Source organism: Exiguobacterium sp. s21 (genome assembly GCF_018617975.1).
GTDB lineage: Bacteria > Bacillota > Bacilli > Exiguobacteriales > Exiguobacteriaceae > Exiguobacterium > Exiguobacterium mexicanum_A.
Genome location: NZ_JACSLF010000001.1, coordinates 401,570 through 458,599, shown reverse-complemented (window position 1 = coordinate 458,599; position 57,030 = coordinate 401,570). Strand labels below are relative to the sequence as shown.

Here is a 57,030-nt window from a genome sequence, read left to right as displayed (position 1 = left end):
TATATGAGCGTAGGCTATGAAACAGAAAGTATTTACGTCTATTTAGAACAAGCGACAAAAGAGCTCGCGCCAGGATTTTATCGTTCGCTCGACGGTGGTGTCTCGTTTGAGCCGATGAAGATGGACGGGATCGAAGGTCGTGGCATCGCCGGTATCACGGCCGATGCGAGCGAACCGAAACGCGTCTTCGTCTATGGCCCAGATGGCATCCTCGTTTCAGATGACGGGGGAGATACGTTCGAGCCGTTCGATGATCAAGGAAACATCGTCACGATGGCCGCGGCAAAAGGACAACTGGCGTATATCGCTAAAACAGGTACCTCGTTCGATCTTGTGGTCTCGGATTTGACCGACGAGACGGAGACGTCCATCGACTTGCCGTCGATGAACGGTGACAACGTCCCGATTGAACTCGTGATGGAAGCGGAACGATTGTTGCTGGCGACATCGGATAACAGTGTGTACGTCTTTGAAGACGAGGAATGGACGCAACTGTTGCAAGCAGGGAAAGTGAAATGAAAAAAATCCGGCGCCTGAGCTCAGGTGCCGGATTTTTTTAGTGGGGCGGAAGAGTGATGGTGAACATCGTCCCAGATGAATCAGAGGCGACGGTCAACGTACCATCATGCAACCGGATGATTTGATGGGCGATGGCAAGCCCGAGTCCACTGCCACCCGTACGACGGGAACGTGATTTTTCGACCCGGTACAGGCGATCGAAGATGTGAGGCAGATCTTCTTGAGGGATACCTTTCCCATCGTCTTGAATCGTGAAGTGAAGTGCTTCATCCGTAAGTTGCATATCGAATCGGACGTGGCGTGCCTCGCTATGTTGAATCGCGTTGTGGGCGATGGAGCGGAACACTTGTAAGATGCGATGTCGATCTAACTGTAAGACGACGTCCTTGGAGGAGCAATCGGTGCTACTAGCAAACGCGATCGGTGTCACTCGGAACATCGTGGTGAGCACGCGTTGCAAATCGTCGCAGAGCGCATCGACGGCCACGGGTTCGCGATGCAACGTGAACGTGTTCTCGTCCAACTGGGCGAGCTGGAACGCGTTCTCGACGAGCTCGGTCAACGCTTGGCTCTCTTCGAGAATCGTCTGAATCGACTGTTCTTTTAACGACTCTGGCGTCTGCGGTTTGGATGCGATTTCGGCATATCCTTGCAGATACGTGAGCGGCGTTTTAATCTCGTGGGCGAGGTCCGACAAGAACTGATTTCGTTCTTTCCGGAGACGATCCAGTTCAAGCGACATCGCTTCAATTGAACGGGCCAACTCGCCGATCTCATCTTCTCGAGACGTCGGCAGGGTCAACGTTTCGGGATTCGTCAAGACATCCTCGGTCGCTCGGCGCAACAGCTGAATCGGGTTTGAAATCAACCGGCTCAGCAAGACGAACGTCATGATGGTGATGACGAGGGCGATGCCGGTGATATAAAGAAACCGGAGTTGGAGCCGATGGCTGATGCCATGAATGATCTCGGTCGGTAGAAACATATACACATACCCGTAACGGGTGTCATTTTCCATCGCATCAATCGGGGTCCGTACTGCGAGATACGGTTCATTCTCCCAATCGTCTTCGAGGATGGTCGTCACATCGTCATCCCCTCGCTCTGCTTCCGTTTGGACGAGCACCGAGAGCGGGTCGGGGAAGCGGTTGGATGTCTGTAGAATCGAGTGGTCGGGAGCGGTGATGGCGACTTTCGTATCGGTCTCGCTCTCCATCGTCGCGACGTGATCAATCGTCTCTTCATCAAAACTCATCGCCAGTACGCTCGCATGGCTTTCCGCTCTCGATTCGAGCCGGTCGATTTCTTCGAGAACACGTTCACCGAGGAGCGTATGGTAGAGCAATAAGAACAAGACACCTTCAATCAATAACGTCGTCAATAAAAAAATCAGACTGATTCGGAACGGGAGGCTATTGCGTCGGAATGTCATGAGTCCGACCGCTCCTCGGTCCAGCGATAGCCGCGTCCCCACACCGTCTTCAAATAATCGTCAATCGGGAAGCCGGCCTCGCCGAGTTTGTCGCGAATCATACGGATATGGGCGTCGACCGTGCGCGGGTCCGATTCGGACGAATAAGGCCATACCAAGTCATATAAATCCATCCGGTTGTACAACCGGTTCGGATGTTGCAGAAACAACTTTAAGATGGCCGTCGCTTTTGGCGTCATGACGACTTCTTGCTCTTGATACAGGATGCGTCCGCTCGCTTCTTCATAGCGCAATTGTCCATAATTCACATTCGTGACGCGGCTCCGACGTAACACCGCACGAATCCGGGCTAACAACACGTTGCCTTCGAACGGTTTCGTGACATAGTCGTCAGCCCCGGCGTCCAATCCGCGGATCGTCGTCTCGCTATCCGAGCGGGCCGTCAATAAGACGACAGGTAGTTCGGCGTCGAGTGCTTTGATTTGGCGACACAACGTGATCCCGTCGACACCGGGCATCATGATATCCAACATGACCAAGTCCGGACGTTCAGATAGCAGCTCCATGGCTTCTCGTCCGTCCGCGGCCTCGATGCAAGTGTAGCCGTCCCCTTCGAGGAATAAGCGGAGGAGCCGTCTCATTTTTACTTCGTCATCGACAATCAAGATGTTCATCTGTTGTCCTCCTTTTGTTTTCGTCCATCGTTCCTACCAATTTCGAGAGTCGTGCTACGTTCTCCTTGTAAAGAATTGTCGGACAAGCTCCGATTCGTCGAACGGCACGAGGAGGTCTTCGATGCGCTCGACGCGGTCATGTCCTTTCCCGAACAGGACCCCACAGTCATAGTCTACCATCCGCTCACAGAAGAAACGGATGGCTTCTTCACGCTCATCGAAACGGGCGAGTTCGGCAGACTGTCCATCCGCTAAATCGTCGAGGATTTGCTGGGGATCTTCATGGCGCGGGTCATGGACGGTCAAGATGAAGTCGGCGCCTGAAACAGCGACCACGTCGGTCATCATCCGACGTTTCGTCCGGTCTCGCTCACCGGCGGCGCTGAGTAACACGAGCACACGAGAATGACGGGCCGTTAGCGATGTCACGACTTTTTTTATGGCATCCGGGGTATGTCCGTAGTCGATATAGACGGGTGTCGTGATGCCCGACACTTTCTCGAGTCGCCCGCTCGGCAAGGTTAAGTTCGAGAGGTGAGGGACAATCTCTTTTAAAGAGACACCCGTTTGAAGGACGATACTGATCGCACATAACGTGTTGTCGAGGTTATAGTCTTCTAGGAACGGGGGCGCAGACAACGCCGTCTCTCCGTCCATACGAACGATAAAACGGTCAGCTTCCGTCTGACCGGTTAAATCGGCTACAGACGAATGACGGCTGAACCTGAACCGCCTCGCGTGAGGTGGTGCGACGGATCGCATGAGCTCATGATACGGGTCGTCACCATTGACGATGCCGCAACCCACATCCGATAATTGCGCGAACAATTGGGCTTTCGTGTACGCATACGTCTCCATCGTGCCGTGGTAATCCAAATGGTCGTGCGACAGATTGAGAAACGAGGTCGTCTCGAATGACAAGTTCGCGATACGTCCCTCCGCAATGGCTTGGGAAGATACCTCGATCAGACAATCCGTCACGCCGGCCTCGACCATGGTGTGGAGGTGGCGGTGGATGGTTAGCGAATCGGGTGTCGTGTTCGGTGTCTCGAACGTTTGACCGGAATAGGTGATACCGAGTGTGCCGATCAAGCCGGCGGATATGCCGAGTTGGTCGAACAGTTGATGTGCCAGGGCGGTCGTCGTCGTTTTTCCGTTCGTCCCGGTGACGCCATGAAGACGAAGTTGCGTCGATGGATGGTCATAGAACGCACTGGCGAGTTCAGCTAATGCATGTTTCGTATCTTTACAGTAGATGACAGGCACCCGGGCCTCGATCGGACGTTCGGCGATGATGGCGACGGCCCCGTTGTGGATTGCCTCGTTCACGTAGTCATGACCGTCACGTCGATACCCTGATATACAGACGAATAAAAAATTTTGTTTAATTTCTTTGGAGGAGAAGGAAATGCCTTCAATCATCGTTTCGGCAGGATTGTCTAAATACGTCCATGTCACAAGCTGTTTCAGCTCTGTCAACAGGTCTTGCAGGTTTTTTAACACGTCTTGATGTCTCCTTTGTCGGCAAAGTCCATTTTGACAGTATAGCCCCTGTTTGTGAAAAAGAAGTGAAATGGTAGGAACGCTCGCTCGACTAGATGAATCATGGGGTTTTAACGAAAAAAGAATAGGCAAAGGAATACGTAGAAGCAAATAAATAGAAAGGCAGGAGAGAACAATGAAACCTTATGCGAAATTCGGAGTGATGATTCTCGTGTCGACATTCCTCATGTATTGGCTCATGTATTTGAACGTGTTCCAATTCGACCACGTCTTCTTCAGTCAGACACGTTTGTATATGGCGCTCATCATGGGCTCGGTCATGGCGTTCGTCATGTTGCTGTTCATGTGGGGCATGTACAAGAACAAGAAGCTGAACACCGTCATCTTAGGCGTGAGCGCGCTCGTCTTCGCCTTGTCGTTATGGCTCGTCCGGAGCCAGACCACGGTCGATGACGTCAGTTGGATGCGAGCGATGATTCCGCACCACTCCATCGCCATTTTGACGAGCGAACGGGCGGAAATCGAAGACCCGCGCGTGAAACAGTTGTCAGAAGAAATCATCAAAGCGCAAGAACGAGAAATCGCTGAGATGAAGCGATTGATTGAAGAGTTGGAGAAAGAAGAGGAAGAAGCGAAAGCGAACGTGGAATCTGAGGCGAAAACAGACGTGGCCGAATAATGCGGCCACGTCTGTTAGTTTCCGATTAGCGGATATTCGTGCACGTATTGACGCTCTTCGAGTTCGCGCAACATGAAATGGGCGACGTCGGCCCGGTCGATCATCGACTTGTCAAACGCGAAGTAACCGGTCCGATACGTTCCGGTCATAGGTCCTTCTAATAAGAGGGGGCCACGGACAATCGTCCATTCGAGACCGCTCGCCTCGAGGATTCCTTTTTGAACGTAACTGTCGCGCAGTAAATCGCCCGCGAACGTCTTCATGAGCGTCTCGGCGACTCGGCTGATGAGTTTCTGTTTGACGTCTTTCGGTACTTTGACCGTCGAACCTGTCAAATTGACGACGCGTATCGCGTTGTACGCATGCATGGCGGCCACGACATGGGATGTCGCTTGTTCCAATACGTCCTTGTTCGATGTCTTCGTATGGCCAAGAGCCATCAGGACCGCACCCGTTCCTTCAACGGTCCGGAAAACATCATCCCGGTTTTCGGCGTCTCCTTTCACAATCGTCAACCGGTCATGAGTCAAATCAAGTTTTTCCGGACTTCTGACTAGCGCTTTGACATGATGACCATGGGCGAGAGCCTGAGTGATCAATTCACGCCCCGTCCGTCCGCTGCCTCCGAATACTGCGATATGCATCACATTCACTCCTTTGTCTAGTAGATATCTCTAGCGTACTTGTTTATGTACAAGAATAGAAGTACGCACAAATTTGACGTATACTATCCTTAAAGATACTGAAGGAGTGGTTCCATGGAAACGTGCCCTGTCGAAACGATTGTCCAAAAAATTTCCGGGAAATATAAGACGTTGATTCTGCATCGGCTCGGCACGCTCGGCGTGAAGCGGTTCAATGAAATCTGCCGCCTGTTCCCGCAAGCGACCCCGCGAACATTGACCCGTCAGTTGCGAGAGCTCGAACAAGATGGATTGATCATCCGTACCGTCTATTCGGGAATCCCGCCCCGGGTTGAATATCGATTATCAGAAGAAGGGGAGTCCCTTTATCCGATTTTAGAACAGTTGGCACGGTGGGAATATGAAAGAAGCGGATAGCCGCAAGCATCCGCTCGCTCATAAATAGAAGGATTTGGTCGCATGACCAAATCCTTCTATTTTTTCAAGGGCGTTGCGGAAAACGTAAGGTGAACGTGGATCCGATGCCGGCGACCGATTCAACGTGGATGCTCCCGCCGTGGGCGTCCATGCATTGTTTACAAATTTGAAGTCCGAGCCCGGTCCCTTTGATGGCACGGTGAGCCTCCGATTCGACTCGATAATAACGTTCGAACAATTTAGGCAACGCGTCTGCGGGGATGCCGATGCCTTCATCACGGATTTGAATGACCATCTCATGTGCCTCTTCAAACGCCGATATAGACACATTGCCGCCTTGCGGTGAATACTTGATCGCATTATGAATAAGATTTTGCAGACATTGTCTGACCCGATCCGCATGAGCGACGATGGTCATGTTTTCTGGCTCGATCTGTATGGAAATGGTATGGGTTGCGGTCGTCGCGTGAAATGTCGCAAGAATTTCATCTAACATGTGGGAGACGGACACGTCGTCCATGTGTCCGTTCAGCACGACCGCATCATGGCGTTGAAAATCCAAATAATGCTCGGTGAGCCGCTCGAGCCGTTCAGTCTCTTGTTGAATCAGCCGTAACATATTCTCTTGCTTCTCACGCGTGAGCGGTTGATGCAATAACAGTTCGGTGAATCCTTTGATGGCCGTCAACGGTGTGCGAATCTCGTGTGACAACTCGGCGAGGAACACTTCTTTCCGTAAAGATAACTCAAGTGTCTCGGTATGGTCGTACCATGTGAGGAACACGCCGTCCGGGTTATTGATAAAGTATGGGACGACTTGAAAAAGATGTGTATCGAACGAGCATTCGAGCGTCGAGACCGGCTCAGATGAGCAAATCGAGCGGAAGAAAGCCTCAAACTGTTCACGCGGTACGACTTCTATTTGCCGGCATCGCGCGAGAAAAGACTCGAGCGTGCTTGATTTCGAAACCTCGAAGCGTCGAGCCAAATTCTCATTCATTAAGAACGTATTCGTCGCGGGTTCATAAAAGCAGACCATCGCCTGCGACTTGTCGAGCAAGGATTGGACAAATCCATCCGGTTTCGTCCAGTCTCGCTCGGTCGGATTAGGTCGAGTGTCGTCGTGCGCTTCAAAAGAAGACGAAGCAATCGGTTCAAGGTTGTGTGTCATCGGTGTCGCCCCCTATCTTCTGCTGAAACGTTCCTAAAACGCCTTCAAGTGAAATTGTAAAGCAACGTGTATGCATTGCCTATGCGACAATGTGCAAAATGTGCAAAATTCTTGAATTTGAACCAAATTTCTCACAAGTCCTTGTGAAGCTTCTCTTCGATCAGATATAACGCTAACGTGAGGGCATCAATCCGTCGTTTCGCGAGGGTCACCTGCGATTTGTATCGCTCAGGGGAGTCTTTCGCCTCGAGCGTCCTCACCGTCTCGTTCAGTTTTTGGAGAATCGAATCGATTTGCCGCTTCGCCTCCGTCAGTTCCGTCATTGAATAATTCATGGCTCCTCCTAAAGGGTTTTCTCCAGTATACAGAAGAAAAACCGAAGCATGTGCCCCGGTTTAGTCTGTCTGCGGTATATAGTTTCTAGTACGGCGGTTTGTCGAGCGCGGTGCGACGAGGAAAAAGACTCCTAACATCACGCCGACTCCAAGCCCCCAGAGACTGTTGAACAACAGCATCAACACGATCCCGAAGACGAGTCCAATACTCACATCACCCATACGGTCAAACATTCCTTACCACCTTTTCTTTGTTTGCTAGACGAGAGGTTCATCTACATTCGAGATGTGATTCACCTGAGAGGTTAGCACGTCTCCCTTTTGTTATACGTTAGTTTGTTGATTTGGTTTCGTTTTGTAGAAACTATAGATGACACTAATCAAGATGACGAGCACGATTGTCCCGAGCGACATCCAAATCGGCATCTTGTAGACATCACCGAAAATCATCTTCGTTCCGATGAAGACAAGCATGAAACTGAGCCCGTGTTTCAAATAGTAGAAGCGGTCAATCAAGTTGGCGAGGACGAAGTAGAGGCTACGGAGTCCAAGGATTGCCATGATGTTCGCATAGAAAATGATATACGGGTCACGCGAGTAGGCGAAGCTAGCCGCGACCGAGTCGACGGCGAAGACGATATCCGACAGCTCGATGAAGATTAGCGCGATGAAGAGCGGCGTGAAGAACAGCTTGCCGTTGATACGTTTCGTGAATTTACCAGACGAGATGTCTTGCGTGATCGGCAAGCGGCGCTCGAGCCAACGAATCGTCTTGTTCTCTTCAAGCGACTCGTCCTTGCCGATGTTTTTGAACATCATCCATCCTGTATAGACGAGGAAGGCACCGAACACGTAATAAATCCAGCCAAAGTTCTCAAGGAGTGAGACACCGGCGACGATGAAGACGGCCCGGAAGAAGATGGCCCCGAGAATGCCCCAGAACAACACCTTATGCTGATACTTGAGCGGAATCGCGAAGTAAGCGAAGACGAGCGAGAAGACGAACACGTTATCGATGGCGAGCGCCTTCTCGATGAAGTAGACGCTCGCATACTCGGTCGCGGCCGTGCCACCTTGTGAGTAAAACAACCATCCGCCGAACGCGATGGCGATCCCGATCCAGACGAACGTCCATGTCCATGCCTCACGGAGCGAGACTTCGTGTGCCTTGCGGTGGAACACCCCGAGGTCAAGCGCGAGCATGAAGATGACGAGTGCCAAAAAGGCGATGAGTAGGGTCAACAATAATTCCTCCTTTTAGGTTCGTATGAACTCTATATGATTAATTTAAGGTCATATGAACTTAAAGTCAAGTTTATTTTTACCGAAAATACTTCGACGGTTTCGAGTGGGGCATCGATTACGAGAATCGAGGCGGGTGTGAGGGATGGGGGCCTGCTTTGACAAACGAAATACGCGAGCGGTATGCTTGAAGGGAAAACGACATACATCAGGATTGTTACTGAATCATCAGGCAAAACCTAAACTGGGCGCACGCGTTGCGTCTGGTTTAGGTTTTTCTTGTTTTCAGGACAAAAAAAGGGAGGATATTATGCGAAATATCATCTTTCTAGACGTCGACGGCACGCTCGTCGATGACCATGGCAACATTCCGGAATCGGCCAAAGAGGCCGTCCGGCAAGCGCGACAGAACGGCCATCTCGTCTTCTTATCGACCGGGCGCTCGAAGGCCGAGCTATTCTCGGACATTCTCGACGTCGGCTTTGACGGCATCATCGGGGCGGCCGGGGGTTATATCGAGCTCGAGGAGGAAGTGCTGTACCATCAACAAGTCTCCGTCGATGATTTGAGTCACCTGATCTCCTTCTTCACCGAACACGGCATCGACTTCTATCTCGAGTCGAACGACGGCCTGTTCGCCGGCGGCAATGCCAAGGCACGGGTGGCGACGATGATTGACGAGTTGATGGCGAACAATCCGGAGGCAAGCGCGACGATCGAGCGCGGTTTAAAGCCGTTTCATGACGCGATGATGGAAGGGGTCGACCTCGTCCGTCCCGATGTGAACAAAATCTCGTTCCTCGGCTCATCCGTCCCGCTCGACGTCATCGAGCAAGAGTTCGCATCCCGCTTCACCGTCATCCCGAGCACGGTCGCCGTATTCGGGGCCAACAGTGGGGAGCTGTCCATCCTGGGCGTCAATAAAGCGACGGCGATTGCGACGTTGCTCGAACATCTAGGGTTGGAGCGAGCGCAGACGTTCGCCTACGGGGACGGGTTGAACGACATCGAGATGCTCGAATACGTCGAGGTCGGTGTCGCCATGGGCAACGCCAAACCCGAGGTCAAGCGTGTCGCGGACGACGTGACGGATGCGTGTGATCAAGACGGGCTCGCGAATAGCTTCAAAAAATATCGACTCATCTGAAAAAAAGCCAAGCAACCTCTCTTCAGGTTGCTTGGCTTTTCGTGGCGACATCGTTCACGACATCGGCGAGGGTCACATGCTTCAATACCGATTCCATCGCCGATTGGGCGTGGATAAAGATCGGCTCGATTGTCGCTTGGATATGTTGGCCGACGGGGCACGCTGGGTTCGGGTTGTCATGGATACTGAACAACTCGTTCTCCTCGACGACACTGACGGCGCGATAGACGTCATAGAGCGAAATCTCGGTCAAGTCTTTCGTCAGTTTGGCTCCGGCGACGCCAGGCTTCACTTCAATCAAGTCGGCCTTCTTCAACATGGCCATGATTTTTCGGATTAGGGCCGGGTTCGTGTTGACGCTGCCGGCCAAAAAGTCAGACGAGGTGACGCCGTCCTGATTGACCTCGATCAACGTCAAGATATGAATGCCGACCGCGAAACGGCTACTGATGGACATAGGCTACCACCTTTCTGCACAAGTCATGTAAGTGAATTGGTTACATCTTCAGTATAACAGGGAACAAACAATTGACAAACGAAGATGCTGTAACTATTATGATTACATGTAACTGATTTAATTACAGGTTAAAGGGAGGAAATGATTTATGAAATACTTAGTCACAGGTGCGACCGGAAAACTCGGTTCGAAAATTGTAGATGTGTTGCTCAAATCGGTACCCGCAAGTGAACTCGCGGTCAGCGTCCGCAATCCGGAGAAAGCGGAAGCACTGAAAGCGAAAGGTGTCGATGTGCGACATGGGGACTTCGACAAGCCCGAGACGCTCGATGAAGCGTTCAAAGGTGTCGAACGACTGCTCATCATCTCGGCGGATGGGGACAACGACACGCGCATCCGTCAACATGCGAACGCCGTCGAGGCGGCCGAGCGCGCAGGCGTATCGTTCATCGCCTATACGAGTCTCGCCGACGCGACAGAGAGCCAAAACTTGATGGCACCGCCACATGTCGAGACGGAAGGCGCAATCGAGCGGACGGGGATCTCGCATGCGTTTTTGCGCAACAACTGGTACTTAGAAAACGAACTTGGTAGCATCCAAGGCGTGCTTGCCGGTGCACCTTGGGTGACGGCTGCCCGTGATGGGAAGGTTGGTTGGGCGTTGCAAGACGATTACGCTGAAGCGGCAGCGAACGTGCTCCTCGCGGATGACTTCGAACAGAACATCTTCGAGTTGTCCGGCCCGCTCCATACGCAAGCCGAACTCGTCGAGGCGCTCAGTGAAGTGCTCGGGCGTGAAGTGACCCTCCAAGAAGTGAGTACTGACGCTTATGCTGGCGTCATGCGCGGCGCTGGTGTGCCGGAAGGAGCGATTCCAATCGTCGTCGGCATTCAAGACAGTATCCGCAACGGCTCGCTCGAAGTTGAGTCGAATGATTTCGAGTTGGTACTCGGTCGTCCGGTGACGCCGCTCAAAGAGGCGCTTCAAAAGCTCGTATCAACGTTATAAACGATCGTGACGTCACGTTTTCGAACATCGAGAACGTGACGTTTTTTGATGAATATTAGTGATTTGTCTTCACATATTTGTGCACACGTCATCCCCATCCGGTATACTAACAATAAATGGATAATCATAGACGTACATAGGAAGGATCAATCACATGAAAAACATGATGTTTCTAATGGCCGTTGTCCTCGGATTAGCAATACTTTTCGGGTTGAGATATGAATTCAATGTCATCGGGGATATGGGCTTTAGAATCGCGGCCATCCTTATGCTCGTATCGGTACTCATCATTCGGTCGACTGCAAAAATCTCTTTCTTTAGCCATTCATAAAAACAGACCGCGAATTTCCACATTCGCGGTCTGTTTTTTAGTTCGCTCGGGCTTCGAGCTGACCGGTCACGTCTTCTAACGTGCTCGCGGTCGAGGCGAGGCGGTCCGACATGTAGCTCAACTCTTTTTGGATGGCGACTTGTTCCTCGGTCGCGGCGGCGACGTGCTGAATCTGTTGCTGCAGTTCGCTCGCCGCTCGTTTCGTCGTCGCGAGGCGCGTTTCGAGCGTCTCCATCTGCGACGTCACATGTTGACGTGTCTCTTGAATCGAACTGATTTGACCGTCGATCTCGGAGACATCTTCGGTCAAACGATGGAAGACGGCCGTCACATCGGCCGAGACGATTTGACAGTTCTCGGTCGCGCGTTTGAACAACTGTGCCGAATCGCGGACGACGGTCGTGTCGTCCATCAGTCCGCCGAGGACGCGTGTCATCTCGGCTGCATAGTCACGTGACTGGACGGCGAGCTTGCCGACCTCAGAAGCGACGACGGCGAAACCACGACCGGCATCACCGGCCCGAGCGGCTTCAATCGAGGCGTTCAAGGCGAGCATGTTCGTTTGGTCGCTAATCGTCTCGACGTGTTGTAGGATGGCTTGAATCTCGGTTGATCGGTTCGACATCGTCGCAACGACACGTTCGAGCCGCTCCGACTCGCTGATGATTTCTTCGACTTTCGTCTCCATCCGTTGCATGTCACTGTTCCCAGCGATGGCATCGGACGCGATGCGTGACGAGGAGGCAGCCGTCTGGGTCATCCGTTCTTGGATGAGAGCGGTGAGGGAGCGAATCGATTGAATCTCATCGGCCCCATGGTTCATCGACGTCTCTTGCTCGGTCGCGTGGGCGACAATCGGATCGACGGTGACGGCGATTTGTTCTCCGGACTCGAGCGACTGGTTGGCGGCCGTCTCGAGCTCGGTCGCATGGTTTTTGAGTGTCATGACGAGTTGACTCGCATCGGTGACGGCTTGCTTCAGCAAACGACGGGTCTCGTCTTCTTGTGCTTTGACACGGGACGACTCAAGGTTACGGAAGTGAATCTGCGCGATGAGCACGGCACTCAGTAAGATGAGATAGACCGCATGGACGAGCAACAAGCTGAACGGATAGTCGGCCGTCCCACAGATGATCTCGGGGACCAAGAAATAGCCGGCCAGATGCTGCACGGCGAAGATGACGGTACTGTAGACGATTAAGTCGATACGACGCATGAACGACAGAATCGCCAAGACGACGAAAATCGAGAAGTGATATTCGACGAGCCCTTGCCCGCCGGCGACGGTCGAGATGCTCGAAAACGTGAGCGTGAGCATCACCAAGTGCGGGAACAGCTGTGGTTTCACACGTTGGCTGACGACCATGGCAATCAATAGCATGATTGGAACGGCGAACAGGACCCATGTCGCGATGGGATATGCGTAACCGACGGCACCGTTTCGGAGCACGGTATACGTATAGGCAAAATCCGTGAAGCGGTGGAGCAGATGGACGGTGACAGACGTCAAGACGATGACGAACGTTGTGACGAGCATTAATTGATTGCGTTTCGTAGAACTCATATAGATTCCTCCTGGTGATGGGTCGATATAGCTACTAGAGTATCGTCCGATTGGCCCGAATGTTTATCATTTTTACACGCCGACACAAAAAAAGAGAAGCGATTGCGCTTCTCTAGTCTGACGTGAGCCCGAGCCACCGTTTGACGGGTTCCCGGAAATAGTAGGTGACGCCGATCAACGTGACGAAGACGAGGGCGGCGATGACGACCAAGGTGATGCTTCCCGAGGCGAGACTCGCGCCGAGAAAACTGTAGGCGAGTGTCCCGGGAATCATGCCGAGCACGGTCGCCAGGATAAACGACTTGAATTTGACTTTGGCAATGCCGCCGGCGTAACTGAGTAAATCGAAGCTGACGAGCGGGATGAGCCGCAAGACAAACACGTATAGAAAACCACGTTGTTCCATCTGCGTGAACAGTTTCTCCGACCACGGATAGCTCTCGACCTTGAGCACGGAACGGCCGAACAGTCGGGCCATGACGTACCCGGTCACGGCCGCGGCCGTCGCCCCGAAGATGATATAGAGGACGCCCGGCCATACCCCGAAGGCGAGACCGGCCCCGAGTGACAGCACGGATGTCGGCAAGAAGATGATTGGGCCGATCGCATAGATGAGGAAGAAGACGACCGGACCCCACCAGCCGAACGACAAGACGACGTCACGGACGTCAGACGGGCGAAGCTCATAATGGAAGTGCGTGATATAGAAGATGCTCCCGAACACGGCGAGCATGAGACTGAGTTTGAGCCAGCGTGGCACGGGAATCATTCCTTTCGTATCGATCATTCTTTTATTTATCGTAGCGCATTTTTCGTTCAAATGAAGGTGAGCCAGCTTACAAATGGGTGCCGAATGTGCTGATGAGCAGGTAGCGGCGCTGAAAATGGAAACTTAGGTCAACGCATGTGCGATCACGCTTCACGTGAAGCTGCTTTCCTAAGATAAAGCAGATAGGAGGGATGATCATGAAGAATTTAAATATGTCTAAAAAATTTACGGTGCTCATCACCGTGTTCATTGTAACGCTCGTCATCATCGCGGCGCTCAGTCATGTCTTGATGGGACGGATGGCCGATGCGGGGGAAGAACTATATGAAGAGCGGTTGCTGCCGATTCGGGCGCTCGGTCAGATACGGACGGACAACCGTGCCTTGGACGGGTATTTGCTCGAATTGATGCTGACGACGGATGCGTCTCGAAATGAAGAACTAGAGGCAAGTATCGAGGAACGGCGTGATAGCATCGGGACGAACCTCGAACTGTTCAACGAGACGTTCGCCTCAACAGATGCCGAGATGCAAGGACGTGTCGACGATTTGAACACTGAGATTGCGGATTACTTGGAAGGGACGGAACTCGTGCTCCAGCCGGCGTTACGTGGCGAGAACGCCGCAGCGTATCGCATCTATATGAGTGACTTGCGACCGGTCCGTCAATTGACGCGTGTGAAGGAATCGAGCAACACGCTCACTGAACTGACGAACGGGATTCATCACGTCTCAGACAGTGCCCAGCATATGACTGAACTGTCGGACGGGGCACTTCAAAAAGTCGGCACCGGCAACGAGTTGATTATGACGCTCGAGTCCCAGCTCGAGGTGATGAACGAAAAAGTGAAGGCGTTGCAGACGGTCATCGGTCAACTCGATGTTCGTTCGCAAGAAATCGGCAGTATCACCGGTACGATTTCTGGCATCGCCGAACAGACGAACTTGCTCGCCTTAAACGCGGCCATCGAAGCGGCCCGGGCCGGCGACCAAGGACGTGGATTCGCCGTCGTTGCCTCAGAAGTTCGGAAACTTGCTGAAGAGTCGGCAATCGCGACGAAACGCATCTCCGGTTTGATCGGGGATACGCAGACGGAGACGAAACAAGCCGTCCAAACGATGCACATCGTCGAGAGCGAGATGGGCCACAGCGTCACGAACGTCCAACAGGCTGGGCTAGCGTTCGAGGATATCAAGCGGGCGATCGAAGAGGTCGGACAAAAAGTGGAGGAAGTGTCGGGCGCCGTTCAAGAGATGGCAGCCGGGGCGACCGAAATTTTGACGTCCGTGAACGAGATCCAAGGCATCACGGAGACGACCGCGACCGAAACCGAGAACACCTCGGCGGCGACGGAAGAACAGATGGCGTCGATGGAAGAGATCACGGCTTCGGCCCAAGAACTGTCGAACATGGCAGATGAGATGCGTCAAATGACAAATAAATTTACGGTACGACAAACGAAAGGCAGGTCGAGAAAAAATCGACCTGCCTTTTTTAGCGTGATTCGTACGCAGCAATCCATTGTTCTGGTGTCATCTTCGAGACGAGTTCACCCATCAACTTATATGGGATATGCTTCACGTTTTTGAAGCGGATACAGCTCTTGCCCATGTCGAGCTTCGTCGGCACTTTGGCGGCGTATGACTCCTCGAACCAGCGGAGCAGTTCCGGGTCGCTATAGACGCCCATATGATACACGGCGACATGGTTCTTCTGGGCGATGACGCTCAAGAATGGGAGCGGGGTGCCCGGCGTGACGTGATACCCGGACGGATACGCCGATAGCGGGACGACATAATGGATGCTGTTCCCGTCGGTCGTCTTCTCGAACCCGGCCGGTAAGTTCGCATCGATGACGTCAATCAAACGGATGAAGGCATCGAGCCGTTTGTCGTCGACGAGCGTCGTATAATCCATCAGACATCGGCTCCTCGTAAAATCTTTGCCATCGCTTTGCCTTTGGCGAGTTCATCGATGAGTTTGTCCAAATAGCGAATCTCGCGCATGAGCGGCTCCTCGACATTCTCGACGCGGACGCCGCAGACGACGCCTTTGATCAAGGCACGGTCTTCGTTCATCTTAGGTGCCGTGGCAAAGAACATGTCAAAATCGACCTCGGCAGCGAGTTGGCGTTCGAGCCCGGCCTCGTCATAACCGGTCAACCAGCGAATAATCGTATCGACTTCGTCTTTTGTCCGGCCTTTCCGTTCGGCTTTCGCGACGTAAAGCGGATAGACGCTCGCAAAGCTCGTCGTGTAGATGCGGTGTGCCATGAAATCCCCTCGTTTCGTGGAATGATACCTTCATTTTCTCACATAATCAAAGTTCATACCTAAAATACTTTTTTGTTGCAAATGCAACTAAATCAATTATACTGAACGTAACGTATTGTAAATACAACAATCAGGAGGAATGTATGAGAGACCAGTTGCGTGAAATCGGGATGATTGCCCGTGCCCTCGACTCGATCAGCAATATCGAGTTCAAGGAGCTCGAGCTGACGAAAGGGCAATATTTATATTTGGTCCGGATTTGTGAGGAGCCGGGCATCATTCAAGAGAAGCTCGCCGAATTAATTAAGGTCGATCGGACGACGGCGGCGCGGGCGGTTCAAAAGTTGGAAACGAACGGGTTGATCACGAAGCAGGACGACCCGCACAACAAGAAAATCAAGCGGCTCGTCCCGACTGAACGGGGCAAGGTGCTGTATCCGGTCATCATCCGAGAGCACGAACATTCGACGGATGTCGCGCTCACTGGGCTGAGCGACCAAGAAGCCGAGCAGCTACTCCGGCTGTTGAAGCGGGTCCGCCACAATATCGAAGGGGATTGGGACGCGGTGAAGAAAGGGAAGAAACGAGACTACTAGAGGGGGACGGAACATGATCACTATCAAAGTTTGCACAATCGAAGACATCGATGCACTCCGAGACATCAGCATCGAGACGTTCACGGAAACGTTCGAAGCGGAGAATGACCCGGCGCATTTGGCCGCGTATCTCGAGCGGGCGTACAACGTAGCGCAACTTAAAAAAGAGCTTTCGAATCCGGAATCACAGTTCTTCTTCGCCAGACTTGACGGGGAAGTCGCCGGTTATCTAAAAGTGAACGCCAACAACGCCCAGACCGAGGCCATGGGCGAAGAGGCGTTCGAACTCGAACGGATTTATGTGCGACGGAAGTTCCAAGGAAGTGGCGTCGGGAAGGCGTTGTATGACCAGGCCATCACGTGCGCGGGTGAGCTGAACAAACGTGAAATCTGGCTCGGCGTGTGGGAACATAACCATAAGGCACTCGCCTTTTACCGAAAGCACGGGTTCGTCCAGACCGGGGCGCACACGTTTTATATGGGCGACGACGCCCAAGTCGATTTGATTATGGCCAAGCCGCTTCGTCCGTGACCCATTCCAGTATCCCGGACAAGTCCTCATAGACGGCGTCAGGGGCCAGGTCGGGCATATCGATCGGTTTGTCGTCGCGGTTGATCCAAGCCGTGTGGAACCCGAAGTTCTTCGCACCGGCGATGTCCCATCCGTTCGAGGACAGGAACAGCACCTCGTCCCGCTTCAGTCCGCTGTTCTTGAACCAATGCATGTAGGCGGCCGGTGACGGCTTGGCTTGTTTGATGCCGTCGATGCTGACGAGTTCGTCGAACAGGTCGGTGAACCCGGCGTTTTGGATGAGTTTCGCGAGCATCGCGTCCGTCCCGTTCGAGAGAACGATGGTCTGTTTCGTCCGCCACGACCCGCTGATTTGGTCACCTTTTCCGGGGAACTGTTCGTCACAAGCCGCCTTGACGGGATGGACGTCGAACAAGGTCCCGTATACATCGAACACGAATGCTTTAACAACTGACAGGAGGAATACGATGTACGTCCCGAACCTATACGCCGTTAATGACCCGAAAGAAGTCTACGCCTTTCTGAAGGCCCATCCGTTCGGCACCATCGTCACGTATGATGGCCAAAAACCGATCGCGACGCACGTGCCACTCCGTTTCCATGAGGAAGAGGGCCGCGTCTGGTTCACGACACACATCGCCAAAAACAATCCACAGTGGCAAACGATTGAAGACCAGACCGTCCTCTTGATCGTCCAAGGCCCGGACGCCTATGTGTCGGCGTCGTGGTACGGACATGAGGATGTATCGACGTGGAACTATCAGGCCGTCCATGCATACGGACAGGCCACCATTTTAAATGCGGACCAACTCGAGGAAGACTTGGCGGGACTGCTTCAAGACCATGAAGGGGACCGGGTGCACGCCGTCGTCTGGAAGGAAATGTCCGAGCCGGTGCAGCGGCAGAAATATGGCGTCGTCGGGTTCCGCATCGACATTTCGGAGATGCAGGCGGCGTTCAAGCTTAGCCAGAATCGAAACGAAACGGATTATACGCGCATCGTCTCGGAGCTCGAGCGGGAAGGGTGTCCGATCGCGGATGTGATGCGTAGGCAACGATAATTTCGATTCATTGACCGGACGTTCGATTCTCGTCTACCCAAGGGAAGCAGTGAGGCGTATCATCAATCGTGGAATCAAATTCAATGATGAAGCGGGCGAAGACAGATGAACAAGAAACGGTTGATGAGGTTGCTAGGTTGACTGATTGTCATTTTGGCATTGGTTGAACTGGCGACGGACTGGCCAGACCCACCGAACCCGTCGATTGAACACGCGTTTGAAGAACCGATTGCGTTTCCGTTTGAAATCACTCAGCGTTCCACAGAAGTCGACATTCAAGTGCCGCACTATCTTCATAGTTTTGTATTTCGTTATGTGAACGAGGAGACGGCACAAGAGCTGCGCTACATCGTCGATAAAGTCGTCGATGAACCTGAAGACATGGAGGACATCTCGTCATACGGAGACCAATACGTACTTGCTGACGGGACCTCTGCTTTCTATGATGAGGCAGAATCGACGTCCCAAGGGTTATGGTGGATCAACAAGGACGGCTTCACCGCCCGAATCATCTATTACATCGATGGCAACTCCGTCGAACTTGACGACGAGACCCGCTTACCGGTCCGACAACTGATCAATTTGGCCAACCAAACGTTATGACTTCAGCCTGCATCTCACCATTTGAGAGATGCGGGCTGTTTCTATTTTTCCTCGAATATCTTGAAGTTCAGATTGACAGCACTCTCTCATTCATCCTATACTCATAAATGATAATGATTATCAATGTCGGCGTAAAACGTTGTCATAGAGAGAAAAGGGGACTCGAACATGAACTATAAGAAACTGCTACATATGTTCATCATCATGTCTGCTTTCGTGCTCGTGCTCGCAGGATGCGGCGCGAACAATGAAGATGCAGCCACGACAGATGAATCTGCTGAAACGGCAGAAGGCTATCCAATCACAATCAAACACGCGTTAGGCGAGACGGTCATCGACAAGAAGCCAGAACGTGTCGCAACGGTCGGTTGGTCGAACCAAGACGTGGCGCTCGCGCTCGACGTCGTACCAGTCGGTTTCTCGGCTGCGAACTACGGTGTCCAAGACGGCAGCGGCATGTTGCCGTGGACGGCTGACAAGTTGAAAGACCTCGGTGAAGAAAACCCGAACATCTATCAAGACACGGACGGCCTCGACTTCGAAGCGATCGCCGACTCACAGCCGGACGTCATTCTCGCTGCCTACTCAGGCATTACGCAAGAAGATTACGACACGTTGACAGAGATTGCACCGGTCGTCGCATACCAAGAGACGCCTTGGGTGTCATCATGGCAGGACACGGTTCGTTATGACTCAATGGCCATGGGCATGGAAGAAGAAGGCAAACAGTTGATCGAAGACACAGAGAAACTCATCGCCGACAAGGCAGCTGAAGTACCGGAGATGAAAGGGAAGAAAGCGGCATTCGTCGCGCTCAGCCCGGACGACCTCTCGAAGTTCTACATCTACACGACGGGTGACCCACGCGGTGCCTTCATCGAAGAGCTCGGCATGGAGTACCCTGAGAACATCACGAGCCAAATCAAAGATGAAAACAGCTTCTACCTCGAGCTTAGCTCAGAGAACGCTGACATCTTGAACGACGTCGACATCTTCGTCGCCTACGGGAACGAAGAGACGTTGAAAGCACTTCAAGCTGACCCGCTTTACAGCAAAGTGCCGGCCATCAAACGCGGTTCGGTCGTCATGATCGAAGACAACACGCCGCTCGCGGCTGCTGGGACACCATCACCACTCTCGATCGAATATACGATTGACGACTATGTGAAACTCGTGTCAGAAGCACTCGCGAAAGTCGAGTAATCAAATGAATATGCCGAAGAAGTTACACACGCCGAGACGGTTCGGGCTCCTCATCGTAGGGTCGCTCATCCTGCTCGTCGTCTGTATGCTCGCTTCGCTTGCTTTCGGCTCACGGACAGTCGGATGGGATGAACTGCTTGACGGTTTATTCCGTCCGGCTGTTCAGTCGTATGAAGCGGACATCGTCCGGCAGCGGGTCGTTCGGACGGTGTTCAGTTTCATGTGCGGGGCAGCACTCGGTGTCTCGGGCGCATTGATGCAGTCGGTGACACGCAACCCGATCGCCGACCCGAGCATTCTCGGGGTCAACACGGGGGCGGCGCTGTTCGTCGTCGTCGGGATCGCCTTCTTCAATATCTCGACCGCGGGCGACTATATTTGGTTCGCACTCGTCGGAGCGCTCTTGACGTCGGCGTTCGTGTTCGGGATTGGGTCGCTCGGACGGGGCGGCTCGACGCCGCTCAAGCTCGTCTTGGCCGGTGCGGCAACGAGTGCGGCACTGTCGTCACTCGTCATGGCCATCATGATTCCACGCTCGAACGTCATGGACCAGTTCCGGTTCTGGCAAGTCGGTAGCGTCGGGGCCGGGACGATGGATTCGATTATGACGTTCCTGCCGTTCTTTATCGGCGGTATCGTCATAGCCATCTTGGCGGCACCGTCCCTCAACATCTTGGCGCTCGGGGAAGAGCTCGCCACGGGTCTCGGTGTCCGCATCGGCACGTTGAAATTGATTGCCTCGTTCGCCGGCGTCATCTTGTGCGGGGCGGCGACGGCACTGGCTGGACCGATCGGCTTTATCGGTTTACTCGCGCCGCACCTCGTCCGCTTGGTCATCGGAGCGGATGAACGGTATATCATCCCGATGTCGGCACTGACGGGCGCGATTTTATTGACGTTCGCTGACGTGGCAGGACGGTTGCTCGGCAGTCCCGGGGAACTCGAAGTCGGAATCGTCACGGCGTTCGTCGGGGCACCAATCTTGATCGCCTTGACGATGAAAGTGAAGGTGCGTGGCGTATGACGAACCAATCGATTCAACCCATCATCCATAACAGTCGTAAGCGCCGGCAACGGACCGTCTTCGTGACGCTCGTCTTGTTCGCGCTGGCCCTTACATTGAGCGCGACGATGCTCATGCTCGGCAACACGATTTATCCGGTCGCGGACGTCATTCGTGTCTTGTTCGGGGAACAAGTACCGGGCGCCTCGTTCGCCGTCGGCACGATCCGTCTGCCGCGCATGCTCGCCGGCGTCTTCGCCGGACTCGCGTTCGGGATCGCCGGGACGGTGTTCCAGACGATGCTCCGTAACCCGCTCGCCAACCCGAACGTCATCGGCATCACGACCGGTTCGAGTGCGGCAGCCGTGTTCGGCATCGTCGTCTTACAGGCGAGCGATACGTTCGTCTCCATCATCTCGATTATCGGCGGGCTGTTGACCGTCCTCACCATCTACTTCTTGTCGAAAGGCGCCGCCTTCTCGATCGGCCGGCTCGTCTTAGTCGGCATCGGGATTCAAGCGATGCTGACGGCGGTCATCAACTATCTGCTGCTCATCAGCCGCCAAAACGATGTCGGGACGGCGATGCGCTGGTTGAGCGGTAGCTTGAACGGGGTGAAGATGGAGACGCTCCCGCCGCTCATGATTGCGGTCGCGCTCTGCCTCCCGGTCATCCTTCGGCTCAGCCGACAGCTCCAGATTTTAGAGCTCGGGGAGATGACGGCGACGTCGCTCGGTGTCAAGACGAACCAGACGCGCGTGCTGCTCATCGTCGCCTCGGTGCTCATGCTGGCGCTCGCGACGGCGACGACCGGCCCGATCGCCTTCGTCGCGTTCTTGGCGGGACCAATCGCCAAGCGGCTCGTCGGGGACGGGCGTTCGACGATTATCCCGGCGGCACTCGTCGGGGTCATCTTGGTGCTCGCGGCCGATCTCATCGGTCAGTTCGCCTTCACGGCCCGCTATCCGGTCGGTGTCATCACCGGCATGGTCGGGGCGCCGTATTTGATTTACCTCTTGATTCGGATGAATCGGCGAGGGGAACTATAACGAGACAGGAGCCGTATCCGGCGTCGGATATGGCTCCTGTTTTTGGCTTAGTAGGCGGTCCAACCGCCGTCGATGGCGACGACTTGACCGTTGATGAAACTCGATTCGTCCGAGTCGAGGAAGAGGGCGAGTTGAGCGATCTCTTCTGGTTGTCCGATGCGTGGGTTGATGGCCATCCCAAGTTGCTGGCGACCGAACCCGGCTTGACTCATGTTCGTCATCGTTGAGCCGATGTTCGTCGCGACCGCGCCCGGCGCGATCCCGTTACAACGGATGTTTTGGTCGGCATACATGAACGCTGTGTTCTTCGTCAATCCGACGACGGCGTGTTTCGACGCCGTATAGGCCGCGCCGGCCCGAGCGCCGTACAAGCCTCCGGCCGAGATGTTGTTGACGATGACGCCGTGCCCTTGCTTCGTGAACAAGTCGACGGCGATGCGCATCGATTTCATGACCGACACCGTGTTGACGGCAAAGATTTTCTCCCAACGGTCGTTCGAGATCTCACCGACTGGCTCCATCCCGTCCATGATGCCGGCGTTGTTGACGAGGATGTCGACTTGACCGAACGTCTTCACCGTCTCGTCGAACAACTGCTGGAGCGCCTCTTCAGACGTGACGTCCGTCTGGATCGCGAACGCCTCGCCCGAAATCCCCTCGACGACGGCCTGCGCTCCGTCGAGATTCATATCCGAGACGACGACGCGGGCTCCTTCCTTCGCATATAGTTCCGCGATTGATTTCCCCATTCCTGATGCTGCTCCTGTGACAATCGCCACTTTCCCCGATAACCGCAGGACTGACTCCTCCTTTTATTGTACATGTGTTCAATAACTATTATAATGAACGTTAGAAAACGCTTACAATCATCAAAAAATGAAGAATTGTTGAGTAATCAACACTTTAGGCCATAACTGTTGAGAAGAATGTGCGAATCATGAAGCCGGACTTGCGTGTTATCAAAACAAAACGAGCGCTCCATGAGGCGCTCGTCGAATTATTGAGGAATCGTCCGCTCGAACAAGTGACGATTTCGGAACTTTGTCGTGTGGCAAATGTCAATCGGGGCACGTTTTATTTGCACTATGCCCGGGTCGAGGACGTATTCGAGGAGTACTTCCAAGAGATCACCGCCGACCTCGCCAAGTCGTATGAGGAGCCGTATCGTCATGTGAAGCTGCTCAATCCGCGTGAGCTTGAACCGTCGACAATCCGTATCTTTCATCACGTCCAGACGTACGTCGACTTCTATCGCATCGTCTTCTCGAAAAATGTGCCGCTCGCGTACTATTACATGTTGTTCGACGAGGTGCGCAAGTTGCTCCTCCGCGACACGGCGGCGCACAAGCAAGATGAGATTGACCATGAGTTTTTCTGTTCGTATCAAGCGAACGCTATCGTCGGGATGATCATCCATTGGGCCGAACGTGATTTTACAGTTGAATCGAATGAGATGAACGAACAGCTGGCAAGAATTTTGCGACTAAAGTGAAAGCGTCATCAAAAAGTCGTTGACTTCCCAGTCGATTGAAGTGTATGCTAAAAATCCTGCCCAAAAAAGAGAGGCCGGGAACTGGCATCAGTTCATTATGAGTCAGAGAGGAACATGATCCCATGAACCAACAACAATTAGTCGAGCGTGCCCGCCAAGTGAAAGAGAACGCCTACTCCCCGTATTCGAACTTCCGCGTCGGAGCAGCGCTTCTCATGAAGGACGGAACGGTCATCGACGGCGTCAACGTCGAGAACGTCTCGTTCGGTGCGACGAACTGTGCTGAGCGTACGGCCATCTTCACAGCGGTCGCGCAAGGTTATAAAAAAGGCGACTTCGAAGCCGTCGCGGTGTCAGGTGACACGGTCGACTTCTTGCCGCCATGCAGCATCTGTCGCCAAGTGCTCGTCGAGTTCGGCGACCCGGACTTCAAAGTGTTGCTCACGAACGGCAACGCCGACGTGAAAGAAGTGACGCTGGAAGAGCTCGTCCCGCTCGCATTCACAGAGTTGGAGATGTAATAGTAATGCCCCGCATCCATCGATGCGGGGCATTCTTTATTGATTCGGTTCCCACGGATTGAAAAAGTTGTACGGGGGATGTACCCCTTCTAACGTCCGGAACTCATAATTGCGTTCTTTCACATAGCGGATAATCGTATCGAGCGCTTTCGGTGTCATCGAGTGATCGTGTGCCAAGATGATCGAGGCGATATTCATCTCGAAATTTGCCTCGAGCCGGTTGAACACACGCTGCTCGATTGGCGCGTTGTCTTTCTTATAGATGTGATCGAGACTGCCTACGTTCCAGTCCCAAATCTCAAAACCAGCCTCGTCCATCGCTTGCCAGTGCGCAGGCGTCATGCCTGCGTCACTACCGTAAATCGTACGAGCCATATTCGTATGAATGCCGGTCACTTCATAAATGAGACGTTGCACGTCCTTCATCTGACGCACGGCCGTCATCGGCGACGCGTAAAACTCCTCGCGCACGTGTGTCATCCCATGCAAGGCGATCAGATGGCCTTCAGCAACGATGCGTCGGATGAGGTGCTCATTTCCCTTGATATTCTTCCCAAGGATGAAGAAGGTCGCCTTCACCCGATGCTTCTTCAAGACGTCAAGCAACGCTCCCGTCTTCCGATTCGGCCCGTCATCGAGCGTCAAATAGATGAGACTGCGGTCGTTATAAGCTTTCGGTTTCGGGATCGCCGCCTGAGACAGGGAGCTGATTAACAAAAAGATAGACATGAGCAAAATGACGCGTTTCTTCATCCTAACAAAACTCCCTCGAGGCAAAAAACGGGTGACATGGCATCGGTATGAAGCATAGAATACCACAAACAGGAGTCAAAGATGAAGCTAAAAATGCCCCTGATGTGGAAGGTCAGGGGCATCGTTTCGTTAGCGTGAAATCGTCTCGCCGTCTTCAGGAACGATGAGTCGATCGGCGAAGTTGTGTGATGCCGCATAGGCACGTAAGTCAGGACGCGACAGCTTCCAATGATTGACCGCTTCCATGTGGACCGCGATAATCGTCGCCGACGGGGCCGCCTCGTGAACATGGCGGACGTCCTCTTCGTTCATGACGAGCGACCCGCCTTCGACGAATTGGTTGTCCCCGGCGTTGACGACGATGACTGCTGGTTGATGCGCTTGAATCGTCTTGGCGACTTCGTCATACCAGACCGTGTCACCGGCGACATAGAGCGTCTGTTCCGCAGGGTGGGTGAAGACGACACCGCACACGAGACCGGCCATTTCTAAAATCGGACCGCGACCGTGCTCCCCGGCTGTCTTCGTGAGGTTGATTCCTTCGAATGCTGTCGTGTCGCTCAACACGGTCACGTTCGTGAAGCCGTCGCCTTCGATGACAGTCAAATCGTCCTCGTTTTGCACGAAGAGCGGGATTGCTTTCGGCAGAACTTGTTTGGCGACCTCGTCGTAGTGGTCGAGGTGCAGGTGGGTCAAGATGACGGCGTCGATGCCTGTCAGAATGTCATCGATCGCGATTGGCAGGTCGGCCAATGGATTAGCGTCTTGCCGTGCCGAGTTCGGGAACGGGGGATAGGCGCCCTTCTCCCCGAGGAATGGGTCGATGAGGAACGTCTTTCCGGCGTATTCAACGCGGAGTGTGGCATTACGGATCAGTTGTACGTGCATAGAAAAATCTCTCCTTTTAGCTATAATGTATGTACAGTCTAACAAGCAGCTGTCGTTTCATACATAACACGAATCAAGTGTTTGGACGGATTGGCTTGAATCGTGAAAGGAGTCACCTATGCTCGATCCAACAGATCGCCTCATCATCGAGGCGCTACAGGCGAACAGCCGGATAACGATGAAAGAACTCGGGGCATACGTGCACTTGACCGGGCAGGCGACGGCGACGCGCGTCAAGAAACTCGAAGACCTCGGTATCATCGAAAGATATACGATTCGCGTGAACGAGGACAAGCTCGGGTTACCGGTCCACGCGATGATCACTATCTTTACGTCGAGCACGTTTCACGACCCGTACCTCATGTTCCTCGAGGAACACCGGCCGTATGTTCGCAATAACTACAAGGTGAGCGGGGACGGCTGTTACGTCTTAGAGTGCCGATTCCCGTCGAACCATGAACTGAACGCTTTTTTGGACGGGCTCAGCAAGTACGTCAATTATAAGTTGTCGATTGTCATTAACTGACGAAGGACCTGTGAATCGCTTGATTCACAGGTCCTTTTTTCAATGTCTTCGTCCGGCGCGGATGATGAAGCGGTATTCTTCACTCTTGAAATACGTTTCTGTGAACTCAAACCGACTGCCATCCATAAGAAACGAATAGAGTTCGACTTTGAGTACGGGCGTTCGTTCACTCACTCCGAGCATCTCGGCAATCTCTTTTGTCGGGAGCACCGGGATGAACTCTTGAACGCTGTCCGCAATCTTGAACTGTTTGACTTCTTCGATATAGGCGTACTTCGATTGCGACATCACTTCGTACGTCAAGTCGGGGAACAGCTTTAGCGGCAAGTAAGTGTCCTCGACGATGAGCGGTTCGCCGTCTGCGAATCGTTGGCGCCTCACGTAGAAGACGAGCTCGCCATCTTCGAGTTCGAGTGCCTCTCGCACTTTCTCACTCGGTGGCTGCAACGTGAAGGTGAGCACTTTGTTCGTCACTTCTTTCCCTTCTCGTTTCATGTCTTCGGTGAAGCTTTTTAATTCGTACATGTTGTGTTCAATCTTTTCGGACTGGACGTATGTGCCGCTGCCCTGTCGTTTCCATAAGAGACCTTCCTCTTGGAGCAATTTGACCGCCTGCCGGACAGTCACTCGACTGACGCTAAACTCTTCGACGAGTTGAGCCTCGGTCGGGATCGCCTCACCGGGCGCCCACGTGCCGGACTCGATAAACGTGCGCATTTTGTGGGCGACTTGTTGGTAGAGCGGTGATTTTGCTTTCATGACTGACCCTCCGATTTCGACCTAAATTCATACTTCTAGTATACACAAAGTAAAATGTTTTCAAAAATATTGTTGACGTTTAAAATAATATATATTAAATTTGTATTGTAATCAATAAGATATGTATTCGAAAGGGGAACGCACACATGAAACAAGGACAACGCCTCGTCGTCGTCGGTGGCGGCAGCACGTACACAATCGGTATGATTATGAGCTTGATTGAAGAGAAAGCTCACTTCCCACTACGTTCCATCACGTTTTACGATACGGATGGTGAGCGCCAGGAGCGTGTCGCCAAAGCGACTGAAATCATCTTGCGTGAGCATTACCCAGAGCTCGAGCTGTTCGAGTATACGACGGACAAAGAATACGCCTTCCGCGACAAGGACTTCTTCTTCGTTCAAATTCGAACGGGCGGCCTGGAGATGCGCGAGAAAGATGAACAGATTCCGCTCCGTCACGGCGTGGTTGGACAAGAGACGTGTGGACCGGGTGGGATGTCGTACGGGATGCGGTCGATTGGGGACATGATTGATCTCGTCGCAGACATCCGGCAAGGCTCACCGGACGGTTGGATCTTAAATTATACGAACCCAGCCGCAATCGTCGCCGAGGCGTTGAAGCGTGCCTACCCGAATGACAAAAAGATTTTGAATATCTGTGATATGCCGGCCGCAATCATGGTAAGCTACGCGAAGATTCTCGGCAAAGAGATTTGGGATCTCGTGCCGGAATACTTCGGCCTCAACCACTTCGGTTGGTTCACAGGCATCTATGACAAAGAAGGCAATGAGTTGACGGAAGACATCAAGCGCGCCATCTTAGAGGACGGGTTCATCCCAGAAGACGCAGAGATCGCAAACGACCCATCTTGGATCAAGACGTTCAAGCAAGTCGAGAAGATGCTCACCGACTTCCCGGAATATTTGCCAAACACGTATCTTCAGTATTATTTGTATCCGTCCGACATGGTGGAGAAGGAAGACGTGGAGAACACGCGGGCCCGTCAAGTCATCAACGGCCGCCAGCAACGGGTCTTCTCGATGTGCGATCAAATCATCGCTGACGACTCACTTGAGAACGTGCATCTTGAAGTCGACATCCACGGTTGCTACATGATTCGCGTCGCAGCGTCACTCGCCTACAACAATGGCGACATCTTCATCGTCATGGTGAAGAACGACGGCATCATCGCTAACTTGCCGGATGATGCGATGGTCGAAGTGCCGGCGATGCTCACGAACCGTGGACCGAAGCCGTTCGCTCTCGGACACATTCCTCGCTTCTACAAAGGGATGATTGAAGGACAGCTCGCCTACGAACAGCTCGTCGTCGACGCCTATTTCGAGAACAGCTATGAAAAGGCACTCCAGGCACTCACGCTCAACCGGACCGTCGTCGATGCGCCGGTCGCCCGTCAAATCCTTGACGATTTGATTAACGAGAACGAAAACTATTGGCCGGCCCTCAAACAACGGGAGACGATCGCACGCTAAAGACGAAGGGGAGTTATTCCCCTTTGTTCGTTTTGTGAATTGATAACGCTTACACATGAGGAGTGAATCAAATAAGTCAATGGTTCGGGGTATTTCAAAAATTCGGGAAGGCGCTCACGGTACCAGTCGCGCTCTTGCCGGCGGCCGGTATTTTACTTGGTCTCGGCGCGGCGCTAACAGGTCCGCTTGCAGAAAGTTGGACGTTTTTACAGAACGGGACGGTCGAAGCGATCAGTGCCGGGATGCTTCAAATCGGGTTGAGTATCTTCGCCAACTTGCCAATCATCTTTGCGATTGGCGTCGCGGTTGGTCTGTCCGGCGGGTCGGGAATTGCGGCACTTGCCGCACTCGTCGGCTACGTCATCATGAACACGACGATCTCGATTGCCCTTGGGATCACACCGGAAATGGCGGCTGAGAGCGGGGAGTACGGCATGTTGCTCGGTATCCCGTCACTTGAGACGGGTGTGCTCGGTGGGATCGCGGTCGGCTTGCTTGCGGTCTGGGTATATAAAAAATTCCACACGTTCAACCCGCCAGAGATGCTCGGCTTTTTCGCCGGAGATCGTTCGGTCGGTATCGTCATGGTATTCTTCTCCATCTTGCTCGGTTTCTTTATGATGCTCATTTGGCCGCCGATTCAGACCGGCCTCACAGCGATGGCGAATGTCATCGCGAGTGATGCGACAAATCCGGCTTACGTCGGGTTATACGGAATGCTCGAACGGTTATTGATTCCGACCGGATTACATCACATCTGGTACGCACCGTTCTTATGGACGTCACTTGGCGGCACGGCGACGGTTGGCGGTTCGATTGTGAGCGGGGACCAATATATTTTCCTCGCTCAAATCGCAGAAGGTGTCGACGTGACGGCCGGACGCTTTATGGCCGGTAAGTTCCCGATCGTCATGTTCGGTCTTCTTGGAGCGGCGTTCGCCATGTACCGTCAGGCCGACCCGGACAAGCGTCCCGTCGTGCGTGGCCTCTTGCTCGCAGCGGCAGGGACGGCGTTCTTGACCTGGATCACCGAACCGATCGAGTTCACGTTCTTATTCATTGCACCACTTCTTTACGTCGCGCATAGTGTGTTGACAGGGGTGTCGTTTGCACTCATGTACGCTCTTGACGCCCATATCGGCTGGGCCGGTGGCTCGGGATTGATTGACTATGTCTTGGTGAATGTGTTGCCAGGGACGCCGCGCTGGTGGATGAACCTCGTCGTTGGGGCCGGATTCTTCTTCGTCTATTACGGCATCTTCACGTTCGCGATTAAAAAATGGAACTTGGCGACGCCGGGCCGAGGGGGACAAGAGACGAAACTGTTTACCCGCAAAGACTACAATGAAAAGAAATCAGGAAAGACATCAATCCAAACGACGGCACTTGCCATTCAAGAGGCGCTCGGTGGCCGTGACAACATCATCGATATCGATGCCTGTTTCACACGTCTTCGTGTCGAATTGAAAGAGGTGTCCCAAATCGATGAGGACGAGTTGAAGGCACTCGGGGCAGCCGGGGTCGTGAAAGTGAAAAATAACATCCAGGCCATCTTTGGAGGACGCTCGGATTTGTACAAGAATGAGTTGCTCAAACTGCATAAAGAGATGGACCAAGCGAATTGAAAAAAGAGCTCAACCGATTTACGGTTGGGCTCTTTGTCCGAGATAAAAAGGTTAGTTCGTAACCGACGAGGCACGATAAAATTGAGCGCCTTTGATGAATATCGATGCGACGAGACCGATGGCGAGCGGCAGCGTGATGATGCCAATCCCTTGCTCGGTGACGATCATGTTGCCTTCCTCATAATAGCCTTTCAAGTAGAACAGCCCTGAACCGATCGTCTCGTTCAGCTCGAGCGTCGAGACGTTAAGATACACCATGATGACGAACAATGAGATGACACTGATTGAGACGAATAATTTTGAAAACGATAGCTTGGTCATGAGAACACTCCTTTTAAATTTCATTTTTATTGAAATCACTTCACTTTAATTGTTTTACTCATCGACTGATAACCTGATTTTTGCAAGACGACTTTGACTGTGGTGCCTGTCTTTTGTTTCGGGATCGTTAATCGGTATTGTCCTTTACTATTAACGGTTGCTTTTTTACTGATTGCCTTACTACCTACATAGGCCTGAACAGTCGCAGTTTTATCGGCTGTTCCTGACATGTATGTGTGAGAGCGGGTGACAGGATTCACTGTCAATTTTGAAAAGACATTCAACACGGTCGTTGTTTTGGCACTAGTGACATAACCTGATTTGGTTTGTTTCACTGTGATTTTAGTACCTGCTTTTTGAAGCGGAACTCGAATTTGATACGTTCCTTTCGAGCTAACTTTTACAGAAGTACCAATTTTTCGACTTCCCACATAGGCTGTCATCACCGATCCTGATGTTCCTTTACCCGTCAATGTTGTCATTTTTCGTGTCACTGAATTGACTGTGTGGCCTGTGAAATTGAAAAGTACTTTAGTCTTTTTCTCACTCGAAGCATAGCCCGAACGCTCCAATTTAACGGTAATGTATGTCCCACCTTTTTGTTTCGGAATAGTGAGTTTGAACGTTCCAGAAGAACCGATCTTCACTTTCGAACTGATTGCTCGACCATTAGCATACGCCTGAGCATATGAACCAACCAACCCTTTACCTGAGATATAAGTGTCTGCTGAGTCTATGGCACCCAAAGACCAAGTCGGGAATAAGTTGAGTGTGAAGACATTTGTGGTCTTTGATTGATAACCTAATCGATATCCGTGTAAAGTAATTACCGTTCCAGCGATCTGTTTCGGAACTTGGATTGAAAAAGTCCCATCATTTGATGCAACGCTGGTGCCGATTATTTTTCCGGCCACCGTCGCCTCTATTCTAGTTCCAGCTGTCATTTTGCCTTTGATGAAGCTGTGGGTAGGTAAGAATGGATCTGTCGTGAATTTAGCGAGCTTGCCAAGTACATTTTCCTCTGGAAATTCGTAAATCTGATCACCTACAGCGACTGTCCACTTAATTTTAGTGTGTGGCACACCGGTAGGAACAGCGATTTCAAAATTGCCGTCATAGGACGTTGTAGCTGAATAGTCGCTACCGTTAATGCGTGCTGTTACAACGGCATTTCGCATCGTTTGACCACGGAGGACTGTGATTCCGGCAATGACGGGTTCTGTTGCTAATTTCCGAGGTACTTGAATTTGAGTCTCAATCTTACTGTCGTCTCGTAACATCATATACAAATATTCTTGGTTGAAATCGTAGTCTTTTGCTGGGATGACAAATCTCCCTGTAGCATCCGGTGTGTATAGTCGCTCTTCATTTATTCCTGCGATATAGACTCGGGTTCCTGGTTCAGTCATACCTACATAATCCCCTTGATCCGTACGAGGGATGTCGAGCGACAATAGCTTTGGAGGAGTTGCATCTTTTACGACTACCTCATGGGAATAAGAAATACCTAAAGCGGTTCTAATAACAAATGTCCATACATCACCTGCTTTAAGTGAAGTTGGCAACGTGTGACGTACTTTTCCTTCATAATTTGCCTCGGCCGTAAATTGTTTCTGTCCTTTGTACCATGCCTCTACCGTAGACATGCCCCCAATATTGAGTTCCAAGTGAGTTGTCTGGTCTGTCCAAGAGATGTTCATTGGATTCGCAGGCATATCGGGAGAATCGAATTGTTTCGTCAAGTCATAAAAAATTTGACCATTTTTCGATTTAATGATGAGACGAACAGAATGATCTTTTGGCAATGATGTAGGGAAATACAATGCCGTATTTGTATCGCCTTTTGTTTGTTCTTCTGTCATAGGAAATGTATTTTTGTTTTCATCAATCAGAATCCATTGGTAATATATTTCTTCATATTTCCCAGGATAATAGACAAACGAGACTCGCTTGCGATCAGAGGAAATTGACTGTCTAACTTTACTTGATCCTACTTGCGTCGTAACTTTATCGAGGTTGCCTTTAATAAAAGCGGTAAGTTGATCACCGGTTTCTAAATTCGGAATTATGATATGAGACGTTTCAGTCCATTCAGTATTACGGTGTTCATAGATTTTCCCTTTGTGTTCGACAACAATTGTATCGCCAATTCTTCCGTTTGAGATTAAAACGTAAGGTGCTCCTTCGGTAACGTTACCAATAGATAAGCTATTCTCGGCTTTTGGAATATTAAGCACGATTGGTTTAGATGCATGCCCTTTAGAATCTGTTAACATTAATTCAACTTTGCTGATTTCGTGTGGGTGATTCAGCATGTGGAAGATATGTTCCGTTGAATCAGTGTGCGCTTCTTCAGTCTGAATAACTTTTCCAAGAGCGTCATAAGTTTTCAGTTGGATGGAGACATCTTTTTCATTAAGAGTTAAAAAGAGTGTGCCTGTCATATAGTCATGTGAGCTGACAAAGGGTGCTGTCACGTCTTCGAATACCAAAGGTGTCGTATATGTTTGAGTTTTTTTCTCATTCATTGTAATGAGTTGACTCGGCAATTCACTTGACGAGTTGAGCGGGAGTTCAAACTTACCTGTAGCATCACTCAATGCGCTTGTGCTGGATACATCGGTTGTCACAAGCGTATAAGGTGATGTCGTACCTGTGATTTTTGTGTCCGCATCAGTCAGCGGGTTAATCATCACGTCTCGTCCTGTAATTATATCTTCTACAAAAGTTGATGCGGTTATGCCATCAGAGACGGTCACTCGAAACGCATCATCGTTGTTTAAAGTTAAATCAGGGAAAGAAAAATGATAGATTTGGTCCGACACATCCGTACTCGTTGGAGCATAGGATTGGAAAGTCCCGTTTGATTTTTCAATCACTAGTTTTGCGTCAGGTTTCGTGGTCTTATCGTGTTTTAAAGATATCTTAAAATCATTGTTAGTGATTGAATACGTAGGTATTTCTAATTTTCGAGTATCCGGAATATTTAAATCTATTGGTTTGTAGTACGACATGCTTTCTGAGTTCACTTTGTACCAATCACCGTATTGAGCTTTAGGGATTCGAATCTTAAAATCACCATTTTCATCAGCTCGTTGAGAAAGGTTCTGTAAATGGTTCGTGTTAACGCGAATGATATCGTAAGGTGTTGACTTTCCTTCGATATATAGGTCAGACAAGGAAACTGCTGAAACTTGCAGAGAATTTCTTTTCACTTCAATCGGGATAGTGAAAGATTGTCCTTTGGGTGGCGTGATTGTAACGTGAATCGATGTTGTCTCTTTTTCCAACCGATATGAACAGCTCAACACACCACTGTCCGGAATAGAGCAAGAACCAGGATTTCCGCTAGGCTTAGACAAATAGGTTACTTTACTATTTGGAGGTGCCCATCCATTGATAGAGCGATCACCTTGTTTAAAAGGCGCTACGTAAAAATCAGGGGCTCCAACTTTATCTTTAGGTGAGACAAATTTTATCTTTTCTTGATCAGGAAAAAAGTTTGCTTGGAACGAAAAAATATAATCCCCTGACGCGCCATTAAATATATCCAGCACCCGATTTTCCCCTACGTTCTCATAAAAGAAACCATTTTTGTCGGCTTGAGTAGTCGCTAAAAGATTCTCCCCGTCGGCTTCATAAATTCCAATTTGTAAACCAGGCAACGTGTACCCTTTGAAGATATGCGAGCCTACGAGCATTTTATCTAATTGAAATTGAAACGAATCAGAGGCGTTTAGATCGAAAGTGACAGTTTGAGAAAATGCGTTTTCCGTTGAGCTGAAAGCTTTTACGACTGAGTTTTCCAAAGATGACATAGGAATCGTTAAAGTCTCGTACTCACTAAATACTTCATCGCCAGCCTTTACGTGAACATTCGCACGATAAGAATAAAAGACAGCTTCATTTTTTGAGTTTATACCTAAAAACGAAGGTTCAGAGATACTGCCTTTGATAGTTGGTGCGAAAAATTGACTTTGACTGATTGATCCGGAAGGTTGCACCTCATATAAATGAAAGCCGCCTTTAGGACCGTTAGGAAAAAGAATCTCTACATTTCCGGCCGTGTCAGTGCGGTATTCATCATATGTGTTATTAGCATAGACGCCATAAAGTGTCTCGGCTTTTCCGCTGACTTTAACTTTTGTGGAGTTTATAGAAAATGGTTCGACCGTAAGCGGGTGCTCTTCAGCATGAGTGACGAGTGGAATCGCAATTTGGGTTAAAAAAAGAGTGAAAATAAGTAGAAAAGTTAGCAGGTTCGAATATGGAAACTTTAGGTTCATTTATAAATTCCCTTTCTTAAAATGGAATGAAATACTATTAATTATCATTATACGAATCTCTTCGCAAAACAATTCTTTTTTTAGAAAAGGGTATATGATTTATAAAAATTTTAGACCGGTTAGAATGTATCCGAGACTAATATTAGTACAGGGAAGGAGTGTGGTTGCAATGAAAATCTTTACTTATCAAGAAGCAAGAAAAAACGTAAAGAAAGTCCTGAATCAAGTTCACGAAAATAGCGAAACGATTACCATCGTCCGAAAGAATGGTCGCAATGCGGTCATCATGCCTGAGCAAGAATACAATCGATTGATGGAGACGATGTATGTGCTGCAGAGTCCTAAAAATGCCGAGCGGCTCCTTGAGTCTGTTCGTCAGCTTCAACAGAAATAGACCTAAAATGGACTCACACCTTTCCCGGTTTGAGCCCATTTTTTATTCATACATATCCCATAACCTTTCGGCGTGCTCCCGCATCATCTCTCTCAGTTCAGTCGGCTCTAAGACCTCGACTTCCGCCCCGGCCGCGAGTAATTGCCGCGACAAGAACGGGAGCTCGGCTTCCGGCACGTCCCACTCATTCTTTTCGCTGATATCGGGTAATACGTCTTCAAGCAGACGGCGGCCGAGCGGGGTGAGCTTGAGCCGAACGGTCACACCGCTTCGTTCGTCACTCGCCTCGAGGAGCGTCGCCAAGTCGTCCGCTTCGAACGTCTCATCGAGCAGGCGCATCGCTTCAATCCGGTCGATGCGATATTGGCGCAGGCCGTAATCCGAGAGGCCGTACACGTACCATTTCAAATCGAGGAGCGCCATCCCGACCGGCGCGACAGTGAACGTGCGGCTGCCTTTCGTCGTGGCGTATGTCATCTCGATATTCCGTCGTTGCTCGACCGCCTGAAAGACGTCTTTCGTGAACGGTGCTGACGGGACGGTCTTATTTCCGAGCCAGAGGATATTCTTTTCGAGCCGGGCGATTTTCGTCTCGAGGTCGTGCGGCAATTCGTTCACGTACCAATCGGACAGTGTATCCCGCATGTCCCCGAACGGTACGTCCGGGATCTGTTCCATCCATTTGAGGGTGAGGTAGAGCGCGACCGCTTCCTGTTCCCGGAGTTGGAGCGGTGGCAACAACCGGTTCGGCAACATCTCATAACCGCCACCCGTTCCGGGGACGCTCCAAATCGGATAGCCGAGTTCCTCGAGCGTCAGCATGTCGCGTTGAATCGTCCGGACCGAGGCACCTGTCTCAAGAGCGAGTTCATCCGCTGTGAACCGTTGCCCGCGATTCAACAATCGAATCAAGTGAAGATGTCGTTTTTTCATTTTATCCATTCCCGTCATGTTTTGTCGTGTTTGTCGAGTAAGCTGAATGTATCACGAATCAAGGAGGAATTCATCATGGCAAACGTCGTCTTATATATCGCGACGAGTTTAGATGGAAAGATTGCCCGCCCGAACGACCAACTCGATTGGTTGTTCGCGGTCGAGGGGGAGGGGGACAACGGCTACGCGGACTTTTTCAAGACGGTCGGCGCGGTCATCATGGGGCGGAAGACGTACGAGGAAGTGCTCGTGCTTGAGCCGGACGGTTATCCGTATGACAAGATTCCGAACTACATTTTGACACGCAGCCCGGACCGGGAAGCCGAGCACGTCACATTCACGGATGAGCCGATCGAGCAGCTCGTCGAACGATTGAAGCAAGACGTCGACGGGGACATCTGGCTCGTTGGGGGAGGCGAGGTCATCAAGGCGGCGATGGAGCACGACTTGATTGACAGCTATGAGATTGCCATCGCCCCGGTCGTATTAGGCGAAGGGATTCCGCTCTTCCTGGAAGGCACGAAAGAGACGAAATTGAGACTGACGAGCCAACGCGCGTCCGGACAGTTCGTCATGGTGACGTACAAAAAAAATCAATAATAAAATACATGAAGACACAGATTTGCATTCTCAAATTTGTGTCTTCATGTATTTCCCTTTTTATTAACAAAACGTCGAAAAATAATTGAATTATTTAGTATGAAAATGGTATTTATGTCGCGTTTAAAAATGTAAAATGAATTATAAGGAAATATAAGAAGTGTTTCTAGTAAAATTAATGTGATGGAGGTAATTATGTTAAGAGAAATTGAAATTGAAAATTTCAAATCGATAGAGAATCTTAAACTAGACAATTTGGAGAGAATAAACTTGTTTGGTGGTAAAAATAACGCAGGTAAAACTAGTATTTTGGAAGCGCTATTTCTTTTTTATGACAGATTAAATCCCAATATGTTAAATAGACAATATGGTTGGAGAGGTATAAGCGAATTGCCGCTTAAAGAAGAGTTTTTATTCGCCCCGATATTTAATAGTTACGATTTAAATAAAAAAATAAAAATACGTGTTAAAAATTCTGGATCTTCGCCTGAGAATTTAGTAATTAGATTTAATGATGATTTATCAAAAAGAGTAGCTTTAAAGAATTTCAACGATTCTAATTTGGATGACAACATAATTTCTTCCAGTTCACTAAAGTTAGAACTAAGTAGTTCTTCAAATCCGAAACAAATATTCGAGTTATCAATCAAGGAAAATGGTCTTGAATTAAATGTATCAAATGGGAAAAAGACAGATAAAAATATTAGGTTTTTATCTGCAAAACAAAATATGCACCCTAGTGAAAATGCAATTCTTTTTGGTGAATTAGATATTAGTGATCAGGCATCTAATATTGTTGATTTTTTAAAAATATTAGAGCCTCGATTAAAAAGTGTTACGTCTATAACACTATCAAATAACTCTTCGTTATTATATGGTGACATAGGAATTGGTAAAAAAATACCGATAAATTATATGGGAGATGGAATTGGAAGGATTTTAACTATTTTAATTTCAATTATGTCTTATAAAAATGGAGTTGTACTTATAGATGAAGTAGAGAATGGAATTCATTATTCTATGCTGCCTAAAGTGTGGAAAATGATAAGTGATGTAGCTAATGAATACAATTGCCAAATATTCGCGACTACTCATAGTTACGAATGTTTAATAGCTGCTGTGAATGGGATTTCAGAGAATCAACGAAGTGGGTTTAAGTATTATAGGCTTGAAAATTCGAAAGAAAATCATCAAGTGGGGAAATCTTTTACTTATGATTCTCTTGAGGTAGCTTTAAATAATGGTTGGGAGGTCCGTTAATGCCGATTCTACCTAACGCTGTAATAAAACAAGTGTCTTCGGAAATTACCAAGAAAAAACTTTTGTTAGTTGAAGGTAAAGATGAAATAGAATTTTTTAAAGCGTTACTTAAAAATAATTCTTCGCTATCTCGAATAAAAGATGATATTCAGATAGTCGAAATAGGAGGCGTGGATAAATTTAGACATGAAATTCCAGCTTTGAAAAATAGAACTGGTTTCGAACAAGTAGAAGCGATTGCAATCATTAGAGATTCTGATGGTTCCCAGGAGAGTGCTTTTATGAGTATTTGTTCAATTCTTTCAAATAATTCTCTGCCTCGTCCTACAACTCAATTAAAATACACTACTAATCAAATTCGGGTAGGTATTTTTATTATGCCAGGTAATGAAGAAGGGACTATGTTAGAAGATCTGTGTTTAAAAACTCAAGAATCCCATCCTATAATGAGTTTGACGAATCGGCACATAGAGGAAATTGAAAATAATCAATCAGTGGAGACGCCAAAAAATTTATCAAAGGCTAAAACCTTAGTATTCTTAGCTTCAATGCCTAGTATTGTAAATAATTTAGGCTTAGGAGCTCAGAGAGGTTATTGGAATCTTGAACATGAGTCTTTGAATACCTTAGTAAACTTTTTAGAAGGGTTATAAAAAATATATTGAATATGAAAGAGGCCGAGTTCGCGATGAACTCGGCCTTTTCCTATACATACTTCCGCTGGAACGCGGCAATCGCTTCATACTCTTCCGCGAGATGGCGGGAGAGCCGGATATAAATCGGCAGCAACTCCCGGTAAATCGTTGTTGCTTCATGATTGGGCGCATGTTCATGCGTCACTTGCGGCACGGCCGTGAAGTCGTCGATATCGCCGAACGCATACTCTCCGAGCATGACGGCACCGAGACACGAGCTCTCATGGCTCTCCGGCACGACGACCGGCGTATCGAAGATGTCGGCCATCATCTGGCGCCACAGGTTTGACTGGGCGAACCCGCCCGTCGCGTGAATCCGGTTCGGCGCACCCGTCAATTCGTCGAGCGCCAGCATGACCGTATACAAGTTGAAGATGACGCCTTCTAACACCGAGCGGATGAAGTGCTCGCGCTTGTGGTGGATGCTCAAGCCGAAGAACGAGCCACGTGCGTTCGAGTCCCAGAGCGGGGCCCGTTCACCCATCAAATACGGATGGAACAACAGGCCGTCCGATCCCGGCTTGACCGTCTCGGCGATGCGGGTCAACACATCATACGCGTCCATCCCAAGCCGTTTCGCTGTCTCGACCTCGCTCGCCGCGAACTCGTCGCGGAGCCAACGCAGGATGATGCCGCCATTATTGACCGGCCCGCCGATGACCCAATGCTTGTCGGTCAAGGCGTAACAGAAGATGCGACCTTTCGGGTCCTCGACCGGTTCCCGGACGACCGTGCGGATGGCACCGCTCGTCCCGATCGTGACGGCGACGACACCTTGTTCGAACGCCCCAACCCCGAGGTTTGACAACACCCCGTCGCTCGCCCCGATGACGAGCGGGAAGTCCCAGCCAAGCGTTGCAACGACATCCGATTTAAGCGTTAAAATCTCCGTCGTCGGTACGAGCTCGGACAGTTGCTCGGGCGTGACTCCGGCGACGGCGAGCGCCTCCGCATCCCAGTCGCAATTTTTCAGATTGAACAGCCCGGTCGCCGAGGCGATCGAGTGGTCGATGACGAAGCGCCCGGTCAGGCGATAGAAGACGTACTCTTTGATGGAGACGAACTTGGTCGCCTGCTGGAACACGTCCGGATGCTCCGCTTTCAACCAACGCAACTTCGACAGCGGCGCCATCGGATGGACCGGTGTGCCGGTGCGCATATGGAGCGCGCTCGCATCGAACTCACGTTTGATTTCTTGCGTATACGGGTTGGCCCGGCTGTCGGCCCACGTGATGCTGTGGGTGAGCGGGCGACCCGACGCATCGAGCGCAATCAAGCTATGCATCGCCGAACTGAACGCAGCGAAGCGGATCGGCCCGTCGGCTCTGGCACGGACGGCAGAGATTGCCTCGAGCACGGCCCCGTAGATGACGACCGGGTCTTGCTCGGCCGTCTCCGTGTCCGGGGTGAGGAGCGGGTACAACACGTTATGTACCGCGAGTTGTTGCTGGTTATGGAACAGGACGGCTTTCGTGCTCGTCGTCCCGATATCGACGCCAATCGTGTACACACACATCACTTCCTAACTTAAATAATGAACAAGCTAATCAAGAAGACGACCGCGAAGCCGGTCAATCCGATAATCGTTTCCATGACGGTCCACGATTTGAGCGTATCTTTCACATCCAAACCGAAGTAGCGGTTGACGAGCCAGAAGCCTGAGTCGTTGACGTGAGACAACACCGTCGCACCAGAGGCAATCGCGATGACGATGAGGCCGAGCGCGGCACCGGTGATATTTTGAAGTTCGAGAAGCGGTGTGATGAGTCCTGCCGCCGTGACCATCGAGACGGTCGCCGATCCTTGGGCGACACGGACGACGGTCGCGATCAAGAAGGCGAGCACGATCGCCGGTAGCGGTGACCCGGCCATCATTTCCCCAAGCACGTCACCGACACCTGAGTCAATCAACACTTGTTTGAACACACCACCGGCACCGGTGACGAGAATGATAATCCCGGCCGGTTCGAGCGCTTTCGTCGCAATCTCTTGCACTTCGTCACGTGTATAGCCGCGGCGTGTGCCGAGGAAGATGAACGTGAGCAACGTCGCGAGCGTCAAGGCGACGAACGGGTGACCCATGATCGTGAAGAACGTGCGGATGCTGTTTCCTTCTTCTAATAAGACGGCAGACAACGTGTTCGCGAGAATCAACACGAGCGGAATCGAGATGAGCGAGACAATCATCTTGAAGCTAGGCAGCTCTTTCGACGTTTCGATCTCTTCGAATTCCATATAGTCTGGAATGTTGACTTGAATCTTGTTCGCGATATATTTTCCGAAAACCGGACCGGCCAAAATCGCGGCCGGAATCCCGGCGATGACCCCGAACAAGATGACCCATCCGAGCTCGGCACCAATCAAGTTGGCAACGGCAATCGGACCAGGCGTCGGCGGGATGAAGCTGTGCGTGACGGCGAGACCCGCAAGGAGCGGAATCCCGTAGTACAAGAGCGAGCGGCCCGTCTTTTTGGCGAGGCCGTAAACGATTGGAACGAGAATGATGAAGCCGACGTCGAAGAAGACCGGAACGGCGACGATGAAGCCGGTAAGGGCAAGTGCCCATTGCGCCTTGTCTTCTCCAAACTTATTGACGAGCGTCTGGGCGAGGCGTTCCGCGCCACCCGATACTTCTAACATCTTCCCGAACATGGCGCCGAGACCGACGACGACGGCGACGAAACCGAGCGTGCCGCCCATCCCGTTCTGAATCGAGGCGATGACGTCCCCGAGCGGCATACCGGCAGCGACCCCGACGAGCAAACTGACGAGTAGAAGTGAGACGAACGCGTGGAGCTTCGTCCGCATGACTAAGAATAAGAGCAAGAAAACCCTGCGACTGCGATTAAAATGAGTGTCGAACCCGACATATGTATTTCCCCCTTTACCGTATGTGTAACCGTTTACAAATATTTACAAAGGAAAAGGCCACCCCTGACCTTTTCCTTGCGGTTATTTCCTGACGACTGCGTGGCCCCCGAACTCGTTGCGGAGCGCGGCGACAACTTTCCCTGAGAACGTGTCGTCCTCGAGCGAGCGATAGCGCATCATGAGTGACATGGCGATGACCGGGGCCGCTGCCTGTAACTCGAGCGCTGTCTCGACCGTCCATTTTCCTTCCCCTGAGGAATGCATGACGCCGCGGATGTCGTCGAGCTTCGCGTCTTTCGAGAACGCGTTCTCGGTCAACTCCATCAACCATGAGCGGACGACCGATCCGTGGTTCCAGACACGGGCGACTTGCTCGTAATCGTAATCGAACGGGCTCTTTTCCAAAATGTCGAACCCTTCGGCAATCGCCTGCATCATCCCGTATTCGATGCCGTTGTGGATCATCTTTAAGAAGTGGCCGCTGCCGGCAGGTCCCGTATACAAGTAGCCATTCTCGACCGAGAGATCTTTGAAGATCGGTTCGATCGTCGGCCAAGCGTCGGCGTCACCACCGACCATCGTGCAGGCGCCGTTGCGGGCACCTTCCGTGCCGCCGCTCGTCCCGCAGTCGAAGAAGGCGATGCCTTTGGCGCTGAACTGTTCGGCGCGTGCGACCGACAGCTTGTAGTTCGAGTTCCCACCGTCGATGACGATGTCACCCGGTTCGAGCTTCTCGAGCAGTTCTGCCAGTACGGCCTCGGTGATGTCACCGGCCGGCACCATCGCCCAGATGACGCGTGGCGTCTCGAGCGAGTTGATGACGTCTTCGAGCGTTGGTACGATCTCAAACTTCGATGTCGCCTCGATGTTCCCGGCGTCTGTCCCGACGACCGTGTGGCCATGGTCGCTCAAGTTGAGCGCCAAGTTGTATCCCATCTTGCCTAATCCAATCAAACCGATTTGCATATCGTCACCTCTAAATCGAATTTTTTTCCATCTCTACACTATAATATCAAATTAAATTCGATTTACAAGTCGAATGACGGAATTTTTTTCGAATAACAAAAAAAAGCGTCCCGACCTAACGAGTAGGCGGGACGAGGGTCAGACACTTTTCTTATATGGATACAGGAACGAGTCAAGATCTTCGGCGGGCATCGGCTTGTTGTAATAGTAGCCTTGCGCCTGGTTACAATCCTCGGCCTTGAGGAAGGCGACTTGTGCTTTCGTCTCGACACCTTCGGCGATGACGTTCAGACCGAGCTCGTGCGCCATTCGGATGATCGTCTTGACGAGGGCGGCGTCCTTCGAATCCGTCTCGATGTTTTTCGTGAAGTGTTGGTCGATTTTCAGCGTGTCGATCGGGAACAGCTTCAAATAACTGAGCGACGAGTAGCCGGTGCCAAAGTCGTCAATCGACAAGTGGACGCCAAGGGCGACGAGTTCCTCCATCGTCTCGATGGCACTTTGCGCGCTCTGGATGACGGTCTCGGTCAACTCGAGCTCGAGGTATTCCGGTGCGAGCCCGCTCGCCTCGAGCGCCTGGCTGACAATGTCCGGCAAATCTTTTTGCGCGAACTGGAGCGCCGAGATGTTGACGGCGACGCGGAACGGTTCGACGCCCGCATCCTGCCACGCCTTGTTCTGCCGGCACGCCTCGTTCAAGACGTACTCGCCGAGACGATGAATGCTGCCGGTCTCCTCGGCGATCTGGATGAACTCGGCCGGGGAAATCATGCCGAGCTCGGGGTGTGTCCAACGCACGAGTGCCTCGACACCGATGAGCACCTCGGTCTCGAGGTGCACTTGCGGCTGATAATGAATCGAGAACTCGCCGCGGCCGATGCCTTTCCGGAGCGCCATCGCGAGCTGTGACTTGCGCGCGACAGACTCGTTCATGTCTTTCGTGAAGAACTGGAAGCCGTTCTTGCCGTCCTCTTTCGCCCGATACATGGCGATGTCGGCGTTCTTCAACAAGTCATCGGCCGTCCGCCCGTCGGACGGATAGAGGCTGATGCCAATCGATAGGCTCGTGAACACGTCCTCACTTTCGAGCAAGAACGGTTGGTTCAACGCGTTCGTAATCTGTTGGGCGCGGTGGGCGGCTAAGTTGCTGCCGGTGTTCGGCGACAGGATGACGAACTCGTCCCCGCCGAGACGGGCGAGCGTGTCGCTCTTATTGATCGTCGTCAACAGCCGGTCCGTCACTTGGCGCAAGAAGACGTCGCCTGATGAGTGGCCGAATCGGTCGTTGATGACCTTGAAGTTGTCGAGATCGATATAGAACAACGAGAACGTCGACTCGCTGCCTTGGGAAAGCAAGGCGTCGAGCCGGTCATTGAACAGGCGTCGGTTCGGCAGGCCGGTCAACGTGTCCAAATAGACGAGGTCGTTAATTTGTTCTTCGATTTGTTTCCGTTCACTAATATCGCGGATGATGCTGCTAAAGAAGAGACCCGCCTCCGTCTCCCACGTCCCGAGCGACATTTCGAACGGGAACTCGGTCCCGTCTTTTCGCAAGCCGACGAGCTCGACCGTACGGCCGATGACGTTTGCTTCGCGCGTCTCGCGATAGCGTTTCATGCCTTGTTCGTGTGCGACTTTAAAGCGCTCGGGCATGATGAGCGTGATCGATTCCCCGAGCACCTCGCTTGCCGTATATCCGAATAGGCGCTCGGCCCCGTGGTTCCATTGCACGATGCGACGTTCGGCATCCGCGACGATGATGGCATCGTTCGCCGACTCGATGACGGACTGGAACTTCGTTTCGAGTTCGATGGACTGACGCTCGAGTTGCTTCTCATTGCGAAGCGAGATCAGCATGAGCACGAACAGCGTCGTGACACTGCCGCCGATCCAGAAGGCGAGGAGCGTGCTGTCCATCGAGAAGCCGGTCAATGCTTGAGGCGTCGCGAACGGGGTGAATTCGGCCGCGCCCATGCCGATATAATGCATCCCCGAGACGGCGAGCCCAATCAACAGCGAACAGGCGAGCCTCCGCCAATGGAACCGCGGCACGTCCGGGAGCGAGAACAAGAGATACAGCCCGACGAGCGAGGCAATGAACCCGACGACGGCCGATAACAGCCACATGACCGGGTCGTACGTCAAAACGGCGTTCATCTGCATCGCTTCCATGCCGACGTAATGCATCGAGACGATGCCGATGCTGATGAAGACAGCGCTGATGACGAGGTCGCGCGGACGCGCCGTCTGACGGCTGACGATATAGAAGGCGAACCCGGACGAGATGATGGCTGGGACGATCGAGGCGATGACGATACCGATATGGTAGGATACGTCGGCCTCTAAATGGAATGCCAACATCCCGATGAAATGCATCGCCCAAATGCCGAGCCCGAGACTGAGGGCTCCGGCGCTTACCCAACGGATGCGCGAGACTCGTTCGGCATATTTGAGCCGACTGCTAATATCGAGCGAGACGAAGGCCGAGAAGACGGCGACGGCTATGGATAACAAGACGAGGGGAAGACTGTATGTACTATGGAGATGATGTTCGATGGGGACCAAACCTTTCTTTAATAATATCGGGACAAATGGACGAAAACGGACAGTTTCTCAAAAATGAGCTTTCCTAGCATAGCATATTTGTCTTGACGTGAAGGGAATATTTTCCCCGGTGGGTCAATAGTTTGGCACATTGTCCGAAGGAACGGTCAGTCTTTGATTGCGGAATTTTTTTCGAAACGGTATCGTAAAAAGAAAAAGGGTGAGACACATGGAATCGATGAACGGCCTGGCCCGCATCCGTGGCGCCTATACGACACTGAGCAAGAAAGAGCAACGCATCGCCGACTATATCTTGAAACAGCCCGAACGCATCATCCATCATACGATCAACCAAGTCGCCGACGACCTCGACGTCGCCGAGTCGACCGTGTTCCGTTTCTGCCAGCGCGTCGGCTTCAAAGGCTATCAGGCGCTGAAAATCGCGCTCGCCACCGATGTCGTCGCGCCGCTCCAAGACATCCATGAAGACATCTCGAACGAGGACACGCCGCATGAGATTGCCGAGAAGATTTTCACCTCGAACGTGAAGACACTCGAGGCGACCCGGCAAATTTTGGACGCGGCCTCGCTCGACAAATCGGTCGCGCTGCTGTTGTCGGCTCGTCGCATCGAGTTTTTCGGGAGCGGGGGCTCGGCCGTCATCGCGCTCGACGCGTACCATAAGTTCGTCCGGAGCGGTCTGTTCGTCACCGCGAACTTGGAGTCGCACATGCAGCTCATGTCGGCGTCCCAACTGACGAACGACGACGTCGCCGTCCTCATCTCGCACTCGGGTGCCTCGAAAGATACGCTCGACGTGGCGAAAGTGTTGAACGAGCGCGGCGTCCCGACGATTGCGATCACAAATTATGCGAAGTCACCGCTGTCGAAGCTGTGTGATGTCGCCCTCTACACGGTGTCGCAAGAGACCGAGTTCCGGTCTGAGGCGCTCGCCTCGCGAATCGCCGAGCTCAGTCTGATTGACGCCTTGTTCACCGTCGTCATGATGCGGCGTGGGGAAGACGGGAGAGAGTCGCTCCAGAAGATGCGTGAAGCCATCTCGCTCCGGCGCATGTGAAAAGGCTGACCCTCGGGCCAGCCTTTTTCTTATTTGCCTTTGATTTGGTCTGTCACTTTTTTGACGACTTTCTCGACACTGCCCGGATCGTCCAAATCGTGATGGAGCGTCTTGTCCGGGATGTCCATGACCGGCTTCTGGCCTTGCGGGGCCGGGTCGCTCAAATAGACGAAATCGCCGGCACCGTCCGGCGCGCTGCCCGTCGCCCATTTGCCTTGGCTCGACTCATTGCCTTCCGACAAGTCCCAGAACTCGAGGCCATGTTTCTCGGCTTCTTTCTCGTCTTTCGCCGGGAAACTTGCTGGCACGATGACGCCGTTCTTCTCTTCGAGCTCATCGATGGCCGCCATCCATTGGTACTGGTGGTAGCGGTCACGGGCGAGCATCTTGCGGAACACTTTCCGGACGCCTTCGTCTTTCGTCATATGATACAGACGGGCGACTTGGAGCCGGCCTTGCGTCTCGGCGTGTAAGTTCGAGCGCATGTCGGCGAGCAAGTTCCCGCTCGCGACGATATACGATCCGTTCCACGGCACCCCATTCGAGTTCGTCGGCAGTCCGCCGAGCCCGCTGACAATCAAATGCTGGGGGTTCATCCCGCCAAGGATGGCTGCCGTCGCCGGGTCTTTCGCCGCATCGGCCTGGTCGTCCGGTGACGCGCCGTCGAGCAGTTGCGAGATGAGGGCGCACAACATCTCGACGTGGCCGATCTCCTCGGTCCCGATGTCCATGAGCATGTCCTTATACTTTTCTTCTCCGCGGCAATTGAAGCCTTGGAACAAGTACTGCATCATGACGGTCATTTCCCCGAACTGACCGCCGAGCACCTCTTGGATTTGACGGGCGAGCTGTGGGTCGGGACGATCGACTTTCACTTCGAACTGCAATTCCTTCTGATGACGAAACATGAAACTCCTCCTTTTTTGAACAACTGGTGAATGAACGACGAAGATATAGTTCCACTATCAAAATAAATAAAAACCTAAAATTTTGAAAAGATTTGGCAGATACAGGTGGGGGTATGAGCATTGTCAGAGGGTTATAAAGTGCAAAAGGGTGGAATTAGTATAAACAGATTGATTTTTGCTTACACAGAGAGGAACGACAGACATGAATAACCTTAACTTCTTGACGACCGAGCACTACGATGTGTTCAAACAGTTGGCCCAGCGCCTCGTTAATCCCGGAGACGTCAAGAAAGAGTATTTCTCCGCCCTTTACGTGATCGCCGGGAATGAGCGGGTGCGGAATCTATTGTTGCCGTATATGGATCTTGAGCAAGGCAAGATCAGTACGGCCACCATCATCGACGACAACACGTTCGAGAAACAGGATTTCATTCTCGTCAAACTCGTCATCCATCTGTACAACAACAAGGAGTGGGTGCTCCCGACCGAGCTGATCACATTGCCGGAAGTGGACTACCAGCTTGCGATGCAGGCCATCACCCTTTGCCGTGACCAACAGTTCGATGAGATTGTCATCCCGAGCGACCAAGAGACCTGAGCCAGGTCTCTTTTTTTGTTTCTCGTTCTCGAATGAAGGGTAATTCATCCATGCATTCGAAACCGTTGAATTTTCTTGGAGGAGGGACACGTATGTTACAAGATTTTCCGAAATCGTTTTGGCGCGACGTCGAGGTAAAGACGCTGAAACCGCTCAACGAAGACGTCAAGACAGAGGTTGCCGTGGTCGGGGCCGGCATCGTCGGCGTACTCGCCGCCTTGCAGTTGGTTGAGCAAGGCAAGCAGGTTGTTCTAGTCGAAGCGGCCCGTTTCGCGACTGGCACGACTGGTTACACGACGGCCAAAGTCTCGGCCCAGCACGGCGTCGTTTATACGGAGCTCGTCAAATCGCTCGGGGAAGACAAGGCGCGACTGTATTACGGGGCCAACATGGACGCGCTCCGTTTCCTCGAGGAACAAGTCGACACACTGAACATCGACTGTGACCTCGAGCGCCAGCACGCCTATATGTATTCTCTCTCCTCGTCGAGCTCGGCGAAACTGCTCGAGAAAGAAGAAGAGGCGTATGAACAACTGGGAATCGACGGTGGTGACGCCACGGACGAAGTGAACGGTCTGTTGCCGTACGACGTCAAGAAGGCGACCGTCATGCGCGACCAGCTCCAATTCCATCCGGTCAAATACTTACAAGGGCTGATGGACCGGTTCCTCGAGCTCGGTGGGACATTCTATGAGATGACCCGGGTGACCGGCATCGAATATGGGACGCCGAACCGACTTGATACAATCACGGGCCACACGATCGAGGCACATGACGTCGTCGTCGCGACCCACTTCCCGTTCAACGACTTCAAAGGCCTCTATTTCGCGAAGATGGAAGTCGAGCGTTCATACGTCGTCTCGGCCGAGGTCGACATGTTCCCGGAAGGCATGTTCATCAGCGTCGACAAGCCGAGCCGTTCGCTTCGGCACGTCAAATTCGACAATGGCAAGAAGATGGCCATGTTCGGGGGCGAGAACCATTTGACGGGCCATAAGGAAGAGACGTTGGCCTGTTACCAGAAGCTCGGCGATTTCGGGACACGGCATTTCGGTACCGAGACGTTCAGCCACCATTGGTCGGCCCAAGATTTGATCACGCTCGACAAAGTGCCATACATCGGGCGGATGACGAACGATACGCCGCATGTGTTTGTCGCGACCGGCTTCTCGAAATGGGGGATGAGCCAAGGCATCGTGGCGGCCCGACTCATTGCCGACTTGGTCACGAATCAACCGAACCGCTATGAGGAGCTGTATGACCCGACACGTTCGAAATGGAAGCTCGCGGACGCGGCCCGGTTCATTAAGACGAATGCCGACGTGGCCAAGGAACTCGTCAAAGGCAAGCTGAAGCCGACGGACAAACGAGTGGATGAGCTCGGTCTCGATGAAGGTGCCATCGTCAAACATAATGGCGAACACGTCGCTGCCTACCGGGATCCCGACGGACACGTCTCGATGGTCGGGTCGGCCTGTACGCATATGGGCTGTACGGTCAACTGGAACCAGGCCGAGCGCTCGTGGGACTGTCCGTGTCATGGCTCGCGGTTCAAACCGAACGGGGAAGTCATTGAAGGACCGGCCGTGAAATCACTGCCACCCAAGTCATGACATCAATTTGTAAATATTTCTAGAAAATCATGAGATCAAGTCATTACCGAAGCCGACTTGAGGTCTAGCATTTACCAGTCCACCTTTCCATTGTGATGGTTTGACTCTCATCATGTTCGTCCGATAATGACCGTGAAACTTTTCGTTTGAACGGGAGGACGAACGGAAACATGGTCCATGTACGAACGCCATCACGGGGAAAGGGTGAACGTGGATGCAAGTGAATCATGGAAAAGCGCTGAGTCTGAAACTAGGGACGTTACTCGTCGTGTTTATCGCGGTCTTGACGCTCGGGTTTGATGTCCCATGGTACCACGCCGCTTGGATTTCGATTGCGGTCGGACTGATTGCCTATGGGGTGGGCGACATGTTCGTATTACGGAAATTCGGTAACTTAATTGCGACAGCGGCCGATTTCGGCCTCGTCTTCTTCTTGACGTGGTTCTTCCTGTGGATTCTCGACTTCGATATCGGGACCGAGACGAGTTTTGTATTGCTTGCGCTGTACACGGCGTTAGTGACCGCGATCGTCGAGTTCGTGTTCCACGGTTGGTTGCTCAAGCATAAGCGCGAAGAAGCGCACATTCATTCGACACGCTAAAAGGAGGAACGGACATGGCTAAAAACAAACTCGCCATCCATGAAGTGTTAGAGATTCATGAGATGTTGACGCTGAAGCAAGCGGGGCTCGTCAAAGGATACGTGAGCGAACCGCTCATCAAAGACGAGAAGTTGCAGAAGATCGCCCGCAAACATTTGAAGAACACCGAGCAAGCGATCAGTGAACTGAAACAACTGTTGCCGAAGAAGGCGTAAGGAGGAGAGACGGATGGGAATCACGGAAAACTTGAAACGGGCCAGCAAACAACGGGACGAATTGATTGCGACCGATCTGCTCATCACGGCGAAGTCGGCCGTCCGCGCCTATGCGGTGGCCGTGACCGAGACGGCGTCACCCGAGGTCCGGAAAGTGCTCATCAAACAATTAAACCAAGCGATCGAAGACCATGCCGAGATCGCCGACTATATGATCAAGAACGATATGTACATGGCGTACGATATCGAGAAGCAGTTGAAGCACGACAAAGCGAAAGTCGACAAGGCGAACGAATTGATCAAGAAGTAAGGGCCGACGAAAACGTCGGCTTTTTTCGTTCCATCAGGAAGGACCCGTGGTATCGGATAAAGACTATACGTGAGGGAGGAACCACTCATGTCCGTGAATACGACGATGCTCGCCATCGTGCTCGTCCTGATGGTGTCGACGATTGCCGCCCCGTTCCTGTTCATCTTGTACCTCTGACGGAAGGACCGCCATCAGCGCGAGCATTCCGTCCTTCGGAACTTCCCGATCCTCGGCAAGGTGCGCTATATCTTGGAGAAGGTCGGGCCCGAGATGCGCCAATACTTGTTCTTGAACGACAACGAGTCAAAACCGTTCTCCCGGAACGACTACGAGGCGGCTGTGATTTCCGGAAAATATAAGTCGCGCATCAGCGGATTCGGTTCGGAGCGGGACTTCGAAGGCGGCGGCTTCTATCTCCAGAACGTGCTCTACCCGACGAACCGGGAGGAACTCCGCATCGACAACCGGGACACCGTGTCGACGCGGCTGTATCAAGTCGACGAGGACAATCTGTTCACCCGTAAAGAACGAATCGTCGAACGTGAGGTAGGTCCATATTTGTTGACGGCAGAGGACAGCATCGTCATCGGAAGACAGACGTGCCGGGAGCCGTTCGGCGTCCGCGGTCTCGTCGGGCAGTCGGCGATGAGTTTCGGATCGCTCGGCGAGGATTTGTTCGATGGACAAGCGAAAGACGGATAACCGCGGTCATCCGTCTTGTTGCGTAAGTCGTTGGAATAATTTCGAATACAGCGCCATCCCGACGAGTGCCGACAGCAAGATGAGCGTGAACACGGCGAGCGGGGAGACGAAACCTGAGATGAGTACTGTGACTGGTGCGAGGAATTTGCCGATCGTGTTTTGAAGCGTATCGGCCGCGATGTATTGTCCGCGTGACTCGGCCGGGGCGTAGCGGCTGACGAAGCTCTGGCTGACCGGAGAGCGAATCAACTCGCCGAATGTGAACACGGTCGTGACGATGAGCAAATACCAGATGTTCGACGAGAAAGCGATGAGGAACGTCCCGAAGCCGGCGAGAAACGTCGACAACAGGAAGACGCGTCGTTCGTCCCACGCCCGGAACACGCGCGTGACGGGAATGATGAAGACGACGAACAAGAGGCCGTTATAGGCGACGAGCCAGCCGAACAGGATCGTGTTCGAGACATCGAACGTGGCCGGGGCCTGTTCAATCAAATAGACCGGTACATACACGTCGAGTTGCATGATGGGGATTAAGGCGAATACGCCGGCAATCAAATAGAGGCGGAACAACGGATCGCGCAGAATCGTCGCATACGAACGCCCTTGAGTGCGGAATGTTTTGGCGACCGTCTTCTCAGGTGAGCCCGGCCGTGTCTCATGGGTGAGCGCCGCGAGCAGCACCCCGTATCCGAACAGGACGAAGGCACAACCGAACAGGAGCGCCTGGCGATGCTCGAAGAAGAGGACCGCCCCGAGGATTGGACCGAGCACGGCGCCGATATTGTTCGACGCCATGAACGTCGCGAACACGTCCCGTAAATGTTCGGTCGGCACGAGGTCGGCGACCATGGCCGAGCTGGCCGGTTTATAGATCGCGCCCATGAAGCCGATGCCGATATAGGTGATGTAATCGACGTAGGCGTTCGTCGAGAAGGCGAAGGCGAGGAACAAGAACCCTTGCGCGAACGTCCCGACGAGCATGACGGGACGGCGTCCAATCTCGTCCGCGAGCGAACCACCGATTAAACTACCGATTAACAGGAACAGCGGCGGCACGACCATGAGCAGACCGGCCAGCTCGACGCCGAGCGACTGGGCGAAATAGACGGTGATGAACGGAAAGTACATCCAAAACAACAGATTGAACATCCCTTCGCCGAACAGGCGGACCTTCAAGTTGAGGTCCCAACGGTATGTTTCCATGAATGTCCTCCTTCAGTGGGCCTGTCTTCACTGTACGGATTCCAGTCGAGAAAGAATAGACTTATGTTGCGGGATTTGCTACGCTAAGAATAGAAAAAGCGAATATATAGGCGCTTGTTTGCGCTGTACCATAAAACGAACATACGTTTGTAAAATGACCCCCGATGTAGACATCGGGGGTCATTTTTATTGGGTCGTCTTCGTCGCCTTAAAACTGCGGGCGAAAAATTCCTCGAATCGTTCATCCTCTTTCAGCAACGTTCGTCCGGTCATCGACAGCCGGCGTGTCGGAAAACCGGTCGACCGGCTCGGTGTGACGAAATAATCATCAGGATAGGCGGTCAGCGTGGAGCGGACGAGCTCGCGTAACACCGCTTCGTCTTCTTCAACCCATTGTTCCGACGGCCCCTCGAGATTGTCGCGTGTGAGCAAGATGCATGACCCGTCCCGGATGAACGGATTGAAACTGAGCCGTCGCGTCTCTGGACCTGTGAATGGTCGAAACTCGTGTGTGATCCCTGAAAGAGTGACCTCCCCGATGACATAGCCGGTCGGCCACGCCTTGCCGCATCCGTCCCACACCGAGAAGACATGACCGGGATAGACGAGGTCGGCACCGCCACGTCGAGTGACCTCATAGCGATGATGATGACCGAGAGCGTAATAGCTGAACCCGAGCCGGGCGACGACGGATGCGGGAAATCGTTGTCGATCCCCGTGACCAAGGAAGATATTCGGGTACAGGTCGTCTCGCATCGGCGTCCTTGCGACATCCTCTTTCAACCCGGTCTGGTTCGTCTCACAGCTGAGCCCATAAATCGCGGCACCGAGCGCTTCATCGAAGACATAACCGGGTCGAAGGAAACTATGCACGTGCTCAATCTGACGCCAACAGTCGTCGTAAGCGAGCCGATTGATGTCATGGTCCCCGTATACCAAATAGACGGATGCACCGAGGGCGGTCCACGTCTTCAAATACGGTACGAAATCTTCCGGGTCGCTCACTTCGATGTCACCAGCGATGAGCACCGCCTTGATATTTTCATGTCGAATGACTTCCGCGATCTGGGCGAGCTTCTCAGCTTGGATGGGAAAACTGGTCCGTTCAGCCGTGATGGCATTCCCAGTATGTCTCGCATGGTGTAAATCGGCAATATGAATGAAACGTGTCATTGGCAAGTCCTCCCGAATCTGGTCTATCCTAATTTTCCCATGTGAAGGCAAGCGTGTCGACGAGATTAATCTTTCTACGGGCCGGGAACATTAAACTGTTGATTACTTAAGGAGGGATTCGATGAAAGCCTTATTCTTGAACTGTTCCTTGAAAGGCGGGGACACGACCTCGCATACGGAAGGATTGATGAAGGATATCATCCCGCACTTCGATAAGCTCGGGGTCGACTCGGAGATCGTCCGTGTCGTCGACTACAACGTCGCGTTCGGCGTGACCGAGGATGAAGGGGACGGGGATGCATGGCCCCAGATTTTTGAGAAAGTCAAAGCCGCCGACATCCTCATCATCGGGACACCGCTTTGGCTCGGCGAGAAGAGCAGCATCGCCACGCAAGTCATCGAGCGGTTGTATGGGGGCAGCGCTTTGACGAACGACAAAGGTCAGGCCATCTACTACAACAAGGTCGGCGGTGTCGTCGTGACGGGGAATGAGGACGGGGCGAAACATGCCTGTGCTTCGATCCTGTATGGCCTGTCACATATCGGCTTCACCGTCCCACCGAACGTCGACGCATATTGGGTCGGTGAGGCCGGACCGGGTGACTCGTACATCGATGCCGGGCGCGACAACGCCTTCACGAAAAAGAATGGACGCGTCATGGCGTACAACTTGTACCATTTCGCGAACCTATTGAAGCAGACGCCAATCCCGGCGGAAGGGAATACGATGGAGTGACATAATCCATCATTCCAATCTGTTAGCCTTCGATAAAACGAAAGAATTGACCTAAAAAGTATGCGCCGACGCATACTTTTTTATTTGTGCAAAATTAATAGCGTGAGTTGATTTTCTAAAAGGTTTACGTCAATTCAAAATATAGTACTTTCTCTCATAAAAATAACGCCCTCATATTGTGCAATATTAAAAATCTTACTGACCATATGCTTAAAAGTAAGATAATTGAACGATTGGGATTATTTATACTAAATGGAGAATGTATTATATGTAGAATGGAGCGTTAAATGAATGAACATGAAATTACTTCGCTTATTGTTACTGACAACTATTTTTTTATTAGGAACTTCTTTTATTGGTGAGCCTATTAAAGGTGCAACTGGGGACCAGGTTTCTCTCGTATCAATGAAAGCATCAGGAAAAACGTTCTCCTCTAGCTATGTTAAGACGGATATTACTCTTAAGTTAGATAAACCAACCGAACTAGGGATTCTAGAGGTTGAGGCGGAGTTACAGAACGTACAATCTCCGAAAGAAACAGAGACTGTGTTTGCATATCCGAACATGGATGGACTTGAACTTACAGTCGATTTAGAAAGTTGGAATTTTCAAGCGGAAGGTGATTGGATTCTGTCACGTTTAATCGTTCGAGATGAGAACGGTGGCGAACATCAGTTGGATCTCTCGCGTGTAGCTGACAAAAAAGTGTTCACACTCGTGTTTCCAAAACCGAAATTAACAAAAGTGGACGGAATCTCAAAAACGTTGGACGTCACTCAGTTGAACAGAGTGAAATCTTTCTTCATGACCATTGACTTGGACGGATTGAAGGTACCGACGGATCCGATGAGCCTTATTTTGGAGAACAAACAAGCCAAGGAAGAATTTTATCTGACGCCTGTCTATCATGCGGAGAAAAAACAGTTTGAAGTTGATTTGAGTGACCAAGATTTAAACGAATGGAATGCAATCGGGACGTGGAGTCTAAAAAGAGTCTCGTTCTATGATGACGAGACGAATCATCGCTATGAGGTTCAACTACCCATCAACTTGAAACCTGTGTTTCAAGTCACTCCAGATACCACCTTGCCTGTCTTTAAGAGTGTAAAGATGGTACATTCCAAGACAAAAGACTCGCAATTGGTCGTTCAAGCAGACGACAACAGCGGCTTTTTCAAGGTGAAAGCAACGTTCAAACACTTGCCGAGCGGGATTACAAAAACGCTGGAGCCTTGGGAAGGACGTTCGAAAATAGCAAAGGTGGATTTGAATCGTCGAGACTTCGGAATGGCTGGTAAATGGGAATTGATTGGTCTTGATGTCATCGATATGTATGACAATGTGCTTACAGTGAAATCGATTCCGAAAGGGTTGGCGATGGCGTTTGAAGAGTACGACGTCACCTCCAGGAATTGGGTCGTGACGAGCGGAACGGTCAACTTGACGAAACTGTTTGAAGAAAACCGGTATATCGAACGGATCATCGTGCTTGAAGGAGCCACATTGATTGTGAATGCAGACGTAACCTTACCGATTCATGCCTATGGGACGGTCATCGTGGAGAAAGGGAAGCGCGTAAAAGAGACGGTATATGCCAAACAATTCAAATCAGGAACCGGTAAACTAGCCGGCACGGTGTATTTAAAAGGGAACAATACGATCAAAAAGCGTGTCGTGACAAAAACACCATATAACCTGGGGCTTGTCGAACTAAGTAAAGGGATTTCATTAAATGAGGACAAGAAGACGTTCAATCTAAAAGGACTAGCCTTACCGGGCACTAAAGCAATCAAGATTGATGGTAAGACCGTCGCAGTTCAGAAAAATGGAACGTTTGCGATGAAGGGATTAATCGCCAGAGGGAAACTCGTCACCATCGAAGTGACTGATCGCTATGGAAAGAAGCATATATCGAAACATAAAGTATATGATTATAAGCCGGCGACAGCGAAGTTTGATTTAAAACCCGGAATCTATAAAAAAGGGACCGTCTTGAAGGTCACCGCGACAAAGGATGCGGAAATCATTTATAACGGATTCAAGCCAGGCGATATGTATGCGTACGTCGGAGGCTTCTACCAGGGTGGGATTCCGCTTCTTACGTCTTTGATGTACGAAATACAATTAAGTGACCCTGTATTTGGGAAAGTCATTCGAGGACCAAAAGGTGAATTTGCCGTTCTTGATGTGAAGCCGGTCTCGAATCTAGATCGCGCCATCACTGGAGTGACGAAACCTAAAACAGTCATCACCGTCCGGGTAAACAGTAAAACGTATACCGCCACTGCGGATTCGAAAGGAAAGTTCGCGGTCAATGTTTCCCTAAAGCAGGCGAAAACTTACACCATTCAAGCTGTAAATGGCAAATTGGAGAGCCCACTTTATACGACGGCTATCGTCGATAAAATTGCTCCGGCAAAAGCGACAGTGAACGCCGTCACAGCCAAGTCTGGCGTTGTTCAAGGGAAAGCGGAACCGAAAGCGACGGTCGTTGTCACCTATGGCAAAAAAACGATGCAAACGAAGGTGACGGACAAAGGGACTTATAAGCTCACCTTTAAAGGCTTGAAAAAGGGAACAACTCTATCCGTTCGGGTAAAGGATGCGGCGGGTAACCTGTCACCGTCTGTGAAGCAGTTGATTAAATAAGGAGGATAGACAAGTGAATAAAATCATGACTTATGTCATTGCATTGATGATCGTGCTCGCCACATTAACCCCGATTACTTCGACCGTGGATGCTGCGA

The 57,030-nt window shown here is 51.6% G+C and carries 59 protein-coding genes and 1 pseudogene (2 of these 60 only partly in view); 32 read left to right on the top strand and 28 right to left on the bottom strand.

Going from position 1 to position 57,030, the window contains the following annotated elements:
• On the top strand, positions 1-519 hold the 3' portion of the coding sequence (locus tag KNP06_RS02345; RefSeq protein WP_214787753.1) for a F510_1955 family glycosylhydrolase. It extends 438 nt beyond the left edge of the window; only the last 519 of its 957 coding nucleotides appear in the window; its start codon lies beyond the left edge, outside the window; it ends in the stop codon at positions 517-519.
• Positions 520-556: 37 nt separating this feature from the next.
• Here KNP06_RS02345 and KNP06_RS02340 read toward each other — a convergent pair whose 3' ends face one another.
• The 3 genes from KNP06_RS02340 to KNP06_RS02330 are packed head-to-tail and all read right to left on the bottom strand — an operon-like array spanning position 557 to position 4,128.
• Positions 557-1,951 carry a sensor histidine kinase gene (locus tag KNP06_RS02340; RefSeq protein WP_214711130.1) on the bottom strand — a complete coding sequence of 465 codons (1,395 nt, stop codon included), beginning with the start codon at positions 1,949-1,951 and terminating at the stop codon, positions 557-559.
• The gene (locus tag KNP06_RS02335; protein ID WP_138858806.1) at positions 1,948-2,625 is read right to left on the bottom strand and encodes a response regulator transcription factor; all 678 of its coding nucleotides are present in this window, start codon (positions 2,623-2,625) and stop codon (positions 1,948-1,950) included. Before KNP06_RS02335 ends, KNP06_RS02340 begins: the two co-directional genes overlap by 4 nt.
• Positions 2,626-2,679: 54 nt before the next feature.
• Positions 2,680-4,128, bottom strand: coding sequence for a UDP-N-acetylmuramoyl-L-alanyl-D-glutamate--2,6-diaminopimelate ligase (locus KNP06_RS02330; RefSeq protein ID WP_214787750.1), 1,449 nt, complete (start codon positions 4,126-4,128; stop codon positions 2,680-2,682).
• Positions 4,129-4,303: 175 nt separating this feature from the next.
• Between KNP06_RS02330 and KNP06_RS02325 the strand changes: the two genes are divergently transcribed.
• Complete coding sequence (locus KNP06_RS02325; RefSeq protein ID WP_214708531.1) at positions 4,304-4,807, top strand: DUF305 domain-containing protein; 504 nt, start codon at positions 4,304-4,306, stop codon at positions 4,805-4,807.
• A 14-nt stretch (positions 4,808-4,821) separates the two neighbouring features.
• Here the strand turns inward: KNP06_RS02325 and KNP06_RS02320 are convergent, their stop codons facing one another.
• On the bottom strand, positions 4,822-5,451 hold the full coding sequence (locus tag KNP06_RS02320; RefSeq protein ID WP_214711132.1) for an NAD(P)-dependent oxidoreductase: 630 nt from the start codon (positions 5,449-5,451) through the stop codon (positions 4,822-4,824).
• 114 nt (positions 5,452-5,565) lie between these two features.
• Between KNP06_RS02320 and KNP06_RS02315 the strand changes: the two genes are divergently transcribed.
• Positions 5,566-5,868: a winged helix-turn-helix transcriptional regulator gene (locus KNP06_RS02315; protein ID WP_214787748.1), complete on the top strand. Its 303-nt coding sequence runs from the start codon at positions 5,566-5,568 to the stop codon at positions 5,866-5,868.
• Positions 5,869-5,932: 64 nt separating this feature from the next.
• Here KNP06_RS02315 and KNP06_RS02310 read toward each other — a convergent pair whose 3' ends face one another.
• The 4 genes from KNP06_RS02310 to KNP06_RS02295 form a co-directional block, all read right to left on the bottom strand.
• Positions 5,933-7,039, bottom strand: coding sequence for a sensor histidine kinase (locus tag KNP06_RS02310; protein WP_214787744.1), 1,107 nt, complete (start codon positions 7,037-7,039; stop codon positions 5,933-5,935).
• Between the two features lie 131 nt (positions 7,040-7,170).
• Entirely contained in the window at positions 7,171-7,374 is a 204-nt protein-coding gene (locus tag KNP06_RS02305) for a hypothetical protein (protein WP_114165113.1), read from the bottom strand.
• 60 nt (positions 7,375-7,434) lie between these two features.
• On the bottom strand, positions 7,435-7,608 hold the full coding sequence (locus KNP06_RS02300; RefSeq protein WP_214711135.1) for a hypothetical protein: 174 nt from the start codon (positions 7,606-7,608) through the stop codon (positions 7,435-7,437).
• Between the two features lie 90 nt (positions 7,609-7,698).
• Positions 7,699-8,616: a TerC family protein gene (locus KNP06_RS02295; RefSeq protein WP_214711136.1), complete on the bottom strand. Its 918-nt coding sequence runs from the start codon at positions 8,614-8,616 to the stop codon at positions 7,699-7,701.
• Between the two features lie 310 nt (positions 8,617-8,926).
• On the opposite strand from KNP06_RS02295, the gene KNP06_RS02290 reads away from it, so the two are divergent.
• Positions 8,927-9,763, top strand: coding sequence for a Cof-type HAD-IIB family hydrolase (locus KNP06_RS02290; RefSeq protein WP_214711137.1), 837 nt, complete (start codon positions 8,927-8,929; stop codon positions 9,761-9,763).
• Positions 9,764-9,785: 22 nt separating this feature from the next.
• Here the strand turns inward: KNP06_RS02290 and KNP06_RS02285 are convergent, their stop codons facing one another.
• A complete protein-coding gene (locus tag KNP06_RS02285; protein ID WP_058764740.1) occupies positions 9,786-10,220 on the bottom strand; it encodes an Rrf2 family transcriptional regulator in 435 nt (144 codons plus the stop codon).
• A gap of 148 nt (positions 10,221-10,368) precedes the next feature.
• Between KNP06_RS02285 and KNP06_RS02280 the strand changes: the two genes are divergently transcribed.
• Complete coding sequence (locus tag KNP06_RS02280; RefSeq protein WP_214711138.1) at positions 10,369-11,229, top strand: SDR family oxidoreductase; 861 nt, start codon at positions 10,369-10,371, stop codon at positions 11,227-11,229.
• A 368-nt stretch (positions 11,230-11,597) separates the two neighbouring features.
• Here the strand turns inward: KNP06_RS02280 and KNP06_RS02275 are convergent, their stop codons facing one another.
• Together KNP06_RS02275 and KNP06_RS02270 are read right to left on the bottom strand one after the other, a co-directional pair.
• On the bottom strand, positions 11,598-13,124 hold the full coding sequence (locus KNP06_RS02275; protein ID WP_214711139.1) for a methyl-accepting chemotaxis protein: 1,527 nt from the start codon (positions 13,122-13,124) through the stop codon (positions 11,598-11,600).
• Positions 13,125-13,236: 112 nt separating this feature from the next.
• A complete protein-coding gene (locus KNP06_RS02270) occupies positions 13,237-13,911 on the bottom strand; it encodes a TVP38/TMEM64 family protein (protein WP_251129187.1) in 675 nt (224 codons plus the stop codon).
• A gap of 179 nt (positions 13,912-14,090) precedes the next feature.
• On the opposite strand from KNP06_RS02270, the gene KNP06_RS02265 reads away from it, so the two are divergent.
• Entirely contained in the window at positions 14,091-15,482 is a 1,392-nt protein-coding gene (locus KNP06_RS02265; RefSeq protein WP_214711140.1) for a HAMP domain-containing methyl-accepting chemotaxis protein, read from the top strand.
• Here the strand turns inward: KNP06_RS02265 and KNP06_RS02260 are convergent.
• Positions 15,388-15,810: a DUF1801 domain-containing protein gene (locus KNP06_RS02260; RefSeq protein WP_214711141.1), complete on the bottom strand. Its 423-nt coding sequence runs from the start codon at positions 15,808-15,810 to the stop codon at positions 15,388-15,390. The genes KNP06_RS02265 and KNP06_RS02260 overlap by 95 nt on opposite strands.
• The gene (locus tag KNP06_RS02255; RefSeq protein ID WP_214711142.1) at positions 15,810-16,166 is read right to left on the bottom strand and encodes a DUF2200 domain-containing protein; all 357 of its coding nucleotides are present in this window, start codon (positions 16,164-16,166) and stop codon (positions 15,810-15,812) included. Before KNP06_RS02255 ends, KNP06_RS02260 begins: the two co-directional genes overlap by 1 nt.
• Before the next feature lie 143 nt (positions 16,167-16,309).
• Here KNP06_RS02255 and KNP06_RS02250 point away from each other — a divergent pair, with 143 nt between their 5' ends.
• Positions 16,310-16,762 (top strand): MarR family winged helix-turn-helix transcriptional regulator, encoded by a 453-nt coding sequence (locus KNP06_RS02250; protein WP_214711143.1) that lies wholly within the window; start codon positions 16,310-16,312, stop codon positions 16,760-16,762.
• A 13-nt stretch (positions 16,763-16,775) separates the two neighbouring features.
• Positions 16,776-17,294: a spermidine/spermine N(1)-acetyltransferase gene (gene paiA / locus KNP06_RS02245; protein ID WP_214711144.1), complete on the top strand. Its 519-nt coding sequence runs from the start codon at positions 16,776-16,778 to the stop codon at positions 17,292-17,294.
• Here paiA and KNP06_RS02240 read toward each other — a convergent pair.
• A complete protein-coding gene (locus tag KNP06_RS02240) occupies positions 17,269-17,730 on the bottom strand; it encodes an HAD-IA family hydrolase (RefSeq protein WP_308162271.1) in 462 nt (153 codons plus the stop codon). The two genes, paiA and KNP06_RS02240, sit on opposite strands and share 26 nt — an antisense overlap.
• A 31-nt stretch (positions 17,731-17,761) precedes the next feature.
• Between KNP06_RS02240 and KNP06_RS02235 the strand changes: the two genes are divergently transcribed.
• From KNP06_RS02235 to KNP06_RS02215, 5 genes are all read left to right on the top strand, one after another.
• Positions 17,762-18,355: an FMN-binding negative transcriptional regulator gene (locus KNP06_RS02235; protein ID WP_214711145.1), complete on the top strand. Its 594-nt coding sequence runs from the start codon at positions 17,762-17,764 to the stop codon at positions 18,353-18,355.
• Between the two features lie 153 nt (positions 18,356-18,508).
• The gene (locus KNP06_RS02230; protein ID WP_214711146.1) at positions 18,509-18,958 is read left to right on the top strand and encodes a hypothetical protein; all 450 of its coding nucleotides are present in this window, start codon (positions 18,509-18,511) and stop codon (positions 18,956-18,958) included.
• A 168-nt stretch (positions 18,959-19,126) separates the two neighbouring features.
• Positions 19,127-20,161 (top strand): iron-siderophore ABC transporter substrate-binding protein, encoded by a 1,035-nt coding sequence (locus tag KNP06_RS02225; protein ID WP_138858823.1) that lies wholly within the window; start codon positions 19,127-19,129, stop codon positions 20,159-20,161.
• A gap of 4 nt (positions 20,162-20,165) precedes the next feature.
• Complete coding sequence (locus tag KNP06_RS02220) at positions 20,166-21,185, top strand: FecCD family ABC transporter permease (protein WP_214711147.1); 1,020 nt, start codon at positions 20,166-20,168, stop codon at positions 21,183-21,185.
• The gene (locus KNP06_RS02215; RefSeq protein ID WP_214711148.1) at positions 21,182-22,213 is read left to right on the top strand and encodes a FecCD family ABC transporter permease; all 1,032 of its coding nucleotides are present in this window, start codon (positions 21,182-21,184) and stop codon (positions 22,211-22,213) included. Before KNP06_RS02220 ends, KNP06_RS02215 begins: the two co-directional genes overlap by 4 nt.
• 47 nt (positions 22,214-22,260) lie before the next feature.
• Here the strand turns inward: KNP06_RS02215 and KNP06_RS02210 are convergent, their stop codons facing one another.
• On the bottom strand, positions 22,261-23,010 hold the full coding sequence (locus tag KNP06_RS02210; RefSeq protein WP_214711166.1) for an SDR family oxidoreductase: 750 nt from the start codon (positions 23,008-23,010) through the stop codon (positions 22,261-22,263).
• A gap of 137 nt (positions 23,011-23,147) precedes the next feature.
• Between KNP06_RS02210 and KNP06_RS02205 the strand changes: the two genes are divergently transcribed.
• A complete protein-coding gene (locus KNP06_RS02205) occupies positions 23,148-23,705 on the top strand; it encodes a TetR/AcrR family transcriptional regulator (RefSeq protein WP_214711167.1) in 558 nt (185 codons plus the stop codon).
• A gap of 122 nt (positions 23,706-23,827) precedes the next feature.
• Complete coding sequence (locus KNP06_RS02200; RefSeq protein WP_021066236.1) at positions 23,828-24,226, top strand: cytidine deaminase; 399 nt, start codon at positions 23,828-23,830, stop codon at positions 24,224-24,226.
• A 36-nt stretch (positions 24,227-24,262) separates the two neighbouring features.
• Here the strand turns inward: KNP06_RS02200 and KNP06_RS02195 are convergent, their stop codons facing one another.
• Entirely contained in the window at positions 24,263-24,979 is a 717-nt protein-coding gene (locus tag KNP06_RS02195) for a polysaccharide deacetylase family protein (RefSeq protein WP_214711149.1), read from the bottom strand.
• Between the two features lie 129 nt (positions 24,980-25,108).
• Positions 25,109-25,867, bottom strand: coding sequence for an MBL fold metallo-hydrolase (locus tag KNP06_RS02190; RefSeq protein WP_214711150.1), 759 nt, complete (start codon positions 25,865-25,867; stop codon positions 25,109-25,111).
• 118 nt (positions 25,868-25,985) lie between these two features.
• Here KNP06_RS02190 and KNP06_RS02185 point away from each other — a divergent pair, with 118 nt between their 5' ends.
• Complete coding sequence (locus KNP06_RS02185; protein ID WP_214711151.1) at positions 25,986-26,393, top strand: Lrp/AsnC family transcriptional regulator; 408 nt, start codon at positions 25,986-25,988, stop codon at positions 26,391-26,393.
• A gap of 39 nt (positions 26,394-26,432) precedes the next feature.
• Here the strand turns inward: KNP06_RS02185 and KNP06_RS02180 are convergent, their stop codons facing one another.
• Positions 26,433-27,152 (bottom strand): GntR family transcriptional regulator, encoded by a 720-nt coding sequence (locus tag KNP06_RS02180; protein WP_029594765.1) that lies wholly within the window; start codon positions 27,150-27,152, stop codon positions 26,433-26,435.
• Positions 27,153-27,298: 146 nt separating this feature from the next.
• On the opposite strand from KNP06_RS02180, the gene KNP06_RS02175 reads away from it, so the two are divergent.
• Together KNP06_RS02175 and KNP06_RS15455 are read left to right on the top strand one after the other, a co-directional pair.
• On the top strand, positions 27,299-28,648 hold the full coding sequence (locus tag KNP06_RS02175) for a 6-phospho-alpha-glucosidase (RefSeq protein ID WP_214787740.1): 1,350 nt from the start codon (positions 27,299-27,301) through the stop codon (positions 28,646-28,648).
• Positions 28,649-28,710: 62 nt separating this feature from the next.
• Positions 28,711-30,273 (top strand): PTS transporter subunit EIIC, encoded by a 1,563-nt coding sequence (locus KNP06_RS15455; RefSeq protein ID WP_353048583.1) that lies wholly within the window; start codon positions 28,711-28,713, stop codon positions 30,271-30,273.
• A 51-nt stretch (positions 30,274-30,324) separates the two neighbouring features.
• On the opposite strand, the gene KNP06_RS02165 is transcribed toward KNP06_RS15455, so the two are convergent.
• Together KNP06_RS02165 and KNP06_RS02160 are read right to left on the bottom strand one after the other, a co-directional pair.
• The gene (locus tag KNP06_RS02165; RefSeq protein ID WP_214787738.1) at positions 30,325-30,594 is read right to left on the bottom strand and encodes a hypothetical protein; all 270 of its coding nucleotides are present in this window, start codon (positions 30,592-30,594) and stop codon (positions 30,325-30,327) included.
• Positions 30,595-30,629: 35 nt separating this feature from the next.
• The gene (locus KNP06_RS02160; RefSeq protein WP_214787735.1) at positions 30,630-34,880 is read right to left on the bottom strand and encodes an Ig-like domain-containing protein; all 4,251 of its coding nucleotides are present in this window, start codon (positions 34,878-34,880) and stop codon (positions 30,630-30,632) included.
• Positions 34,881-35,049: 169 nt separating this feature from the next.
• Here KNP06_RS02160 and KNP06_RS02155 point away from each other — a divergent pair, with 169 nt between their 5' ends.
• On the top strand, positions 35,050-35,274 hold the full coding sequence (locus KNP06_RS02155) for a type II toxin-antitoxin system Phd/YefM family antitoxin (protein WP_214787732.1): 225 nt from the start codon (positions 35,050-35,052) through the stop codon (positions 35,272-35,274).
• Between the two features lie 42 nt (positions 35,275-35,316).
• Here KNP06_RS02155 and KNP06_RS02150 read toward each other — a convergent pair whose 3' ends face one another.
• Positions 35,317-36,207, bottom strand: a complete 891-nt coding sequence (locus KNP06_RS02150; protein ID WP_251131534.1) for a helix-turn-helix transcriptional regulator — start codon at positions 36,205-36,207, stop codon at positions 35,317-35,319.
• Between the two features lie 75 nt (positions 36,208-36,282).
• Between KNP06_RS02150 and KNP06_RS02145 the strand changes: the two genes are divergently transcribed.
• From KNP06_RS02145 to KNP06_RS02135, 3 genes are all read left to right on the top strand, one after another.
• Entirely contained in the window at positions 36,283-36,807 is a 525-nt protein-coding gene (locus tag KNP06_RS02145; protein WP_214787725.1) for a dihydrofolate reductase family protein, read from the top strand.
• A 195-nt stretch (positions 36,808-37,002) separates the two neighbouring features.
• On the top strand, positions 37,003-38,067 hold the full coding sequence (locus KNP06_RS02140; RefSeq protein WP_214787722.1) for an AAA family ATPase: 1,065 nt from the start codon (positions 37,003-37,005) through the stop codon (positions 38,065-38,067).
• Positions 38,067-38,720, top strand: coding sequence for a DUF3226 domain-containing protein (locus tag KNP06_RS02135; protein WP_214787720.1), 654 nt, complete (start codon positions 38,067-38,069; stop codon positions 38,718-38,720). Before KNP06_RS02140 ends, KNP06_RS02135 begins: the two co-directional genes overlap by 1 nt.
• Positions 38,721-38,772: 52 nt before the next feature.
• On the opposite strand, the gene gntK is transcribed toward KNP06_RS02135, so the two are convergent.
• From gntK to KNP06_RS02115, 4 genes and pseudogenes are all read right to left on the bottom strand, one after another.
• Entirely contained in the window at positions 38,773-40,278 is a 1,506-nt protein-coding gene (gene gntK, locus KNP06_RS02130) for a gluconokinase (protein WP_214787717.1), read from the bottom strand.
• Positions 40,279-40,289: 11 nt separating this feature from the next.
• Positions 40,290-41,632: pseudogene (locus tag KNP06_RS02125) on the bottom strand (GntT/GntP/DsdX family permease).
• A gap of 82 nt (positions 41,633-41,714) precedes the next feature.
• A complete protein-coding gene (gene gnd, locus KNP06_RS02120; protein WP_214787714.1) occupies positions 41,715-42,599 on the bottom strand; it encodes a phosphogluconate dehydrogenase (NAD(+)-dependent, decarboxylating) in 885 nt (294 codons plus the stop codon).
• A 138-nt stretch (positions 42,600-42,737) separates the two neighbouring features.
• Complete coding sequence (locus KNP06_RS02115; protein WP_285801364.1) at positions 42,738-45,113, bottom strand: EAL domain-containing protein; 2,376 nt, start codon at positions 45,111-45,113, stop codon at positions 42,738-42,740.
• 259 nt (positions 45,114-45,372) lie between these two features.
• Here KNP06_RS02115 and KNP06_RS02110 point away from each other — a divergent pair, with 259 nt between their 5' ends.
• Positions 45,373-46,221: a MurR/RpiR family transcriptional regulator gene (locus tag KNP06_RS02110; protein WP_214787712.1), complete on the top strand. Its 849-nt coding sequence runs from the start codon at positions 45,373-45,375 to the stop codon at positions 46,219-46,221.
• Between the two features lie 29 nt (positions 46,222-46,250).
• Here KNP06_RS02110 and KNP06_RS02105 read toward each other — a convergent pair whose 3' ends face one another.
• Complete coding sequence (locus KNP06_RS02105) at positions 46,251-47,129, bottom strand: manganese catalase (RefSeq protein WP_214787709.1); 879 nt, start codon at positions 47,127-47,129, stop codon at positions 46,251-46,253.
• Between the two features lie 202 nt (positions 47,130-47,331).
• On the opposite strand from KNP06_RS02105, the gene KNP06_RS02100 reads away from it, so the two are divergent.
• The 6 genes from KNP06_RS02100 (at position 47,332) to KNP06_RS02075 (ending at position 51,168) form a co-directional block, all read left to right on the top strand.
• Positions 47,332-47,727 (top strand): hypothetical protein, encoded by a 396-nt coding sequence (locus tag KNP06_RS02100; RefSeq protein WP_214787706.1) that lies wholly within the window; start codon positions 47,332-47,334, stop codon positions 47,725-47,727.
• A gap of 92 nt (positions 47,728-47,819) precedes the next feature.
• On the top strand, positions 47,820-49,340 hold the full coding sequence (locus KNP06_RS02095) for an FAD-dependent oxidoreductase (RefSeq protein ID WP_214787703.1): 1,521 nt from the start codon (positions 47,820-47,822) through the stop codon (positions 49,338-49,340).
• 214 nt (positions 49,341-49,554) lie between these two features.
• On the top strand, positions 49,555-49,941 hold the full coding sequence (locus KNP06_RS02090; RefSeq protein WP_214787700.1) for a DUF2512 family protein: 387 nt from the start codon (positions 49,555-49,557) through the stop codon (positions 49,939-49,941).
• 14 nt (positions 49,942-49,955) lie between these two features.
• Entirely contained in the window at positions 49,956-50,156 is a 201-nt protein-coding gene (locus KNP06_RS02085) for a spore coat protein (protein ID WP_214708958.1), read from the top strand.
• A gap of 13 nt (positions 50,157-50,169) precedes the next feature.
• Positions 50,170-50,466: a spore coat protein gene (locus KNP06_RS02080; protein ID WP_214710790.1), complete on the top strand. Its 297-nt coding sequence runs from the start codon at positions 50,170-50,172 to the stop codon at positions 50,464-50,466.
• Between the two features lie 249 nt (positions 50,467-50,715).
• Positions 50,716-51,168 (top strand): hypothetical protein, encoded by a 453-nt coding sequence (locus KNP06_RS02075; protein WP_214710791.1) that lies wholly within the window; start codon positions 50,716-50,718, stop codon positions 51,166-51,168.
• Between the two features lie 6 nt (positions 51,169-51,174).
• On the opposite strand, the gene KNP06_RS02070 is transcribed toward KNP06_RS02075, so the two are convergent.
• Both KNP06_RS02070 and KNP06_RS02065 read right to left on the bottom strand, forming a co-directional pair.
• Positions 51,175-52,374 carry an MDR family MFS transporter gene (locus KNP06_RS02070; protein WP_214710792.1) on the bottom strand — a complete coding sequence of 400 codons (1,200 nt, stop codon included), beginning with the start codon at positions 52,372-52,374 and terminating at the stop codon, positions 51,175-51,177.
• Between the two features lie 186 nt (positions 52,375-52,560).
• Complete coding sequence (locus KNP06_RS02065) at positions 52,561-53,547, bottom strand: metallophosphoesterase family protein (RefSeq protein WP_214710793.1); 987 nt, start codon at positions 53,545-53,547, stop codon at positions 52,561-52,563.
• A 121-nt stretch (positions 53,548-53,668) separates the two neighbouring features.
• Here KNP06_RS02065 and KNP06_RS02060 point away from each other — a divergent pair, with 121 nt between their 5' ends.
• The 3 genes from KNP06_RS02060 to KNP06_RS02050 form a co-directional block, all read left to right on the top strand.
• On the top strand, positions 53,669-54,283 hold the full coding sequence (locus KNP06_RS02060; RefSeq protein WP_214710794.1) for a flavodoxin family protein: 615 nt from the start codon (positions 53,669-53,671) through the stop codon (positions 54,281-54,283).
• 291 nt (positions 54,284-54,574) lie between these two features.
• The gene (locus KNP06_RS02055) at positions 54,575-56,932 is read left to right on the top strand and encodes an Ig-like domain-containing protein (RefSeq protein ID WP_214710795.1); all 2,358 of its coding nucleotides are present in this window, start codon (positions 54,575-54,577) and stop codon (positions 56,930-56,932) included.
• Between the two features lie 13 nt (positions 56,933-56,945).
• A protein-coding gene (locus tag KNP06_RS02050) for an SH3 domain-containing protein (RefSeq protein ID WP_214710796.1) crosses the window boundary here: on the top strand, positions 56,946-57,030 show its start. The gene runs 893 nt beyond the window's last position; only the first 85 of its 978 coding nucleotides appear in the window; its start codon is at positions 56,946-56,948; its stop codon lies off the right edge, out of view.

Coding starts and splice junctions, on each gene's coding strand:
- KNP06_RS02090 (WP_214787700.1), top strand. CDS start 49,555: ATGCAAGTGAATCATGGAAAAGCGCTGAGTCTGAAACTAGGGACGTTA.
- KNP06_RS02225 (WP_138858823.1), top strand. CDS start 19,127: ATGAACTATAAGAAACTGCTACATATGTTCATCATCATGTCTGCTTTC.
- KNP06_RS02285 (WP_058764740.1), bottom strand. CDS start 10,220: ATGTCCATCAGTAGCCGTTTCGCGGTCGGCATTCATATCTTGACGTTG.
- gntK (WP_214787717.1), bottom strand. CDS start 40,278: ATGTGTGTGTACACGATTGGCGTCGATATCGGGACGACGAGCACGAAA.
- KNP06_RS02100 (WP_214787706.1), top strand. CDS start 47,332: ATGAATAACCTTAACTTCTTGACGACCGAGCACTACGATGTGTTCAAA.
- KNP06_RS02180 (WP_029594765.1), bottom strand. CDS start 27,152: ATGAAAGCAAAATCACCGCTCTACCAACAAGTCGCCCACAAAATGCGC.
- KNP06_RS02325 (WP_214708531.1), top strand. CDS start 4,304: ATGAAACCTTATGCGAAATTCGGAGTGATGATTCTCGTGTCGACATTC.
- KNP06_RS02070 (WP_214710792.1), bottom strand. CDS start 52,374: ATGGAAACATACCGTTGGGACCTCAACTTGAAGGTCCGCCTGTTCGGC.
- KNP06_RS02080 (WP_214710790.1), top strand. CDS start 50,170: ATGGGAATCACGGAAAACTTGAAACGGGCCAGCAAACAACGGGACGAA.
- KNP06_RS02300 (WP_214711135.1), bottom strand. CDS start 7,608: ATGTTTGACCGTATGGGTGATGTGAGTATTGGACTCGTCTTCGGGATC.
- KNP06_RS02095 (WP_214787703.1), top strand. CDS start 47,820: ATGTTACAAGATTTTCCGAAATCGTTTTGGCGCGACGTCGAGGTAAAG.
- KNP06_RS02215 (WP_214711148.1), top strand. CDS start 21,182: ATGACGAACCAATCGATTCAACCCATCATCCATAACAGTCGTAAGCGC.
- KNP06_RS02290 (WP_214711137.1), top strand. CDS start 8,927: ATGCGAAATATCATCTTTCTAGACGTCGACGGCACGCTCGTCGATGAC.
- KNP06_RS02315 (WP_214787748.1), top strand. CDS start 5,566: ATGGAAACGTGCCCTGTCGAAACGATTGTCCAAAAAATTTCCGGGAAA.
- KNP06_RS02220 (WP_214711147.1), top strand. CDS start 20,166: ATGAATATGCCGAAGAAGTTACACACGCCGAGACGGTTCGGGCTCCTC.
- KNP06_RS02335 (WP_138858806.1), bottom strand. CDS start 2,625: ATGAACATCTTGATTGTCGATGACGAAGTAAAAATGAGACGGCTCCTC.
- KNP06_RS02200 (WP_021066236.1), top strand. CDS start 23,828: ATGAACCAACAACAATTAGTCGAGCGTGCCCGCCAAGTGAAAGAGAAC.
- KNP06_RS02310 (WP_214787744.1), bottom strand. CDS start 7,039: ATGACACACAACCTTGAACCGATTGCTTCGTCTTCTTTTGAAGCGCAC.
- KNP06_RS02270 (WP_251129187.1), bottom strand. CDS start 13,911: ATGATCGATACGAAAGGAATGATTCCCGTGCCACGCTGGCTCAAACTC.
- KNP06_RS02250 (WP_214711143.1), top strand. CDS start 16,310: ATGAGAGACCAGTTGCGTGAAATCGGGATGATTGCCCGTGCCCTCGAC.
- KNP06_RS02260 (WP_214711141.1), bottom strand. CDS start 15,810: ATGGATTATACGACGCTCGTCGACGACAAACGGCTCGATGCCTTCATC.
- KNP06_RS02265 (WP_214711140.1), top strand. CDS start 14,091: ATGAAGAATTTAAATATGTCTAAAAAATTTACGGTGCTCATCACCGTG.
- paiA (WP_214711144.1), top strand. CDS start 16,776: ATGATCACTATCAAAGTTTGCACAATCGAAGACATCGATGCACTCCGA.
- KNP06_RS02085 (WP_214708958.1), top strand. CDS start 49,956: ATGGCTAAAAACAAACTCGCCATCCATGAAGTGTTAGAGATTCATGAG.
- KNP06_RS02055 (WP_214710795.1), top strand. CDS start 54,575: ATGAACATGAAATTACTTCGCTTATTGTTACTGACAACTATTTTTTTA.
- KNP06_RS02160 (WP_214787735.1), bottom strand. CDS start 34,880: ATGAACCTAAAGTTTCCATATTCGAACCTGCTAACTTTTCTACTTATT.
- KNP06_RS02190 (WP_214711150.1), bottom strand. CDS start 25,867: ATGCACGTACAACTGATCCGTAATGCCACACTCCGCGTTGAATACGCC.
- KNP06_RS02305 (WP_114165113.1), bottom strand. CDS start 7,374: ATGAATTATTCAATGACGGAACTGACGGAGGCGAAGCGGCAAATCGAT.
- KNP06_RS02165 (WP_214787738.1), bottom strand. CDS start 30,594: ATGACCAAGCTATCGTTTTCAAAATTATTCGTCTCAATCAGTGTCATC.
- KNP06_RS02060 (WP_214710794.1), top strand. CDS start 53,669: ATGAAAGCCTTATTCTTGAACTGTTCCTTGAAAGGCGGGGACACGACC.
- KNP06_RS02235 (WP_214711145.1), top strand. CDS start 17,762: ATGTACGTCCCGAACCTATACGCCGTTAATGACCCGAAAGAAGTCTAC.
- KNP06_RS02065 (WP_214710793.1), bottom strand. CDS start 53,547: ATGACACGTTTCATTCATATTGCCGATTTACACCATGCGAGACATACT.
- KNP06_RS02150 (WP_251131534.1), bottom strand. CDS start 36,207: ATGAAAAAACGACATCTTCACTTGATTCGATTGTTGAATCGCGGGCAA.
- KNP06_RS02145 (WP_214787725.1), top strand. CDS start 36,283: ATGGCAAACGTCGTCTTATATATCGCGACGAGTTTAGATGGAAAGATT.
- KNP06_RS02320 (WP_214711132.1), bottom strand. CDS start 5,451: ATGCATATCGCAGTATTCGGAGGCAGCGGACGGACGGGGCGTGAATTG.
- KNP06_RS02185 (WP_214711151.1), top strand. CDS start 25,986: ATGCTCGATCCAACAGATCGCCTCATCATCGAGGCGCTACAGGCGAAC.
- KNP06_RS02340 (WP_214711130.1), bottom strand. CDS start 1,951: ATGACATTCCGACGCAATAGCCTCCCGTTCCGAATCAGTCTGATTTTT.
- KNP06_RS02155 (WP_214787732.1), top strand. CDS start 35,050: ATGAAAATCTTTACTTATCAAGAAGCAAGAAAAAACGTAAAGAAAGTC.
- gnd (WP_214787714.1), bottom strand. CDS start 42,599: ATGCAAATCGGTTTGATTGGATTAGGCAAGATGGGATACAACTTGGCG.
- KNP06_RS02110 (WP_214787712.1), top strand. CDS start 45,373: ATGGAATCGATGAACGGCCTGGCCCGCATCCGTGGCGCCTATACGACA.
- KNP06_RS02255 (WP_214711142.1), bottom strand. CDS start 16,166: ATGGCACACCGCATCTACACGACGAGCTTTGCGAGCGTCTATCCGCTT.
- KNP06_RS02135 (WP_214787720.1), top strand. CDS start 38,067: ATGCCGATTCTACCTAACGCTGTAATAAAACAAGTGTCTTCGGAAATT.
- KNP06_RS02275 (WP_214711139.1), bottom strand. CDS start 13,124: ATGAGTTCTACGAAACGCAATCAATTAATGCTCGTCACAACGTTCGTC.
- KNP06_RS02105 (WP_214787709.1), bottom strand. CDS start 47,129: ATGTTTCGTCATCAGAAGGAATTGCAGTTCGAAGTGAAAGTCGATCGT.
- KNP06_RS02140 (WP_214787722.1), top strand. CDS start 37,003: ATGTTAAGAGAAATTGAAATTGAAAATTTCAAATCGATAGAGAATCTT.
- KNP06_RS02175 (WP_214787740.1), top strand. CDS start 27,299: ATGAAACAAGGACAACGCCTCGTCGTCGTCGGTGGCGGCAGCACGTAC.
- KNP06_RS02195 (WP_214711149.1), bottom strand. CDS start 24,979: ATGAAGAAACGCGTCATTTTGCTCATGTCTATCTTTTTGTTAATCAGC.
- KNP06_RS02280 (WP_214711138.1), top strand. CDS start 10,369: ATGAAATACTTAGTCACAGGTGCGACCGGAAAACTCGGTTCGAAAATT.